Annotated in this window: 54 protein-coding genes and 1 pseudogene (1 of these 55 cut by a window edge); 32 read left to right on the top strand and 23 right to left on the bottom strand. The window is 59.8% G+C overall.

The window, feature by feature from the left end; translation table 11 throughout:
* From MO767_RS24680 to MO767_RS24665, 4 genes are all read left to right on the top strand, one after another.
* Positions 1-353, top strand: partial view of a tetratricopeptide repeat-containing response regulator gene (locus MO767_RS24680; RefSeq protein ID WP_282482670.1) — the final stretch only. It extends 1,252 nt beyond the left edge of the window; only the last 353 of its 1,605 coding nucleotides appear in the window; its start codon lies off the left edge, out of view; it ends in the stop codon at positions 351-353.
* A complete protein-coding gene (locus MO767_RS24675; RefSeq protein WP_282482669.1) occupies positions 350-1,042 on the top strand; it encodes a HAMP domain-containing sensor histidine kinase in 693 nt (230 codons plus the stop codon). The genes MO767_RS24680 and MO767_RS24675 overlap by 4 nt, the downstream gene beginning before the upstream one ends.
* A gap of 202 nt (positions 1,043-1,244) precedes the next feature.
* Positions 1,245-2,486: a glutamine synthetase family protein gene (locus MO767_RS24670; protein ID WP_282482689.1), complete on the top strand. Its 1,242-nt coding sequence runs from the start codon at positions 1,245-1,247 to the stop codon at positions 2,484-2,486.
* A 71-nt stretch (positions 2,487-2,557) separates the two neighbouring features.
* Positions 2,558-3,922, top strand: coding sequence for an MFS transporter (locus MO767_RS24665; RefSeq protein ID WP_282482668.1), 1,365 nt, complete (start codon positions 2,558-2,560; stop codon positions 3,920-3,922).
* Between the two features lie 67 nt (positions 3,923-3,989).
* On the opposite strand, the gene MO767_RS24660 is transcribed toward MO767_RS24665, so the two are convergent.
* The 4 genes from MO767_RS24660 to flgA all read right to left on the bottom strand — a co-directional run bounded on the left by MO767_RS24660 (position 3,990) and on the right by flgA (position 6,583).
* Positions 3,990-4,736 (bottom strand): flagellar brake protein, encoded by a 747-nt coding sequence (locus tag MO767_RS24660; RefSeq protein WP_129437609.1) that lies wholly within the window; start codon positions 4,734-4,736, stop codon positions 3,990-3,992.
* Positions 4,737-4,828: 92 nt separating this feature from the next.
* A complete protein-coding gene (locus MO767_RS24655; protein ID WP_282482667.1) occupies positions 4,829-5,296 on the bottom strand; it encodes a flagellar protein FlgN in 468 nt (155 codons plus the stop codon).
* 48 nt (positions 5,297-5,344) lie between these two features.
* A complete protein-coding gene (flgM, locus tag MO767_RS24650; protein ID WP_282482666.1) occupies positions 5,345-5,671 on the bottom strand; it encodes a flagellar biosynthesis anti-sigma factor FlgM in 327 nt (108 codons plus the stop codon).
* Positions 5,672-5,821: 150 nt separating this feature from the next.
* Positions 5,822-6,583 carry a flagellar basal body P-ring formation chaperone FlgA gene (gene flgA, locus MO767_RS24645; protein WP_282482665.1) on the bottom strand — a complete coding sequence of 254 codons (762 nt, stop codon included), beginning with the start codon at positions 6,581-6,583 and terminating at the stop codon, positions 5,822-5,824.
* 82 nt (positions 6,584-6,665) lie between these two features.
* On the opposite strand from flgA, the gene MO767_RS24640 reads away from it, so the two are divergent.
* The 6 genes from MO767_RS24640 to flgE all read left to right on the top strand — a co-directional run bounded on the left by MO767_RS24640 (position 6,666) and on the right by flgE (position 11,646).
* Positions 6,666-7,598: a chemotaxis protein CheV gene (locus tag MO767_RS24640; protein WP_008147956.1), complete on the top strand. Its 933-nt coding sequence runs from the start codon at positions 6,666-6,668 to the stop codon at positions 7,596-7,598.
* A 46-nt stretch (positions 7,599-7,644) separates the two neighbouring features.
* Positions 7,645-8,472 carry a protein-glutamate O-methyltransferase CheR gene (gene cheR, locus MO767_RS24635; protein WP_008147958.1) on the top strand — a complete coding sequence of 276 codons (828 nt, stop codon included), beginning with the start codon at positions 7,645-7,647 and terminating at the stop codon, positions 8,470-8,472.
* 233 nt (positions 8,473-8,705) lie between these two features.
* The gene (gene flgB, locus MO767_RS24630) at positions 8,706-9,113 is read left to right on the top strand and encodes a flagellar basal body rod protein FlgB (protein WP_282482664.1); all 408 of its coding nucleotides are present in this window, start codon (positions 8,706-8,708) and stop codon (positions 9,111-9,113) included.
* A 3-nt stretch (positions 9,114-9,116) separates the two neighbouring features.
* Positions 9,117-9,560, top strand: a complete 444-nt coding sequence (gene flgC / locus MO767_RS24625; RefSeq protein ID WP_007937507.1) for a flagellar basal body rod protein FlgC — start codon at positions 9,117-9,119, stop codon at positions 9,558-9,560.
* Between the two features lie 15 nt (positions 9,561-9,575).
* Entirely contained in the window at positions 9,576-10,298 is a 723-nt protein-coding gene (gene flgD / locus MO767_RS24620; protein ID WP_282482663.1) for a flagellar hook assembly protein FlgD, read from the top strand.
* 31 nt (positions 10,299-10,329) lie between these two features.
* Entirely contained in the window at positions 10,330-11,646 is a 1,317-nt protein-coding gene (flgE, locus tag MO767_RS24615) for a flagellar hook protein FlgE (RefSeq protein WP_282482662.1), read from the top strand.
* Positions 11,647-11,804: 158 nt separating this feature from the next.
* Here flgE and MO767_RS24610 read toward each other — a convergent pair whose 3' ends face one another.
* A complete protein-coding gene (locus MO767_RS24610) occupies positions 11,805-14,699 on the bottom strand; it encodes a ribonucleoside-diphosphate reductase subunit alpha (RefSeq protein ID WP_282482661.1) in 2,895 nt (964 codons plus the stop codon).
* Between the two features lie 738 nt (positions 14,700-15,437).
* Here MO767_RS24610 and MO767_RS24605 point away from each other — a divergent pair.
* On the top strand, positions 15,438-16,151 hold the full coding sequence (locus tag MO767_RS24605; RefSeq protein ID WP_046046510.1) for a response regulator: 714 nt from the start codon (positions 15,438-15,440) through the stop codon (positions 16,149-16,151).
* Entirely contained in the window at positions 16,148-17,758 is a 1,611-nt protein-coding gene (locus MO767_RS24600) for an ATP-binding protein (RefSeq protein WP_282482660.1), read from the top strand. Before MO767_RS24605 ends, MO767_RS24600 begins: the two co-directional genes overlap by 4 nt.
* A gap of 44 nt (positions 17,759-17,802) precedes the next feature.
* Here MO767_RS24600 and MO767_RS24595 read toward each other — a convergent pair whose 3' ends face one another.
* Positions 17,803-18,528, bottom strand: coding sequence for a 4'-phosphopantetheinyl transferase superfamily protein (locus tag MO767_RS24595; RefSeq protein ID WP_282482659.1), 726 nt, complete (start codon positions 18,526-18,528; stop codon positions 17,803-17,805).
* A gap of 109 nt (positions 18,529-18,637) precedes the next feature.
* Positions 18,638-19,429 (bottom strand): dienelactone hydrolase family protein, encoded by a 792-nt coding sequence (locus tag MO767_RS24590; RefSeq protein ID WP_282482658.1) that lies wholly within the window; start codon positions 19,427-19,429, stop codon positions 18,638-18,640.
* A 147-nt stretch (positions 19,430-19,576) separates the two neighbouring features.
* Here MO767_RS24590 and MO767_RS24585 point away from each other — a divergent pair, with 147 nt between their 5' ends.
* From MO767_RS24585 to MO767_RS24575, 3 genes are all read left to right on the top strand, one after another.
* Complete coding sequence (locus MO767_RS24585) at positions 19,577-20,179, top strand: hypothetical protein (protein WP_282482657.1); 603 nt, start codon at positions 19,577-19,579, stop codon at positions 20,177-20,179.
* Positions 20,180-20,294: 115 nt separating this feature from the next.
* Positions 20,295-20,972, top strand: a complete 678-nt coding sequence (locus tag MO767_RS24580; protein ID WP_282482656.1) for a response regulator — start codon at positions 20,295-20,297, stop codon at positions 20,970-20,972.
* Positions 20,969-22,315, top strand: coding sequence for an ATP-binding protein (locus tag MO767_RS24575; RefSeq protein WP_282482655.1), 1,347 nt, complete (start codon positions 20,969-20,971; stop codon positions 22,313-22,315). The genes MO767_RS24580 and MO767_RS24575 overlap by 4 nt, the downstream gene beginning before the upstream one ends.
* A 24-nt stretch (positions 22,316-22,339) precedes the next feature.
* Here MO767_RS24575 and MO767_RS24570 read toward each other — a convergent pair whose 3' ends face one another.
* Positions 22,340-23,338, bottom strand: a complete 999-nt coding sequence (locus MO767_RS24570; RefSeq protein ID WP_282482654.1) for an AraC family transcriptional regulator — start codon at positions 23,336-23,338, stop codon at positions 22,340-22,342.
* Between the two features lie 339 nt (positions 23,339-23,677).
* Here MO767_RS24570 and MO767_RS24565 point away from each other — a divergent pair, with 339 nt between their 5' ends.
* Both MO767_RS24565 and MO767_RS24560 read left to right on the top strand, forming a co-directional pair.
* A complete protein-coding gene (locus MO767_RS24565; RefSeq protein WP_282482653.1) occupies positions 23,678-25,012 on the top strand; it encodes a dicarboxylate/amino acid:cation symporter in 1,335 nt (444 codons plus the stop codon).
* Between the two features lie 144 nt (positions 25,013-25,156).
* The gene (locus MO767_RS24560; RefSeq protein WP_282482652.1) at positions 25,157-26,338 is read left to right on the top strand and encodes a CaiB/BaiF CoA-transferase family protein; all 1,182 of its coding nucleotides are present in this window, start codon (positions 25,157-25,159) and stop codon (positions 26,336-26,338) included.
* Between the two features lie 48 nt (positions 26,339-26,386).
* On the opposite strand, the gene MO767_RS24555 is transcribed toward MO767_RS24560, so the two are convergent.
* Entirely contained in the window at positions 26,387-26,881 is a 495-nt protein-coding gene (locus MO767_RS24555; protein WP_282482651.1) for a SprT family zinc-dependent metalloprotease, read from the bottom strand.
* Between the two features lie 158 nt (positions 26,882-27,039).
* Positions 27,040-27,642 (bottom strand): Yip1 family protein, encoded by a 603-nt coding sequence (locus MO767_RS24550; protein ID WP_282482650.1) that lies wholly within the window; start codon positions 27,640-27,642, stop codon positions 27,040-27,042.
* 269 nt (positions 27,643-27,911) lie between these two features.
* Here MO767_RS24550 and ttcA point away from each other — a divergent pair, with 269 nt between their 5' ends.
* Entirely contained in the window at positions 27,912-28,736 is an 825-nt protein-coding gene (gene ttcA, locus MO767_RS24545) for a tRNA 2-thiocytidine(32) synthetase TtcA (protein WP_033055258.1), read from the top strand.
* 67 nt (positions 28,737-28,803) lie between these two features.
* Entirely contained in the window at positions 28,804-29,478 is a 675-nt protein-coding gene (locus MO767_RS24540) for a DNA-3-methyladenine glycosylase I (protein WP_282482649.1), read from the top strand.
* Positions 29,479-29,578: 100 nt separating this feature from the next.
* Here the strand turns inward: MO767_RS24540 and MO767_RS24535 are convergent, their stop codons facing one another.
* Genes MO767_RS24535 through arsC form a run of 3 tightly spaced genes read right to left on the bottom strand, consistent with a single transcriptional unit; the run spans position 29,579 to position 30,952 of the window.
* Positions 29,579-30,004 (bottom strand): DUF2069 domain-containing protein, encoded by a 426-nt coding sequence (locus tag MO767_RS24535; RefSeq protein ID WP_282482648.1) that lies wholly within the window; start codon positions 30,002-30,004, stop codon positions 29,579-29,581.
* 1 nt (position 30,005) lies between these two features.
* The gene (wrbA, locus tag MO767_RS24530; protein ID WP_282482647.1) at positions 30,006-30,602 is read right to left on the bottom strand and encodes an NAD(P)H:quinone oxidoreductase; all 597 of its coding nucleotides are present in this window, start codon (positions 30,600-30,602) and stop codon (positions 30,006-30,008) included.
* Positions 30,599-30,952 (bottom strand): arsenate reductase (glutaredoxin), encoded by a 354-nt coding sequence (arsC, locus tag MO767_RS24525; RefSeq protein WP_282482646.1) that lies wholly within the window; start codon positions 30,950-30,952, stop codon positions 30,599-30,601. Before arsC ends, wrbA begins: the two co-directional genes overlap by 4 nt.
* A gap of 114 nt (positions 30,953-31,066) precedes the next feature.
* Here arsC and MO767_RS24520 point away from each other — a divergent pair, with 114 nt between their 5' ends.
* Positions 31,067-31,534 (top strand): TlpA disulfide reductase family protein, encoded by a 468-nt coding sequence (locus MO767_RS24520; protein ID WP_282482645.1) that lies wholly within the window; start codon positions 31,067-31,069, stop codon positions 31,532-31,534.
* Between the two features lie 111 nt (positions 31,535-31,645).
* Here the strand turns inward: MO767_RS24520 and MO767_RS24515 are convergent, their stop codons facing one another.
* The 4 genes from MO767_RS24515 to MO767_RS24500 all read right to left on the bottom strand — a co-directional run bounded on the left by MO767_RS24515 (position 31,646) and on the right by MO767_RS24500 (position 36,329).
* On the bottom strand, positions 31,646-32,050 hold the full coding sequence (locus tag MO767_RS24515) for an META domain-containing protein (RefSeq protein WP_134422728.1): 405 nt from the start codon (positions 32,048-32,050) through the stop codon (positions 31,646-31,648).
* The gene (locus MO767_RS24510; RefSeq protein WP_008147995.1) at positions 32,050-32,484 is read right to left on the bottom strand and encodes a hypothetical protein; all 435 of its coding nucleotides are present in this window, start codon (positions 32,482-32,484) and stop codon (positions 32,050-32,052) included. The genes MO767_RS24515 and MO767_RS24510 overlap by 1 nt, the downstream gene beginning before the upstream one ends.
* Positions 32,485-32,561: 77 nt before the next feature.
* A complete protein-coding gene (locus tag MO767_RS24505; protein WP_282482644.1) occupies positions 32,562-33,554 on the bottom strand; it encodes a 2-hydroxyacid dehydrogenase in 993 nt (330 codons plus the stop codon).
* Positions 33,555-33,575: 21 nt separating this feature from the next.
* A complete protein-coding gene (locus tag MO767_RS24500; protein ID WP_282482643.1) occupies positions 33,576-36,329 on the bottom strand; it encodes a response regulator in 2,754 nt (917 codons plus the stop codon).
* A 214-nt stretch (positions 36,330-36,543) separates the two neighbouring features.
* Here MO767_RS24500 and MO767_RS24495 point away from each other — a divergent pair, with 214 nt between their 5' ends.
* The 7 genes from MO767_RS24495 (at position 36,544) to MO767_RS24465 (ending at position 44,880) form a co-directional block, all read left to right on the top strand.
* The gene (locus MO767_RS24495; RefSeq protein WP_282482642.1) at positions 36,544-37,266 is read left to right on the top strand and encodes a response regulator transcription factor; all 723 of its coding nucleotides are present in this window, start codon (positions 36,544-36,546) and stop codon (positions 37,264-37,266) included.
* Complete coding sequence (locus MO767_RS24490) at positions 37,253-38,698, top strand: sensor histidine kinase (protein ID WP_282482641.1); 1,446 nt, start codon at positions 37,253-37,255, stop codon at positions 38,696-38,698. The genes MO767_RS24495 and MO767_RS24490 overlap by 14 nt, the downstream gene beginning before the upstream one ends.
* A 150-nt stretch (positions 38,699-38,848) precedes the next feature.
* Positions 38,849-39,751, top strand: a complete 903-nt coding sequence (cysM, locus tag MO767_RS24485) for a cysteine synthase CysM (RefSeq protein ID WP_282482640.1) — start codon at positions 38,849-38,851, stop codon at positions 39,749-39,751.
* On the top strand, positions 39,751-41,103 hold the full coding sequence (rlmD, locus tag MO767_RS24480) for a 23S rRNA (uracil(1939)-C(5))-methyltransferase RlmD (protein WP_282482639.1): 1,353 nt from the start codon (positions 39,751-39,753) through the stop codon (positions 41,101-41,103). The genes cysM and rlmD overlap by 1 nt, the downstream gene beginning before the upstream one ends.
* Positions 41,104-41,226: 123 nt before the next feature.
* Positions 41,227-43,470: a GTP diphosphokinase gene (gene relA, locus MO767_RS24475; RefSeq protein WP_282482638.1), complete on the top strand. Its 2,244-nt coding sequence runs from the start codon at positions 41,227-41,229 to the stop codon at positions 43,468-43,470.
* A 5-nt stretch (positions 43,471-43,475) separates the two neighbouring features.
* Complete coding sequence (mazG, locus tag MO767_RS24470) at positions 43,476-44,309, top strand: nucleoside triphosphate pyrophosphohydrolase (protein ID WP_282482637.1); 834 nt, start codon at positions 43,476-43,478, stop codon at positions 44,307-44,309.
* Positions 44,310-44,337: 28 nt separating this feature from the next.
* Positions 44,338-44,880 (top strand): DUF2058 domain-containing protein, encoded by a 543-nt coding sequence (locus MO767_RS24465; protein ID WP_282482636.1) that lies wholly within the window; start codon positions 44,338-44,340, stop codon positions 44,878-44,880.
* A 70-nt stretch (positions 44,881-44,950) separates the two neighbouring features.
* Here the strand turns inward: MO767_RS24465 and MO767_RS24460 are convergent, their stop codons facing one another.
* The 6 genes and pseudogenes from MO767_RS24460 to MO767_RS24435 form a co-directional block, all read right to left on the bottom strand.
* Complete coding sequence (locus MO767_RS24460; RefSeq protein ID WP_282482635.1) at positions 44,951-45,139, bottom strand: hypothetical protein; 189 nt, start codon at positions 45,137-45,139, stop codon at positions 44,951-44,953.
* A 289-nt stretch (positions 45,140-45,428) separates the two neighbouring features.
* Entirely contained in the window at positions 45,429-46,649 is a 1,221-nt protein-coding gene (gene fabB, locus MO767_RS24455) for a beta-ketoacyl-ACP synthase I (protein WP_282482634.1), read from the bottom strand.
* An 11-nt stretch (positions 46,650-46,660) separates the two neighbouring features.
* Entirely contained in the window at positions 46,661-47,176 is a 516-nt protein-coding gene (gene fabA / locus MO767_RS24450) for a 3-hydroxyacyl-[acyl-carrier-protein] dehydratase FabA (RefSeq protein ID WP_046046480.1), read from the bottom strand.
* Between the two features lie 247 nt (positions 47,177-47,423).
* Complete coding sequence (locus MO767_RS24445; protein WP_282482633.1) at positions 47,424-49,325, bottom strand: ATP-binding protein; 1,902 nt, start codon at positions 49,323-49,325, stop codon at positions 47,424-47,426.
* Complete coding sequence (locus MO767_RS24440; RefSeq protein ID WP_282482632.1) at positions 49,322-50,254, bottom strand: ABC transporter substrate-binding protein; 933 nt, start codon at positions 50,252-50,254, stop codon at positions 49,322-49,324. The genes MO767_RS24445 and MO767_RS24440 overlap by 4 nt, the downstream gene beginning before the upstream one ends.
* A 1-nt stretch (position 50,255) precedes the next feature.
* Positions 50,256-52,389: pseudogene (locus tag MO767_RS24435) on the bottom strand (TonB-dependent receptor).
* 196 nt (positions 52,390-52,585) lie between these two features.
* Between MO767_RS24435 and MO767_RS24430 the strand changes: the two are divergent.
* From MO767_RS24430 to MO767_RS24410, 5 genes are all read left to right on the top strand, one after another.
* Entirely contained in the window at positions 52,586-53,611 is a 1,026-nt protein-coding gene (locus tag MO767_RS24430; RefSeq protein ID WP_282482631.1) for an NAD(P)H-dependent glycerol-3-phosphate dehydrogenase, read from the top strand.
* Between the two features lie 19 nt (positions 53,612-53,630).
* Positions 53,631-53,978: a DUF4389 domain-containing protein gene (locus tag MO767_RS24425; protein WP_076028270.1), complete on the top strand. Its 348-nt coding sequence runs from the start codon at positions 53,631-53,633 to the stop codon at positions 53,976-53,978.
* A complete protein-coding gene (gene sixA, locus MO767_RS24420; RefSeq protein ID WP_282482630.1) occupies positions 53,975-54,427 on the top strand; it encodes a phosphohistidine phosphatase SixA in 453 nt (150 codons plus the stop codon). The genes MO767_RS24425 and sixA overlap by 4 nt, the downstream gene beginning before the upstream one ends.
* Before the next feature lie 95 nt (positions 54,428-54,522).
* Complete coding sequence (locus tag MO767_RS24415) at positions 54,523-56,190, top strand: AMP-binding protein (protein WP_282482629.1); 1,668 nt, start codon at positions 54,523-54,525, stop codon at positions 56,188-56,190.
* 32 nt (positions 56,191-56,222) lie between these two features.
* Complete coding sequence (locus MO767_RS24410) at positions 56,223-56,666, top strand: hotdog fold thioesterase (protein ID WP_282482628.1); 444 nt, start codon at positions 56,223-56,225, stop codon at positions 56,664-56,666.
* Positions 56,667-56,737: the final 71 nt, after the last annotated feature.

Raw genomic sequence — 56,737 nt, 5'->3', positions numbered from 1 at the left:
ATGGCGACGACCCGACGGTGATGAAGGGCATCGCCAAGTTGACCGACGATCCGACCATCCTCAACTCCGGCAATGCCGCTGCGGACCTCAACCGTCAAGGCGTGCGGGTGTACAAGACCGGCAACCTGGTAGAGGCGCGGCAGGTGTTCCGCAAAGCCCTGGCGCTGCAACCCAAGAACATCAGTATCGCGCTGAACATGGCGCAGTCGCTGCTGCACGGCACCGACACCGATGTCCCTTCGGCGGAGCTGGAAGAATGTCGGACGTGCCTGAAAATGGTCGGCCTGATGCCCGACACCGATGCGCGTTTTCCCCGTTATCAGAAGTTGCGAAGCAAGGCGTTTGGCGAATGAACAACAGCGAACAGGCACTCGATTTTTCCACGGTGATTGCCTCCACCGTGCACGACATGAAGAACTCCCTGGCCATGCTGATGCAGGCCCACAGCCAATGGTTGGCGCGCTTGCCGGATCCGCAACACTACACCCCGGAGCAGGGCGTGATCGAATTCGAGTTCTCTCACCTTAATGGCATGCTGGTGCAGTTGCTGGGGCTGTACAAACTCGGCGTCAACCAGATGCCGTTGCAACCGGCCTACCATGAACTGGATGACTTCATCGAAGCGCAATTGGCCTGCCACCAGGACGTGTTTGCCAGTCGCGGCATCATGGCGACCTATCAAGTGGACCCGTTGAGCCCTCTGGGTTTCTTCGACCGGGAGCTGATTGCCTCGGTGCTGGGCAACAGCATCAACAACGCCATTCGTTACGCCCGCCACGCGGTGTTGATCAGCGTCAGCGATGACGCCGGGCAATTGGTGCTGACCGTCAACGACGATGGCGAAGGTTATCCACCCGAGATGATCGAGCGTCAGGCCGATTACGTGCAGGGCATCAACCACAGCAGCGGAAGCACTGGCCTGGGCCTGTACTTTGCCGGGCGGATTGCCGCACTCCATCAACGCAACGGCGTGGGCGGACACACCGAAATCAGCAATGGCGGCCCGCTGGGCGGCGGCGTGTTCAGCCTCTATCTGCCCTGACCGGTTCTTTTTGTTGGCCGCTGCTTGATATTCCGAACAGGCGGAGCCTATTTTGTGCGGGTCGCCGTTCGCGGCTCGCACAACAACAAAGGATTGCGTCATGACAACCGATGGCCATCGCTCACTCGCACAGCGACTGACGGGCATTGATGAGATTGAATGTGTCACGCCGGATTTGAATGGCGTACCCCGTGGCAAGGTAATGACCGCCGAAGGCTTTCTCGAGGGGCGGCGTTTGCAAATGGCGCGGGGAGTGCTGCTGCAATGCATCATGGGCGGATACCCGCCAGCGCGCTTTTACGGCAGCGATGATGGCGACCTGGCGCTGGTGCCCGACCCTGCACAGATTCATCGCTTGCCGTGGAGCCAGCCGCCGCGAGCCTTGGCCATTTGCGATGCGGACGAGCTGACCGGTGGCAGCTCAAAGCTGTCGACCCGCGGCCAATTGAAGGCCGTGATCGCGCGTTACGCGGCCCTCGGCCTGGCGCCGGTGGTGGCGACCGAGCTGGAATTTTTTGTCTTCGCAGCCAATACCGACCCGACTCAGCCCTTCCAGCCGCCGTTAGGCCTGGACGGTCGTCGCGAAGACGGCCATTCGGCGTTCAGCGTCAGTTCCAATAATGGCTTGCGGCCGTTCTTCAATGAAGTCTACGCATGCATGGCGGCCCTGGGCTTGCCGCGCGATACCTTCATGCACGAGATGGGCGTCAGCCAGTTCGAGATCAACCTGCTGCACGGCGACCCGCTGCTGTTGGCCGACCAGACACTCCTGTTCAAACATCTGCTTAAAGAAGTCGCGCTCAAGCATGGCCTGACCGTGGTTTGCATGGCCAAGCCGCTGGCGCACACGCCGGGCAGTTCGATGCATATTCACCAGAGCATCATCGAGATCGGCAGCGGGCGTAACGTGTTCAGCGACAAGGCTGGTGAGCCGACGGCGACCTTCCGTCATTTCATCGCGGGTCAGCAGGCCGGCATGGCGGATTTCACTGCGTTGTTCGCACCGAACGTGAACTCGTATCAGCGCTTGTGCCATCCGTATGCGTCGCCGAATAATGCCTGCTGGTCCCACGACAATCGCGCGGCCGGATTGCGTATTCCAGCCAGTTCTCCCGCCGCTCGTCGGGTCGAGAACCGTTTGCCGGGGGCTGATGCAAATCCTTACCTGGCGATCGCTGCCAGCCTTGCCGCAGGGTTGTATGGCATTGAACACAAACTGGAGCCGAGCGAACCGATCCAGGGTGAATTCGAAGTACCGGACAATCTTTCATTGCCGTGTACCTTGCATGCGGCACTTGAGCGTCTGAAACGTAGCCAATTGGCGAAGGAACTGTTCGGCAAGGAGTTCATCGAAGGCTACATCGCCTCGAAGACTATCGAGTTGACCAGCTTCTTTGATGAAATTACTCCCTGGGAGCGGCGTGTTTTAGCGGCCCAGGCCTGACGCCCCGTCGACATCGGGCTATCGTTTGTCGGTAGCCCGAAACTCACTGCAAGGAGCCGCTCGGAACGCCGATGCGCCAAATCTGGAAACCCTTTCGAGCGCTTTATTTTGCCTCGCTGATGATGTTGATCGGCTCTGGCCTGTTGAGTACTTACCTGGCCTTGCGCCTGGCCGCCGATCACGTCGACAGCCTGTGGGTCGGTGCGTTGATGGCGGCCAACTATTGCGGCCTGGTGCTGGGTGGCAAGATCGGCCACCGGCTGATTGCCCGGGTCGGGCATATTCGCGCCTATTCGGCCTGCGCCGGGATTGTCGGCGCGGCGGTGCTGGGTCATGGCCTGGTGGACTGGTTGCCTGCCTGGATCTTCCTGCGGGTCATCGTTGGCCTCGGCATGATGTGCCAATACATGGTCATCGAAAGCTGGCTCAATGAGCAGGCCGAAGCCTCGCAGCGCGGGACGGTATTCAGCGGCTACATGATCGCCTCATACCTGGGGCTGGTGCTGGGTCAGTTGATTCTGGTCATGCACCCGGGCCTGGGCCTGGAACTGCTGATGCTGGTCGCCTTGTGCTTCGCGCTGTGCCTGGTGCCGGTGGCCCTGACTCGCCGGATTCACCCGGCGCCGTTGCACCCGGCACCGATGGAGCCGCGGTTCTTCATCAAGCGCGTGCCGCAGTCGTTGAGCACGGTGCTGGGGGCGGGGCTGATCATTGGTTCGTTCTACGGCCTGGCACCGCTGTATGCCTCGCAGCAGGGGTTGTCCACGGAGCAGGTTGGTCTGTTCATGGGTAGCTGCATTTTTGCGGGGCTGCTGGTGCAATGGCCGTTGGGCTGGCTGTCCGACCGTTATGACCGGGCGCTGTTGATCCGCTGTTTTGCCCTGGTCCTGGCGCTTACCGCGTTGCCGCTGGCAATCATGCAGCAGGTACCGCTGGAGATTTTGTTTATCACCGGGTTCTGCTGTTCGCTGGTGATGTTCTGCCTGTATCCGCTGGCGGTGGCATTCTCAAACGACCACGTCGAGGGTGATCGCCGGGTGTCCCTGACAGCAATGCTGCTGGTGACCTACGGCGTCGGCGCCAGTATCGGGCCGCTGGTGGCGGGGGTGCTGATGAAGCTGTTCGGCAGCCACATGCTCTATGCCTTCTTCAGTTTCTTTGCGTTGGTGCTTGTGTGGCGGATTCGCCCGAAAGCGGTGACCAACCTGCATGTGGTGGACGATGCGCCACTGCATCACGTCGCCATGCCGGACAGCATGTCGAGTTCACCGTTGGTCGCTTGCCTTGACCCCCGTGTCGATGAGCAGGTGGTTCAGGATCAGATGCAAAACCCGATCAACCCTGAGCCGGAACCTGAATCAGAGACCGAAACCGATCCGCCGCCCGAAGACCCTGATGCACCTCGCGAGCAAAGTTTTACCGAGGCCAGGCCATAAAAAGCAACGCATAAAAAAAACGGGCAGTCACCGCAAGGGACTGCCCGTTTTCAATTAAAGGGTCGTATTACATGTCGTCTTTGTCGAAGCGCCGCGCTTCGCGCTGAAGCTGATAGACGAACCGCTCGACCTGCCGCTGCACCAGCCCGCTCATGTTGTGAAAGCGTACGCCGGCGAAGGTGATGGAGATCCTTTCTTCGAAGTGCAGGTAACGCAGCTCGACGGGTGCCGTCATGTTGCCAAAGGGCAGGGCGGCGATGAAGCGGTCATAGACCTGGCCCAGTTGCAGGCTGTCCGTTATGTCGCCTTCGAAGCGCAACTTGCAGCCGGTGGCTGAGATGTCCAATAGCTTGCCGCTGATCGGCGACTTGAGCTTTTCACCGCCCAGATCGACGTTGACCAGTTGTGCCAGCTTCAATGCTGCGCGGAATGCATTGCGACGCTGGTGGTAAACCACCTCGGCGGGCAGGGCGCCACGGTAGCAGCGACCGCCACCAGATTCGTCGATGGTCAACGGGCCGTTGCTTTCCCAGGCAATACGCACGCCGTCGTGAAAGCCTTCTACCTTGAACGGTTCGCCGGCGAGCAGGAAGCGTTCACCATCGCGGGGAATCATTTCGTCCAGGGCAATCATGTTGCTGTCACGGTCAATGTCCACCAGATAACTCTGGAAGCGCTGGCTGCGCTCATGGAACGTGATGATCAGCGGATCATGGCTGTCTTGCAGCTGGCGCAGGTTGCCGGAGATCTCCAACGGCGTGGTGAGCACCTTGGGTGGCTGCGGAGCATCTTCCGCGCTTAAGGCATTGAACACGGTTCATCAATCTCCAGACAAAATATGACTACTACTAGCCGGCATATTGCCAGCATGTTACGCGTCTTGATAGTGCGCGCTTTTCAGCAGGCTCAAGCCTGACTGAGCGGGCGCGGCTTCGCAAGCATGGAGGTTGATCCGCGTGCATCATAAAGCGCTGGCGGCTCGCCGCCGTTGAGGATTTTCAGCTGATTGGCCGTCGCGGCCTGTTGCACCAGGATCGACTGGCCATTCTTGACGTTGGCCGCTTGGCACTGAGCCAGAAGATCGGTCAATACATCGCTCTGCTCCAGCAGCTGATCGCCAATGCTCGAATGGCTGGCAAGTTGCTCCAGGCCGTTGCGATTGGTCGGCAGGCTGAGGCTGGCGAGGATTTCACTGCGCTTGCGGCCATGCTGATCGAGCAAAATGATCAATGCCTGTTTCTGCGCCAGAATCTCTTCGAGCAGTGGCATGTCGCGACCGTGCAAGGCGAGGGACTCGGTTTGCAGTAACTCCAGCAAGTGCTGTGCTGGAGCGAAATCGTCGGTGATCAGTTGCAGTAAATTAGTGTCGTGCATGGCTGGCCTTGGGTTTTAAGCGTCCAAAAGCCTGGCGCAGGCCTTGGCCTAGCGCTGGGCTTCGAAGTTGAGCAGTTTGCTGGCTACACGGTTGCTGTCGACTTTGTAGCTGCCATCGGCAATCGCTGCTTTCAACTCGGCCACACGGGCGTTGTCGACGGCAGGCTGATCGCGCAGCTTGTCAGTGACCTTCTGCAACTGTTGAGCCTCATTGCTGAGGTGTACCGATTCCCCGCTTTTGACGGTACTGGCCTGTTCGGCCGGGGTATTCAGCGGTGCGGGTTTGCCGGCTTCGGCGGCTTCCTTCGCGGTGCTGGTACGTGTACTACCGGTAAGTGACGAGGAACTGTTTAAACGGCTGAAATCGATGACCATGACAAAAAACCTCTGGGTATTTGGACGCTTGCCATGTTTTCGGCCATACCCTGAAAAACTTTAGGCCCAATTATCAATGAGCTTGCGCGCGTCAGCGCTTGCCCTGCATAGGGCACAGTCTAGGGAACAGTCGAGTGGCGCGCCAGTGTTCTACATGGCCACTTCCACCTGACCGGGCGCGGTGACTTGCGCCTTGATGACCCGCTGGGAGTTGAGGTTTTTCACCCTGATCTGTTCACGCAAGCCGCCGTTGGACAGCGCTTCACCCGGCATGCGCACGCTGAGCGTTCCACTGTGGGCGGTAATCACCACCTGGTCGCCCTTGCTGATGACTTCTGCCTGTTCCATGTGCACCAGGGTCATGACCTGGTCGGCGACCATTGGTCGGGTAAGTTTCTGCCCGATCGCCTGGTCGACGGAAGTCAGGTAACCCTGGCTGATCAGACTGATGTCACGCTCGCGCAGGGTCACATCCTGGGGCTCGACGATACCGGCGCGTCGCAGCGGGCGGGTGGTGGTCACAATGTCGCGAAACAGGCGCACTTGAGCAGGTACGAAGACCGTCCAGGGGGACGCGCCTTCGCAAGCAACCTTGACCGTAACGCGCCCCAGCGGCGTGGCCGGGCTCTCCAGGGTCGCTGTCAATTCCTTGTCGCACATGGGCATGCGCAGCCGCGGATCGAGCTTCTTGACCTCGATCTCGTATCGGCCTTCTGTTTGACTAGTGGCCAGATAGTCTTCTACGGTGAATTCAAGAAAGCCCTGAGTGACGCCGATAAGCATGTCAGGCAAGGTAACCGCGTCAGCAAGGGCAGGGCAGCCAGCGTTGAGCAGGCAGACGGCCGACACCGCGCAAAGCAATTTGCGGGCGTTTGATGTCAGGCGTCGGAAAAATGTCGGTTCTGTGTTCATAAGAGTTAAAAAGCAAGCGCCGTGCCGTTTAGTGAAGAATGCACGTCGCAACACACTTAAGCGTTGGTGTAGGAGTCTGTGCATGGCTGGTGTAATGGATGCGGTAAACCAGCGCACGCAACTGGTAGGGCAGAATCGCCTTGAGCTGTTGTTGTTCCGTCTTGACGGCCAGCAGCTGTATGGGATCAACGTGTTCAAGGTTCGGGAGGTGCTGCAATGCCCCAAACTGACGCTGATGCCAAAATCCAGTCCTGTCGTGTGCGGTGTGGCAAATATTCGGGGGGCGACTATTCCGATTCTTGATCTGGCGATGGCGACCGGTTCCGGTGCGCTGAAAGATCAAAGCAATCCCTTTGTGATCATCACGGAGTACAACACCAAGACCCAGGGCTTCCTGGTGCGGTCGGTGGAACGCATCGTCAACATGAATTGGGAGGAGATTCATCCGCCACCCAAAGGCACGGGACGCGATCATTACCTGACGGCTGTGACTCGGGTCGACAATCAGTTAGTCGAAATCATCGATGTCGAGAAAGTGTTGGCAGAAGTGGCGCCGACACCGGAAGCGATTTCCGTCGGCGTGGTGGATGTCGAAACCCAGCACAAAGCGCTCTCTTTGCGAGTTCTGACAGTCGATGACTCGTCGGTGGCGCGCAAGCAGGTGACCCGATGCCTGCAGACGGTCGGTGTCGAAGTGGTGGCGTTGAACGACGGTCGGCAAGCGCTGGATTACCTGCGCAAACTGGTCGACGAGGGCAAGAAGCCGGAAGAAGAGTTCCTGATGATGATTTCCGACATCGAGATGCCGGAGATGGACGGGTACACCCTCACGGCCGAGATCCGCAACGACCCTCGCATGCAAAAGCTTCACATCATCCTGCATACTTCGTTGTCGGGTGTATTCAATCAGGCGATGGTCAAGAAGGTCGGTGCCGATGACTTCCTTGCCAAATTCCGTCCTGATGACCTGGCATCCCGGGTAGTCAACCGGATCAAAGCAGCAGACATCAGCTAGGGGCCTTCTGCCCCTAACGGTTAATACGATTTAAGAGGCGGCATCTTTGTCTACGGGTAATTTGGATTTCGAACAGTTCCGGGTCTTCCTGGAAAAAGCCTGTGGCATTTTGCTCGGTGAAAACAAGCAGTACCTGGTCTCGAGCCGTCTCAACAAACTGATGGAACAGCAAGGCATCAAGTCCCTGGGTGAGCTGGTCCAGCGCATCCAGACCCAGCCGCGCAGCGGTTTGCGCGAGATGGTGGTGGATGCCATGACCACCAACGAAACCCTGTGGTTTCGTGACACCTATCCGTTTGAAGTCTTGAAGAACAAGGTGCTGCCCGCAGCGATCAAGGCCGCCCCTGGCCAGCGTCTGCGGATCTGGTCGGCGGCGTGTTCGTCGGGTCAGGAACCTTATTCTCTGTCGATGTCGATCGATGAGTTCGAGCGCGTGAACATGGGCCAGTTGAAGATGGGCGTGCAGATCGTTGCCACCGACCTGTCCGGTACCATGTTGACCAACTGCAAGACCGGCGAGTACGACAGCCTGGCCATCGGCCGCGGCCTGTCGCCCGAGCGCCTTCAACGTTACTTCGACCCGAAAGGGCCGGGGCGCTGGGCCATCAAGGCACCGATCAAGAGCCGGGTGGAGTTTCGCTCGTTCAACCTGCTGGACAGCTACGCGAGCCTCGGCAAGTTCGACATCGTGTTCTGCCGCAACGTGCTGATCTACTTCTCCGCCGAGGTGAAGAAGGACATCCTGTTGCGCATTCACAGCACGTTGAAGCCAGGCGGTTATCTGTTCCTCGGTGCTTCCGAGGCGCTGAACGGTTTGCCCGATCATTACCAGATGGTCCAGTGCAGCCCGGGGATCATTTACCAGGCGAAGTGATTCGTTGGCGTTATCAAAAAACGGGAGTCCTCAGGGGCTCCCGTTTTTTTTTGCCTGCGATTTTTGGGAGGTCGGCGGCAGAAAAGCGGCAGGCGGCGGAAATCGGTTGCCGCTTTTCTGGCATTGCTGCATTGCCACTGCCCGCAAAGCCCCGGTTTACGGGCTTTTTTCAATTGGCACGACGCTTGCTATGTTCATGTTACGAAAAATCAGGTCACCCGAAGGTTTCCGACATGAGCATCAGCTTCGATAAAGCGCTCGGTATCCACGAACAAGCCCTGGGCTTCCGCGCTCAGCGTGCCGAAGTCCTGGCCAACAATATCGCCAACGCCGACACCCCGAACTACAAGGCTCGGGATTTGGACTTCTCGAAAGTGCTCGCCGCGCAGAACGAGAAGACCAAGAGCGGCACTTTCGCCTTGAACATGACCAACAGCCGTCATATCGAAGCCGAAGGCCTGGGCAATGGCGACGAATCGCTGCTGTATCGCACGCCGATGCAACCGTCGATCGACCAGAACACCGTGGACGCCCAGCTGGAACAGTCGAACTACGCGGAAAACGCGGTCAACTTCCAGGCCAGCTTCACCCTGCTCAACAGCAAATTCAAAGGGCTGGTGTCAGCCCTGCGCGGAGAGTAAGCCATGTCCCTATCCAGTGTTTTCAACATTGCCGGTAGCGGCATGAGTGCCCAGACCACTCGCTTGAACACCGTCGCCAGTAACATCGCCAACGCCGAGACCGTCTCGTCGAGCATCGACCAGACCTACCGTGCACGGCACCCGGTATTCGCCACCATGTTCCAGGGTGGCCAGAGCGGCGGCAGCGATTCGCTGTTCCAGAACCAGGACGCGGCCGGTCAAGGCGTGCAAGTGCTGGGCGTGGTCGAAGACCAAAGCAACCTTGAAGCGCGCTACGAGCCGAACCATCCGGCGGCCGATGCCAAGGGCTACGTCTACTACCCGAACGTCAACGTGGTGGAAGAAATGGCTGACATGATTTCCGCGAGCCGTTCGTTCCAGACCAACGCCGAAATGATGAACACCGCCAAAACCATGATGCAGAAGGTCCTGACCCTCGGTCAGTGATAAGGGGCGACTCAGATGAGTGTTACCGATACCACTAGTGGTTTGAGCCTCAATGACATCCTGGCCAATTCCTCGATCAAGACCAGCGCCAGTGCCGACGGCCTGGCGTCGGCGACGAACAGCGCCACCGGCAAAAAGGCCCTGGGCAAGGACGCGTTCCTGCAGTTGCTGGTGACGCAACTGAAAAACCAGAACCCGCTGGAACCGCAAGACAACGGTGCGTTCGTTGCCCAGTTGGCGCAGTTCAGCAGTCTGGAAGGCATCACCACGCTCAATGACACCGTCAGTGGCCTTGCGAGCAATTACAACTCGTCCCAGGCGTTGCAGGCGTCGTCGCTGGTCGGGCGTTCGGTTATTGCACCGGGCGGCACGGCGGTGGTCGATACCTCCAAGAGCTTCAGCGGCACCATTGCCGTACCGGCGTCGGTGGACCCGGTCAAGGTCAAGATCACCGATGCCGATGGCAAGGTTGTCCGCACCATCGACCTGGGAAGCCAGGTCGCCGGTACTTCCAGTTTCATCTGGGACGGCAAAGACGATGCAGGCGAAGTAGCCAAGGCGGGTACCTATACCTTCGGCGCTACGGCGACCTACGACGGTCAGGCAACCTCACTGGTGACGTACCTGCCGGCAACCGTCAACAGCGTGACCATCAGCCAGACAGGCGGTGAGTTGATGCTCAACCTGGCCGGGCTGGGCAGCATCGCCCTGTCCAAAGTACAAACTATTGGTATGTAGAGCCGACTAACACGGCACAAAGGAGTGGAATATGTCTTTCAATATCGGCCTTAGCGGTCTCTATGCAGCCAACAAACAACTGGACGTGACCGGCAACAACATCGCCAACGTCGCGACCACCGGTTTCAAATCGTCCCGTGCGGAATTCGAAGACGTGTACTCGGCGACCAAGCTGGGTTCCGGCAACAAGACCACCGGTAACGGTGTGCGTCTGGCCAACGTTTCCCAACAGTTCACTCAGGGCGACATCAACAACACCGGTAACGTGCTGGACATGGGCATCAACGGCTCCGGCTTCTTCGTGCTGAGCAACAGCGGCTCGCTGTCCTACACCCGTGCCGGTACGTTCAAGGTCGACAAGGACGGTTACGTCACCAACACCGACGGCACTTCGCGTCTGCAGGGCTACGGTGTGGATGCCAATGGCAAGATTCAGAATGGTGTGTTGACCGACCTGCGCATTGACACCTCCAACCTGGCGCCGAAAACCACCACCACCGTGTCGTCGACCATCAACCTGAACTCTTCGGCTGATGTGATTGACCAGGCGGTTGTGACCAACAAGTTCGATCCGACCAAGTCAGCCACCTTCACCAAGCAGTTCAGCACCCCGATTTTCGACACTCAGGGCAACCAGCACACCATGGATCAATTCATGGTCAAAACTGGGGCTAACACGTGGGATACCTACACCCTGATCGATGGTCGCAACCCGGATGGCAGCGACCCTGCCGTTGCCGCTACCGCTCCGGTTCCTTCGACCATGACGTTCGATACGTCAGGCAAGCTGGTTCAGGTCAGTACTCCGCCCGTTCCGACCATCAGCAGCGATCTGAAGATCATGAACTGGACTCCGGGCACTGTGACCGCCGGCGTCTGGACAGCCAACGGCGCCGCCGCCAGCCCGGCGGGCGTGACCATCTCCATGGCCAATACCACGCAGTTCAACGCCGATACCGCGCGTTCGATTCCTGCGCAGAACGGTTACGCCACTGGCCAGATCACCAACCTGACCATCGACGGTAGCGGTGTGTTGCTGGCTAACTTCAGCAACAACCAGACCAAGCCTATCGGCCAGATCTCCCTCGCCAGCTTCACCAACGAGCAAGGTCTGCAGCCAGTCGGTGGCACTAGCTGGAAAGAAACCTACGCGTCGGGTATCCCGGGCTACGATGCGCCGGAAACCGGCACGCTGGGTTCGATCGCCTCCAACTCCCTGGAAGAGTCCAACGTCAACCTGACCAATGAACTGGTTGACCTGATCAAGGCGCAGAGCAACTACCAGGCGAACGCCAAGACCATCTCGACTCAGAGCACCATCATGCAGACCATCATTCAGATGACCTGATGCGGGTTGGCTGAAAGCGCTGCACAAAGAGCCCCTCAATCGAGGGGCTTTTTTATGGCCGACACAAACCTGTAAGAGCAGGCAAAAGAAAACCCCCGACAAACCAGAGGCCAGTCGGGGGTTTTGAGTAAGCGCTTTGCGGCGCCTACCGGCTTAGCTTATTGGCAAGCTTCGCAATCCGGCTCGTCGATGGCGCAAGCTTTCGGCACTGGAGCAGGGCCGGCAGGTGCTGCCAGGACCGAATCTTCACCGTGGTTGCCGCCGCTGGAAACAGCGTTCAGCTTACCGGTGTTGATGGTCGACTTCTCGGTGCTGGTCGCGGCCAGGGCACGGAGGTAGTAAGTGGTTTTCAGACCACGGTACCAGGCCATGCGGTAGGTCACGTCCAGCTTCTTGCCCGATGCGCCAGCGATGTACAGGTTCAGCGACTGAGCCTGGTCGATCCACTTCTGACGACGGCTTGCCGCGTCAACGATCCACTTGGTGTCCACTTCGAAGGCAGTCGCGTAGAGCTCTTTGAGTTCTTGCGGGATGCGCTCGATCTGTTGCACCGAACCGTCGTAGTACTTCAGGTCGTTGATCATGACCGAGTCCCACAGACCGCGAGCCTTCAGGTCGCGAACCAGGTACGGGTTGATCACGGTGAATTCGCCCGACAGGTTCGATTTCACGTAGAGGTTCTGGTAGGTCGGTTCGATCGACTGCGATACGCCAGTGATGTTGGCGATGGTCGCGGTCGGTGCGATGGCCATGATGTTGGAGTTACGAATGCCTTTCTGAACGCGGGCACGAACCGGTGCCCAGTCCAGGGATTCGTTCAGGTCAACGTCGATGTACTTCTGGCCACGTTGCTCGATCAGGATCTGTTGCGAATCCAGTGGCAGGATGCCTTTGGACCACAGCGAACCCTGGAACGTCTCGTAGGCGCCGCGCTCGTCGGCCAGGTCGCAGGAAGCCTGGATCGCGTAGTAGCTGACAGCTTCCATCGACTTGTCGGCGAACTCGACGGCAGCGTCGGAACCGTAAGGAATGTGCTGCAGGTACAAAGCGTCCTGGAAGCCCATGATGCCCAGACCGACCGGACGATGCTTGAAGTTGGAGTTCTTCGCTTGTGGCACCGAGTAGTAGTTGATGTCGATAACGTTATCGAGCATGCGAACGGCGGTGTTCACGGTGCGTTCCAGCTTGGCGGTGTCGAGCTTGCCGTTGGTGATGTGGTTCGGCAGGTTGATCGAGCCCAGGTTGCAAACGGCGATCTCGTCCTTGTTGGTGTTCAAGGTGATCTCGGTGCACAGGTTCGAGCTGTGAACCACGCCGACGTGCTGCTGCGGGCTGCGCAGGTTGCACGGGTCTTTGAAGGTCAGCCATGGGTGGCCGGTTTCAAACAGCATGGACAGCATTTTGCGCCACAGGTCTTTGGCCTGGATGGTCTTGAACAGCTTGATCTTGCCCGGGTACTCGGACAGGGCTTCGTAGTACTCGTAACGCTCTTCGAAGGCCTTGCCGGTCAGGTCGTGCAGGTCCGGCACTTCGGACGGCGAGAACAGGGTCCACTTGCCGTCATCGAAGACGCGCTTCATGAACAGGTCAGGGATCCAGTTGGCGGTGTTCATGTCGTGGGTACGACGACGATCATCACCGGTGTTCTTGCGCAGTTCGATGAACTCTTCGATGTCCATGTGCCAGGTTTCCAGGTAGGCACAGACAGCGCCTTTGCGCTTGCCACCCTGGTTAACGGCAACGGCGGTGTCGTTCACGACTTTCAGGAACGGAACAACGCCCTGGGATTTGCCGTTGGTGCCCTTGATGTACGAACCGAGTGCACGAACCGGGGTCCAGTCGTTGCCCAGGCCGCCTGCAAATTTCGACAACATGGCGTTGTCGTGGATCGCGTGATAGATGCCCGACAGGTCATCCGGCACGGTGGTCAGGTAGCAGCTGGACAGCTGTGGACGCAGGGTGCCGGCGTTGAACAGGGTCGGGGTCGAGGACATGTAGTCGAAGGACGACAACAGGTTGTAGAACTCGATCGCACGGTCTTCCTTGTTCTTCTCTTCGATCGCCAGGCCCATGGCCACGCGCATGAAGAAGATTTGCGGCAGTTCGAAGCGGATACCGTCCTTGTGGATGAAGTAACGGTCGTACAGGGTTTGCAGGCCCAGGTACGTGAACTGCTGATCGCGTTCGTGGTTGATCGCCTTGCCGAGTTTTTCCAGGTCGAAAGTCGCCAGGACCGGGTTCAGCAATTCGAATTGGATACCCTTGGCGATGTACGAAGGCAGGGCCTTGGCGTACAGGTCGACCATTTCGTGGTGAGTCGCGCTTTCGGCGACTTCCAGGAAGTTCAGGCCTTCGGCACGCAGGGTGTCCATCAACAGGCGAGCGGTCACGAACGAGTAGTTCGGCTCACGCTCAACCAGGGTACGGGCGGTCATCACCAAAGCGGTGTTGACGTCGGTCAGGGCCACGCCGTCGTACAGGTTTTTCAGGGTTTCGCGCTGGATCAGGTCGCCGTCGACTTCTGCAAGGCCTTCGCACGCTTCGGTAACGATGGTGTTCAGGCGGCCCATGTCCAGAGGAGCAAAGGTGCCATCGGCGCGGGTGATGCGGATCGACGGGTGAGCGTTGACTGCTTCTTCGGCCGGTGCGTGGGCGGCGCGTTCTTTCGAACGACCGTCACGGTAGATCACGTAGTCGCGCGCCACTTTCTGCTCGCCGGCACGCATCAGGGCCAGTTCGACCTGGTCCTGGATTTCTTCGATGTGGATGGTGCCGCCCGAGGGCATGCGACGCTTGAAGGTCGCGGTGACTTGTTCGGTCAGACGGGCAACGGTGTCGTGGATTCGCGACGAAGCGGCAGCGGTGCCGCCCTCAACTGCGAGAAACGCTTTGGTGATAGCGACGGTGATCTTGTCATCGGTGTAAGGAACGACAGTGCCGTTACGCTTGATCACGCGCAGTTGGCCAGGCGCGGTGGCGGACAGATCCGAAGTCGAATCAGCGGCCTGCGGCAAGGTGCCCTGCGGGTTCTCGCGAGTTGTGTCGGTTTGCATGGGGGGTTGTCTCCACATTCTCTATGTTTGTTTGGGCACCATCTGGGTGCCCACCGTTCCGTCCTGAAGCACTACAACCGGCGAGGGGCCGGGCATACCAACTTCGGGACAGATCAGGAAGGGGCAATTGGGGCGCCGCTTCCATGCCGAAGTCTTTGGTCCAGGCCTTGAACCTGAAACCGGGATCCTTTTGGGTGACAGTAATTGACTGCAACACCCGTACCGTTAACGCCGTCTTCGGCTCGAAAACAGTAGCCATCCGCACGCGCGGTTTGGTCTTTCGAAAATACGTTTGGTTCAACCGGAAAGAGGCAATAAAAGCGCTTGAAATCGGTATCCGGTTTGTGTTTGGTTTTTGGCGTAAAACCCTACATGTAGGGTTTTTTTGGCGCCGGGGTACAAGATAATGCGTTTTGGAGGGTGTTGCAACGTACTGCCTGTGGATAAACCTGTGCGTAAATTGTGTGTGAAACGTGGAACGAGCGTGTAGGCCGCGACCTAGCTGGAGCGGACCGTTTTTCACTGATTTTCACCGATTGAAAACAGTCGCTCGGGTTTTTAAGGGCGCGAACCCTATCACAAAAAACCGCGTTGTCCGAACGCATTTACCGGCTTGTGTTCTTGGCGAGTGACGTTTATACAATCGGCCAATGCAGATGCATTCTTATCCTCCCCAATCATTACAAAAAGACGGGCGGATCCTTCCTTATTAAGTGTTGTTGGCAAGCAGAGGTCACCGTGGAGCAAGAAGCCTGGCAGGTATTGATTGTCGAGGACGACCAGCGTCTGGCCGAACTGACCCGCGACTACCTGGAAGCCAATGGTCTGCGCGTATCGATCGAGGGCAACGGCGCCTTGGCCGCGGCACGGATCATCAAGGAGAAACCGGACCTGGTTATCCTCGACCTGATGTTGCCGGGTGAAGACGGACTGAGCATCTGCCGCAAGGTCCGCGACAAGTATGACGGCCCGATCCTGATGCTCACCGCCCGCACCGACGATACCGATCAGATTCTTGGCCTGGACCTGGGCGCCGACGACTACGTGTGCAAACCGGTTCGCCCACGTCTGCTGCTGGCGCGCATCCAGGCGCTGTTGCGACGCAGTGAAACCCCTGAAGTGGCGCCGGAAAAACAACGGCGCCTGCAGTTCGGTCCGCTGGTAGTGGACAACGCATTGCGCGAAGCCTGGCTGAACGACAACGGCATCGAGTTGACCAGCGCCGAGTTCGATCTGCTCTGGCTGCTGGTGGCCAACGCCGGGCGCATCCTGTCCCGGGAAGAGATTTTCACTGCATTGCGCGGCATCGGCTATGACGGCCAGGACCGTTCCATCGACGTGCGTATCTCGCGCATTCGCCCGAAAATCGGCGATGACCCGGAGCATCCACGGCTGATCAAAACCATCCGAAGCAAAGGTTATCTGTTCGTTCCTGAAGCCTGCACCCTGTGAACTCGATCTTCCTGCGCATTTATGGCGGCATGTGCGCGGCGCTGATTCTGGTGGCGGTGCTCGGCGTGCTGGCCTTGCACCTGCTCAACCAGGTGCGCGGCGAGCAATACCGCGAACGCCTGGCCCACGGCACGTTCTCGCTGATGGCCGACAATCTGAACCCGATGAACGAAACCGAGCGCCACCGGGCCTTGCTGGTGTGGGAGCGGTTGTTGGGGATTCCTCTGGCACTGAAAACCTTTGCCCAGACCGACCTCGACCTCACCCAACGCACCCGCGTGCTGCGCGGTCAGGCGCTGGTGGAACAGACCGGTCCGCATGCGGCGAAGGTTTACCGGTTGGTCAGCGACAAGGAACAGCTGGTGCTGACCGGCGAAGTCCAGCAGATCAGCGAACAACTGGCCCGGGCGACTATTTACCTGTTGGCCGATGAGCTGGTGCGCTACCCGGTGGCTGAGCAACCCGAGCGCCTGGCGCAGTTGAAGCGCGATAAAGGGTTTGGTTTCGACTTGCGGCTGGTGAAGGTCGAACAGGCGGACATGGACGAGGACCAGAGTCGCCGGGTGTCCGAGGGTGACACGGTAATGGCGCTGGGCAAGGGCGGCGATTCGATCCGGGTGTTTGCCGGCATGGTCGGTACGCCGTGGGTGCTGGAGATCGGCCCGTTGTATCAGATGAATCCTTATCCGCCGGAATGGCTGGTACTGATCGCGGCCCTGGGTTTGAGCCTGATCGGTTTGATCGTCTATTTGTTGGTGCGCCAACTTGAGCGTCGTTTGCGTGGCCTGGAAGCGGCCGCCACGCGCATCGCCAAGGGCAGCCTGGAAACCCGCGTGCCGGCACGCGGCGCGGACTCGGTGGGACGGCTGGCTTCGGCGTTCAACGGCATGGCCGAGCACTTGCAGCAGTTGCTGGCGATCCAGCGTGAGCTGGTGCGCGCGGTGTCTCATGAGCTGCGCACACCCGTGGCGCGGTTGCGTTTTGGTCTGGAAATGATCGGCTCGGCCACCACGCCGCAGGCGTTGGAAAAATACTGTGAAGGCATGGACCACGACATCGAGGATCTCGATCGCCTGGTGGACGAGATGCTCACCTACGCACGACTGGAGCAGGGTTCGCCGGCGCTGAATTTTCAGCGGATCGATCTGGATGCGTTGGTCAATCAGGTGATCGAAGAACTGGCGCCGTTACGCGCCGAGGTCACGGTACAGCGCGGTTTGTGTTTGTCCGCCGCTGACAACGACGACGCTTGGGTCGAGGCCGAGCCGCGTTACCTGCACCGGGCGTTGCAGAACCTGGTGAGCAACGCCATGCGCCATGCCCAATCACGGGTGACCGTCAGCTATCAGGTCGGGCAGCAGCGTTGTCGAGTGGATGTCGAGGATGACGGGCCGGGCGTGCCGGAAACGGCCTGGGAGAAGATTTTCACGCCATTCCTGCGCCTCGATGACAGCCGTACCCGCGCCTCCGGTGGGCATGGGTTGGGATTGTCCATCGTGCGGCGAATCATCCATTGGCATGATGGCCGGGCGTTGATCAGCAAGAGCAAAAGCCTGGGCGGGGCGTGTTTCAGTTTGAGCTGGCCGAGGAATCAGGAGAAACGGTGAGATTTTGGTTGTCTGTGAGGGTCCCTCACAGACGCTACAAATACTCAGGCCTTGATACTGACCAGACTCAACAACTGCCCATCCACCACCCCAAACTGAGCATCCAGCTCAGTACCGTTACGCCACTCACTGGACAGGTCAGTCAGCAACCGTAGCCGTACTTCACCGCTCTCGCTCCATTCCAGCACTTCGGCATGTTCAAAATAAAAGCGCTGCTGAACGATCGGATACAGCGCCTTGAACAGGCTTTCCTTCACCGAAAACGTCAGGGTCACCAGCATCGCCAGCTGATCGCGTCGGCCAGCGGTCATGCGTTGCAACTCTGGCGGGGTGAGGATTTCCCCGGCCAGTCGCTCGGCCCGTTCAGGGTTGAGCAGGTTTTCCAGGTCCATCCCCAGGCCGCGCCAGTGGGTTTTCTTCGCGACAATCGCCGAGGCTCGGCCAGTGCTGTGGGTGATCGAGCCCGTGATGTGCGTCGGCCACACCGGTGCCCGGTCTTCGCCGATGGCCGGGATAAAGCTCAGCCCTTCCAACTGTTGCAACGCAGCCCGAGCGCAAACCCGCCCGGCGAGGAACTCCGCCTGACGCTTGGCGACCGAACGCTGGATGGTGGGCGGCGGCTCGATGGCGCTGCGCTGGAAATCATCGCTGGCCAGTTGCGAGGTATCGAAGTGAGTGCTCAACAGCACCGTATCGGGCAGCGCAAACGGCAGCGGCCAATGGGCATCGAGTGGGGTGCAGCAGACGGGGAGGGCGGGGGCGCGATTCATGTGGGGCATTTTGCCGGGTTGCCACGTTTGAGGGTAGTGTCAGTGGGCTTTTGTGGTGAGGGGATAAATCCCCTCGCCACAAAAGCCCCTTGCCACAGGGGTTACCTGATCAGCCAAAGATTTTTTTGAAAAACGCCTGCATGTCCGCCCAGGACTTTTCATCCGCTGCTTTGTTGTAGCCAATATCCGGCCCGGCATGATCGCCATGGCTCAGACGATCCGCATCAGGATTACTGAACCCATGCTTGGCACCTTTAAGGCTGACAAATTTATAGTCAGCCCCAGCTTTGTCCATTTCAGCCTTGAACGCTGCCACGTTATCCGGCGTGACCATGCTGTCCATCGCCCCATGTTCAACAAGGATTTTCGCTTTCACGCTGCCAGGCGTTGCAGCCGTGTTAGTCGCCAGCGCACCGTGAAAACTCACCACGCCCGCCAGCGGCAATCCCTGACGTGCCGCATTCAGCACCACGCCACCGCCAAAGCAATAACCGATAGCGGCGATTTTGTTCGGGTCGGTTTGCGGCTGTTTCTTCAGCAGATCGAGCCCGGCCTGAAAGCGCGCGCTCGCCACGCCACTGTCTTTCAACGTTGCCTGCATGAAGGCCATGGCGTCCTTGGGATGCTCCGTGTTCTTGCCATCGCCATACATGTCGATGGCCAGCGCGCTGTAGCCCAGACCGGCGAGATCACGGGCGCGACGCTTGGTGTATTCGTTGAGCCCCCACCATTCGTGCACCACCACCACGCCTGGGCGTGCGCCTTTGATGGCGTCGTCATAGGCGAAATAGCCGATCATTTTGCTGCCGTCAGCACTTTGATAGGGGATTTCCTGAGTCTTGATGGCTGCTTGAGTCAGCCCGCTCGAGGCCAGCAAGACGAAAGCGAGAAACATGCGCATGGTCGGATCTCCTGCAAAAAAGTCGTCAAAAACAGCTGGGTCGATCTGGTTCAGCTTAGGTTCAGAGTGCGTTCAGGGGGAGTTCAGGGCCGGGTGAGTAACCTTGCCCCGTACCCAAATAGCACATAGCGCATAAGGAACTCCCCTATGACTGGCTTCAAAAAACTGCTTCTGGCTTTCACTGTCCTGAGCGCGAGTACCGCGGCTTTCGCTTCCGACGACAATTTCGCCAGCCTTACTTTTGGACAGACCAGCGACAAGGTCAAAAAGTCTCACGCCCTGAACGACAATCTCAACCACCCGAACGCAGACGGCGTGATCGGCAAGGACAATACCTGGGGTGTGCGTCTAGGCCAGCAAAACAGCCAGGGCCGCTACTACGCCACCTACGACAACGTGTCGGGCTCACACAATGGCATTAAACTGCGTCAGGAAAACCTCCTGGGCAGCTACGATCTGTTCTACCCGGTGGGCGGCAGCACCAAACTGTTCGGCGGCGCCACGGCCGGTTTGACCAAAATGACTCAGGATTCCCCAGGCTTCAGCCGCGACAGCGACATCGGTTACGCCATCGGCGGCCAGGCGGGTGTCCTGCAACAGGTTTCGCAAAACACCTCGGTGGAACTGGGTTACCGTTACCTGCGCAGCAACGCCAGCACCGAGATGAGCGAGCGCGGTGGCAGCAAACAAGGTTCGCTGGACCTGACCAGCAGCGCCCAGACCTACCTGTCGGCGAACTACGCTTTCTAAGAAACGTTCTGCGAAAGGCTGCGCCGGATCAACCCAAGCGGCTGATCCGGCGTTGCCATGTTAGCCATTGAGGTACGCATGCCTCTGGAGATGTTGATTTGCGTAGGAGAGCGTTATGAAACTGCTGGTCGTCGAAGATGAAGCGCTGTTGCGCCATCACCTGCAAACCCGCCTGACAGACAGCGGCCACGTGGTCGAGTCCGTGGCCAATGCCGAAGAGGCGCTGTACCAGACCGAGCAGTTCAACCATGACCTGGCGGTGATCGATCTCGGCCTGCCGGGCATGGGCGGGCTCGACCTGATTCGCCAGCTGCGCTCGCGCGGCAAGACCTTTCCGATCCTGATCCTCACCGCGCGCGGCAACTGGCAGGACAAGGTCGAAGGCCTCGCCGCCGGCGCCGACGATTACGTGGTCAAGCCGTTCCAGTTCGAAGAACTCGACGCGCGCCTGAATGCCTTGCTGCGCCGCTCCAGCGGTTTCACCCAATCGACCATCGTCGCCGGGCCCTTGCTGCTGGACCTCAATCGAAAACAGGCATCCCTTGATGATCAACCGCTGGCGCTGACCGCTTACGAGTATCGGATCCTCGAGTACCTGATGCGGCATCACCAGCAAGTGGTGGCCAAGGACCGCTTGATGGAGCAGCTCTATCCAGACGACGACGAGCGCGATCCGAACGTGATCGAAGTGCTGGTCGGCCGTCTGCGCCGCAAACTTGAAGGCCCGACCGGCTTCAAGCCGATCGATACCGTGCGTGGCCTCGGCTACCTGTTCAATGAGCGCTGCACTTGATTCGTTCCCTTCGTGTCCGTTTGATGCTCGCCGCCACGCTCCTGGCGGTGTTGTTCATGCTGGCGTTGTTGCCAGCCATGCAGGGTGCGTTCAGTCTGGCGTTGCAGGACTCGATCGAGCAGCGCCTGGCGTCAGACGTCACCACGCTGATCTCCGCCGCGCGGGTGGAAAACAACACCCTGCAAATGCCGGCGCAGTTGCCCGATGAACGCTTCAACCTGACCGACAGCCGTTTGCTCGGCTACATCTATGACCGCGAAGCTCACCTGGTCTGGCGCTCCAAAGCCACCCGCGAAGAGAAGATCAACTACAAACCGCGTTACGACGGACGTGGCAACGAGTTCGCAAGGATTCGCGAGGCCAACGGCCAGGAGTTCTTCGTCTATGACGTCGAAGTCAAACTGCTCGGCGGCAAGAGCGCGGCGTTCAGCATCGTCGCGCTGCAACCGGTGCGTGAGTACGAAGCCACCCTCAAAGGCCTGCGGGAAAACCTCTACCTCGGATTCGGTGCCGCCTTGCTGGTGTTGCTCGCGCTGCTGTGGATCGGCCTGACCTGGGGCTTGCAGGCGTTGCGCCGGCTCAGTCAGGAACTGGACGAAATCGAAAGCGGCACCCGCGAAAGCCTCAGCGAACAACACCCGCGCGAACTGCTGCGCCTGACCGGCTCCCTCAACCGCTTGCTGCACAGCGAGCGTGAACAACGCAGCCGCTATCGCGATTCCCTCGACGACCTGGCCCACAGCCTGAAAACCCCGCTGACCGTGCTGCAAGGCGTCAGCGAAGACATGGCCAAGCGCCCGGCTGATCGCGACCAAGCCTGGGTGCTGCAAACCCAGATCGAACGCATGAGCCAGCAGATCAGCTATCAATTGCAACGCGCCAGCCTGCGCAAAAGCGGTCTGGTGCGCCACCAGGTACGCCTGCGCCCGGTGCTGCAAAGCCTGTGCGACACATTGGACAAGGTCTACCGCGACAAACGCGTGAGCGTCGCCTTCGATCTGCCGGACCCGTGTTACGTGCCGATCGAACAGGGTGCCTTGCTGGAAATGATGGGCAACCTGCTGGAAAACGCCTATCGCCTGTGCCTCGGCGAAGTGCGCATTAGCGTGCGTGAAAGCCTTGGCGGGGTTGAGTTGTGCGTTGAGGATGATGGGCCGGGCGTGCCTCCGGATCAGCGGGCGCGGATTCTGCAAAGGGGCGAGCGGCTGGATCGGCAGCATCCGGGGCAGGGGATTGGGTTGGCGGTGGTCAAGGACATTATTGAAAGCTACAGCGCCAAGTTGACGCTGGGGGATTCGCCCATGGGTGGGGCGGCGTTTCGGATTCATTTTTCGGTGGTTTGAGATCGGTGCGTGACCGAAAAGATCTTAATTCTCTTGCGCGCGGTAGGCCCCAGGCGTCAACCCGGTCCACTTCTTGAACGCCCGATGAAACGCCGATGGCTCTGAAAACCCCAGTTGCTCGGCAATCTGCTGCAACGACAAATCCGCCCGCCCCAGATGATAAATCGCGATGTCCCGGCGCAGCTGATCCTTCAACTCCTGAAAACTCGACCCTTCCTCCCGCAAATGCCGACGCAAGGTTTGCGGGCTGATGTGCAGGTGCGCGGCCACCGCTTCCAGGTCCGGCCAGCGTGAACTGTCGCGGCTGAGCAACCGTCGCAGCTGACTGCTCAAACTGTCACCGTCATCCGGGCGCGAGAGCAGGTCGGCGGGGGAGTGTTCGAGGAAATGTTTGAGCGTCCGTTCGTCCTGCAACAGCGGCATGTTCAGGTAGCGACTGTGAAACAGCAGGCTGCTTTGCGCCGTGGAAAACGCCAGAGGGCAGGGGAACAGCAAATCGTATTCGGCGCCGTGCTCGGGTTTCGGGTAGCTGAACGTCGCCTGTTCCAGCCGAATACGCTGGCCGATCAGCCAGCTGGCGAGTCGATGCCACACCATTAGCTGGCTCTCGGTGAGGAAGTGGTCCGGGTCGCGGAATTGCGAATCGTCGAGGCTCAGGCGAATCATGTCGTCTTCGCGGGTCAGGGTCAGACGCGGACCCTCAGGGAATAAGCTATAAAACAATAAGCCGCGATGCAGTGCTTTCTCCAGATTGCGGCAGTGGATCACCGCATGGCACATCATCGCGAAGCTGCCGGTTTTGCTCGGGACCGGCCCGAAGCCCAGGTATTCGTCGTCCAGTGCCCGCCACAATCCCTGGATCAATCGGGAGAACTGTTCAGGCGCGATTCTCGCTCGTGGCTCTTCAAGCAACTCCGGGCTGATGCCGAGTTGTTGCAGCAGGTTTGAATAGTCATAACCCAGCCGTCGCGCACCACCGAGGGCGGCTCGGGCGAAATGACTGGCGATGGTGCGTTCGCGCATAGAAGGCAAGTCCGTCCATTGAACGGCGGATGGTAGCCGTGGTGCCTGATGATGAACAAGGCGGATATCCGCCAATTTGTAGGACGAGGTTTGGTCGATGGGCGGAAATCCGCCACTTTGCCGTAACCGTTTGGTGACAAAGAAAAACCTGCAACCCTTGATGTCAAAAGGCTTGATGGCAATTTGACGAAGGTGGCACGGGCCTTGCGATACAACCCGCAGATGCCTGCCGTTGCGCAGCTCGACAAAACAAATCCCTCCAGTGCAGGAGGGTTCGCAATTGAAGTGTCTTTGGCAACAGATGGATGTTGTCACCGGGCACTCTTGAGGAACTTTGCAATGACGACTCGTCAGCCACTGTACAAATCCCTGTATTTCCAGGTGATCGTTGCTATTGCCATCGGCATCCTGCTCGGTCACTTCTACCCGCAGACCGGTGTAGCCCTCAAGCCGCTGGGTGACGGGTTCATCAAACTGATCAAAATGATCATCGCCCCGATCATCTTCTGCACCGTCGTCAGCGGTATCGCGGGCATGCAGAGTATGAAGTCGGTCGGCAAGACCGGCGGTTACGCGCTGCTCTACTTCGAAATCGTTTCGACCATCGCATTGCTGGTCGGTCTGGTGGTGGTCAACGTCGTGCAGCCGGGTGCTGGCATGCACATCGACGTCACTACGCTGGATGCCTCCAAAGTCGCTGCTTATGTAGCGGCCGGTGCTGATCAAAGCGTTGTTGGCTTCCTGCTGAACGTGATCCCGTCCACCATCGTCGGCGCGTTCGCCACGGGCGATATCCTGCAAGTGCTGATGTTCTCGGTGATCTTCGGTTTTGCCCTGCATCGCCTGGGTGCCTACGGCAAGCCGATCCTGGACTTCATCGATCGCTTCGCCCACGTGATGTTCAACATCATCAACATGATCATGAAACTCGCGCCACTCGGTGCCCTGGGTGCAATGGCCTTCACCATCGGTGCTTATGGTGTTGGCTCGCTGGTGCAACTGGGCCAGTTGATGTTGTGCTTCTACATCACTTGCCTGTTGTTCGTTCTGGTGGTGCTGGGCGGTATCGCTCGCGCTCACGGCTTCAGCGTGCTGAAAGTGATTCGCTACATCCGTGAAGAACTGTTGATCGTGCTGGGTACTTCTTCTTCGGAATCGGTGCTGCCACGCATGCTGATCAAGATGGAACGTCTGGGCGCACAGAAATCCGTTGTGGGTCTGGTGATCCCGACCGGTTACTCGTTCAACCTCGACGGTACTGCGATCTACCTGACCATGGCGGCGGTGTTCATTGCTCAGGCAACCGACACCCACATGGACATCACTCACCAGATCACCCTGTTGGTGGTGTTGCTGCTGTCCTCCAAAGGCGCTGCGGGCGTGACCGGTAGTGGCTTCATCGTGTTGGCCGCCACCTTGTCGGCCGTTGGCCACTTGCCGGTTGCCGGCCTGGCGCTGATCCTCGGTATCGACCGCTTCATGTCCGAAGCTCGTGCCCTGACCAACCTGGTTGGTAACGCTGTTGCCACCCTGGTTGTGGCCAAGTGGGTCAAGGAACTGGACGTCGACGTGATGCACGCGGAACTGGCTTCTGGCGGTCGCGGTATCTCCGACGAGCGTGTTGAAGACGACCTGGGCGTGGCCGAAGGCCCGACCCCCAACAACGTCAAGTAAGACGGCTGCACTGAAAAAACCCGCTTCGGCGGGTTTTTTCATGCCTGGGATTTGAGCGTAACGGTCAGCGCATCTGACGCGTAAGGTGATTGCTGCAATGCTGTCGGCTGCCTAGTCTGAAGGCATCGTTTACGGAGAACGCTCATGCTCGGTCCACTGGCATCACTCAAGGTTCTGGATTTCTCGACACTGCTGCCGGGGCCGTTCGCCTCGTTGTTGCTGGCTGACATGGGCGCCGAGGTGCTGCGCATCGAATCCCCAACGCGCATGGACCTGCTGCGGGTACTGCCGCCCCATGATCAGGGGATTTCCGCCAGCCACGCCTACCTCAATCGCAACAAGCGCAGCCTGGCGCTGGACCTCAAGCAGCCTGAGGCGCTGGAGGTGATCAAGCAGTTGCTGCAGAACTACGACATCGTGCTGGAGCAGTTCCGCCCCGGCGTGATGGAACGATTGGGCCTGGGTTATGAAGCCTTGAAGGCGATCAACCCAAAACTGATCTACGTGTCGATCACCGGTTACGGCCAGACCGGCCCCTACAAGGACCGCGCCGGCCACGACATCAACTACCTGGCGCTGGCGGGGCTGGCGAGCTACACCGGCCACGCCGACAGCGGGCCACTGCCGTTGGGCATGCAAGTGGCGGATATCGCCGGTGGCTCGTTGCACGGGGTGATCGGGCTGCTGGCGGCGGTCATCGCCCGGCAGCAAAGCAGGTTGGGGCAACACCTGGATGTAAGCATGACCGACTGCGCGTTCAGCCTGAACGCCATGGCCGGCGCCGGTTATCTGGCCTGTGGCGTGGAGCCGGGACGGGAGGAGCAGATGCTCAACGGTGGCAGTTTCTATGACTATTACCGTTCCCGCGACGGGCGCTGGTTCTCGGTGGGCAGTCTGGAGCCCGCGTTCATGAAACAACTGTGTGCGGCGCTGGGGCTGGAGGAGTTGGAAACCTTGGGGTTATCGCCGGAACCGGCCTTGCAAAAGGCGCTGAAGAACGCGCTGAGGATTGAGTTCGAGACGCGCGATTTCGTCGAGTTGTGCGCGTTGTTTGCCACGTTGGATGCGTGTGTCGAGCCGGTGTTGAGTTTGGGCGAGGCGGTGCGGCATCCGCAGTTGAAGGCGCGGGCGCTGGTGACTGAAGTACCGCGTGGTGACGGGACGACTCAGGCGCAGATGGCGTGTCCGTTGAAGTTTTCGCAAGGGTTGCCCGAGCCGCGGCATATCGGCGTGGCCATAGGGCAACATACGGATCAGGTGTTGGGGGAGTTGGGGTTTAGTGCTGAGCGGATCGAAGAGCTGCGGTGTGCCAAGATCGTTGTGTAGTGTTCTTTCGGGCCTCTTCGCGAGCAAGTAGAGGCACTACAAATCTTGCTACTCGACGCGCATTTCCCCACTGAACACCAACGTACTCCGGCACCGCCGACACAAATAACGCCGCCCCTGTCTCACCAAACCATGGCGCTGGGCTGAAAACGGAAAGTCACTTTCCGCACACGGGCATTTATAGATATAGCGGGTCACGCTGCGGCGTTTGATGTCATAGGTGTGGCATCGATTGGGCGGCAGCTCGTACACGCCGCGCATGATCAGTTGCCACTCTTCGCCATGGGGCTGGATGCGGTCGCCGAACAGTTGATGGGCGATCAGGTGCGCAACCTCGTGGGCCACGGTCTGCTTGAGGAAGTCTTCGGTGTTTTCCCGGTACAGCTGCGGATTGAAGCGCAGCAGGTTCTCGTGCAAATGCGCGACACCGGCTTTTTGCCCGCGCAGCTTGAGGCTCACCACGGGGCGTTTGAAAGGTCGTTTGAAAAAGGATTCGGCGAGTTGGTAACAGTCTTCGACGCGGGTATTGATTTGCTCGGGCATGCTTGATGGATCTCCAGAGACGTCGAGTATGCCGCAACCCTCGAGCGTTGCGAATCGCCGAGGCGCCGAATGGTCGTCACCGCTTTCTATCCTTGAGCATTAGAAGGCCGCCTTGCGGCGGCCTGTGTTGGCAGATCTTGTTTTTGGGTGAAGTGTTGCTAGTTCGTATAGACCGGCCCCACGCCGAGTCCCCAGACAATTACCGTGAACGCCATGATGGCCACCAGCACCACCAGGCCGACCGCAAGCACCGAACTTGAAAACAGAAATCCCTCGTCTGATGGAATGTTCATGAAAGTGGGTAGCCCCACATACAGCAGGTACACCGTGTAGCAGATGGCCGCGGTGCCGACGATCATCCCAAGCCACATGTGTGGGTACAGCGCCGCCAGACCGCCGACAAACAGCGGTGTCGCGGTGTAGGTCGCAAATGCAACGCAGCGTGCCAGACTCGGGTTGGCGTCATAGGTGCGAGCCATCCAGTGGATGAACGCGCCCATGACCGCAACTCCGCCGAGCATCGCCAGGTACGACATGACCGTCATCCATATTGCACTTTCCACCGTCAGCATCACCGGCGCGCGACTGCCAATGACCCAGCCGACCTGAGTGGTGCCGATAAACGCGGATACCGCGGGTATCGCCGCCAGTATCAGGGTATGAGTGAGATACATGTGGCTGATGCTTTCCTCCTGGTCGCCACGGATCTCTTTCCATTCTTGGTCAGGGTGGGTGAAGAGCCCCACTACGTGATGGATCATGCCAGTCACTCCTCTTGTTTTTACCGTCGCCCCCCAGTGGAGCGCCTACGGGCCAAAGTGGCCGAGTAAGGAAAGGTCTGGATTATGTGTGCGACCTTATTTCGCAGTATAGAAAGGTCTTAACGACGCAGGTTGCGGGGCTTTAGAGCAAATTGCGCTGTAAACACGCCTGTTAATCGCCGCAGGGTCTGTCGCTCAGAGGCACTTCGCCCTTGAAGCGTTTTTGCGTAAAATGCCGGCCTTTCGTCACACCTCACGGATTTCGCGTCATGGGCACTCTTACGGTCAACCAGAACAAACTGCAAAAGCGCCTTCGCCGCCAGGCCGGTGAGGCTGTTGCCGATTTCAACATGATTGAAGACGGCGACAAGGTCATGGTCTGCCTGTCCGGTGGCAAAGACAGCTACACCATGCTCGATGTGCTGATGCACTTTCAGAAGGTCGCCCCGATCAAGTTCGAGATCGTGGCCGTGAACATGGACCAGAAGCAGCCAGGTTTCCCTGAACACGTGCTGCCGGCCTACCTCAAAGAGTTGGGCATCGAGTATCACATCGTCGAGAAAGACACCTATTCGGTGGTCAAGGAGCTGATCCCGGAGGGCAAAACCACCTGTTCGCTGTGCTCGCGCCTGCGTCGCGGCACGCTCTACACCTTTGCCGACGAAATCGGCGCGACCAAAATGGCCCTCGGTCATCACCGCGACGACATCGTCGAGACCTTTTTCCTGAACATGTTCTTCAACGGTTCGCTCAAAGCCATGCCGCCGAAGCTGCGCGCCGATGATGGCCGCAACGTGGTGATCCGCCCGCTGGCCTACTGCAACGAAAAAGACATCCAGGCCTACTCGGACTTCAAGCAATTCCCGATCATCCCGTGCAACCTCTGCGGTTCCCAGGAAAACCTGCAACGCCAGGTGGTCAAGGACATGCTTCAGGAGTGGGAACGCAAGACGCCAGGCCGCACCGAAAGCATTTTCCGCAGCTTGCAGAACGTGATCCCGTCGCAACTGGCGGACCGCAATCTGTTCGACTTCACCAACCTGCGTATCGATGAAACTGCCGCGTCGCGGTTCGTCAATGTCGTGAACCTTTGAAGGTTTAAACAGCTCTGACACACGGCGCTCGCGGGCGCCGTTTTCATTTCATTGTCCAGGAGAGGGCATGCGCGATTACAAGTGGCTGCACGAATACTGTCTGAACCGCTTCGGTTCAGCGGCTGAACTGGAAGCCCATCTGCCCGTTCCGAAAACCCCGGCGCAATTGCGCAAGATCAGCGACGACCGCTACCTCTCGACCATGGCGCTGCGCGTCTTCCGCGCCGGGCTCAAGCACAGCCTGGTGGACGCCAAATGGCCGGCGTTCGAAGAGGTGTTCTTCAAGTTCGACCCTGAGAAAGTCGTGCTGATGAGTGCCGAACACCTTGAGCGTTTGATGCAGGACGCGCGGATCATTCGTCACTTGGGCAAACTCAAGAGCGTGCCGCGCAACGCGCAGTTCATTCTGGATGTGGCGCATGAGAAGGGCAGCTTCGGCGCGTTGATCGCCGATTGGCCGGTCACGGATATCGTTGGGTTGTGGACCTACCTGAAAAAGCGCGGTCATCAATTGGGCGGGTTGTCCGCACCGCGGTTCTTGCGGATGGTCGGCAAGGACACGTTTGTGCCGAGCTACGACGTGGTCGCGGCGTTGAATGCGCAGAAGATCGTCGACAAGGTGCCGAGCAGTCTGCGGGACCTGGCCACGGTGCAGGGCGTGTTCAATCAGTGGCATGAAGAAAGTGGTGGGCGGCCGATGAGCCAGATATCGATGATGCTGGCGTATACAGTGAACCATTAAGACCGAGTCGCGCCCATCGTCGGAATGCCCTGCAACATAGAATCTCCCACAGGGTTCACGCTGTCCTTGTGGGAGCGAGCCGGCTCGCGAAAGCGGTGTGTCAGGCAGCGGATATTTCTCCCTCGCCAGCAAGCTTGCGGTTCAACTGAAACCGCCACCGCACATACAACAGCGCCGAGCAGAACACCGCCAGGCTCGCGCCCATCTCGAGTAATCCAAACAGTTGCCGGTTCGGGTCATACGCCGCCAATGCGCCTTTGATGAAATACAGGTTCACCACAAAACACATCCATGAATGCCCACGCGCGCTGCCGATAATCATCCCCGGCGCCAGCAACAGCAGCGGCACCAGTTCGATCAGCAGAATCACCCACGGCCGGGCGCCGTGCAGGTCGGCGATCACCAGGTAGTAGGCGCACAGCAAACCCACCAAGCCGAAGTAACACAGCAGGCTGATGATGCGCATCGCCCGAACCCGGGGTTCGAGCCATTCGATGGAGGGCAAAATCTTCGGCTTCTTGGCCACGTCAGTTCCCCAGTTTCTGTGCAGTCTTCGCTAGGCGCAGGCCCAGGGCCCGACACAGTGCGACTTCATGTTCATTCAAACCGAGTTTGCCATCCGCCCCGGCGTGATGGCTGGCGCCGTAAGGCGTGCCACCGCCACGGGTTTCCAGCAGGGCCGATTCACTGTACGGCAGGCCGGTGATCAGCATGCCGTGGTGCAGCAAGGGCAACATCATCGACAGCAGCGTGGTTTCCTGGCCGCCGTGCAGACTTGCGGTGGAGGTGAAGACGCCAGCCGGCTTGCCCACCAGAGCGCCGGTCAGCCACAGGTTGCTGGTGCCGTCGAGGAAGTACTTGAGTGGCGCCGCCATGTTGCCGAACCGGGTAGGGCTGCCCATGGCCAGGCCCGCGCAGTTCTTCAAGTCGTCGAGGCTGGCGTACAACGCGCCTTCGTCCGGAATGTCCGGCGACACAGCTTCGCACTCGGTGGAAATCGGCGGCACCGTGCGCAGGCGCGCTTCCATCCCGGCCTGTTCGACACCCCGGGCGATTTGCCGGGCCATTTCATTGGTCGAGCCGCTGCGGCTGTAATACAGAACCAGAATGTATGGCGCACTCACGGCAGCAGCTCCAGCACATTCTCCGGCGGACGGCCGATGATGGCTTTGTCGCCGACTTCGAGAATCGGTCGCTCCATGAGTTTCGGGTTGGCGGCGATGGCGGCGATCAATTGCGCCTCGCTGAGGCTGTTGTCGGCCAGGTTGAGGGTTTTGTACTCGTCCTCACCGGTGCGTAGTAGTTGCCGGGCGCTGATGCCGAGCTTGGTCAGCAGGCTCTGGATTTGCGCGGCATTGAGCGGGGTGTCCAGGTAGCGGACCACCGTCGGGGTCAGGCCACGGGCATCGAGCAGTTCGAGCGCACCGCGGGATTTCGAGCAGCGCGGGTTGTGATAAAGCGTCAGATCGGTCATGTGCGGTTCGCATCTTGCGTAAGGTGACGGCTATTCTAACTGTGCAGCGCGTAATCCAGAACCTTGAGAGGCGATGGGTCGCAGGCGCATTCAATTTTGAACAAGGAATACGACATGACTAGGCGACTGGCAGCGGCAATGGCGATCATCGGTACGTTATTGCTGGGGGGCTGCGGTAATGACTATGGCATCGACCAGAACGGCCAGAAAGTCGCCGCCGAGCGTCTGGACAAACAATGGCTGGTGCTCAACTACTGGGCGGAATGGTGCGGGCCGTGCCGGACCGAGATCCCGGAATTGAACACCTTGGCCGATCAGCTCAAGGGCAAGAAGATTGGTGTGTTCGGGGTCAACTTCGACAATGTGCAGGGTGAAGAGCTGAAAAGCGCCAGTGAGAAACTGGGCATCAAGTTCACCGTGCTGGCTTCTGATCCGGCCGATCTTTTTGAGTTGCCGCGCAGTGAGGCGTTGCCGGTGACTTACATCATCGATAACAAGGGCAAGGTAAGAGAGCAGCTGGTGGGGGAGCAGACGGCGGCGGGGGTGATGGCGAAGCTTGAGGCGTTGCAGGCCAAGAACTAGAAGCAAAAGATCGCAGCCTCGCCAAGGCTCGACAGCTCCTACAGGGTGTTCGGTAATCCATGTAGGAGCTGTCGAGCCTTGGCGAGGCTGCGATCTTTTCGGGGCCGCCGATCAACCTTCTTCAAGCCACCAACGCAGCGGCTTGCCTTCGGCCGGCCAGAAGCGCATCTGGTCGATCGGCGAGACGTCCCAGCGCTGAACGTTTTCCAGCGCCTGGAGGAAACGCTTTTCCTGCTCCATCAACGCCGGCGCACACAGTTTGCGGGTGCTGCCAACCTTGCCGAAGCTCAGCTTGTCGCCTTCCAGGGTGTATGGCGCGAACCAGTGGTTGCAGCCGCCGTTGCCGTAGGCCCGACCGTCTTCACCGAGGGTGACGGTCAGGTGGCTGTAATCCATCAACGGACGTTCGCCAATCCACTCCAGAATGTAGCTGCGGTTCTGTTGCAATTGCACCGGCTCGGCGGCGCAGCCCAGCAGGCTGGCGCCAACCATCGCGGTCAGAGCGAGGCGTTTCATCACGCGGGCTCCTGGCATTTCGGGCACAGGTGCTTCTCGCCAACCGTGGTCCAGCCCAGTTCGGCAATCCGCGCGGTGGCAGCAGGCTTTTCAGCCTTGTTGCCCAGCTTGGCGTCGACCGCGAACTCGAAGTTCAGCTCTTTGGCGCAGCTGTCGCAGTTGACTTTCCAGGTGTGGATCGCCAGTTCACCGAACACCGGACCACTGGCCACCGCGACCCATTGGCCGGGCGGATTGATCAAGTGGCGAACCGTTTCGACGGTCAGGCGCATGGACAAGTCCTTGGCGCCTTTGAGGGTCACTACCAGCACGTCGTTGTTACGAATCGAGCCGCCGTTGCCGGTGACTTGATAACGCCCCGGCACAAGGGCGCGGCATTCGGTGAGGGTGTGTTGCGGGTTCATCAGGCTATAGCGGAAATCGTGTTCGACCATGGGTCCTCCAAATATGCGCGGCATGCTAGCACGGACATCGGCGCAGCATGGCGCGGGCGTATGACCTTCGATCTGGTTCAGTCACCCTTCACCAAATTTACAGGCGCGCCCGCCGCCCAGGCCGAGATATTCTGCAGGGTGGTCGCGGCAATCGCGCCCAAGGCCTCGCGGGTCAGGAAGGCCTGGTGAGCGGTGATGATCACGTTCGGAAACGTCAGCAGCCGCGCCAGCACATCGTCCTGCAGCGGCAGGTCGGAACGGTCCTCGAAGAACAGCTGCGCCTCCTCTTCATACACATCCAGCCCCAAATAACCCAGCTGACCGTCCTTCAACGCGTCGATCAGCGCTGGTGTGTCCACCAGACCACCGCGTCCGGTGTTGATTAGCATCGCACCGGGTTGCATGTGCGCCAGTGACTCGCGATTGATCAAGTGTTTGCTTTGTTCGTTGAGCGGGCAGTGCAGGCTGATGATCTGCGACTCGGCCAGCAGTTCCGGCAGGCTCAGGTAACGGGCGCCGAGGGCTTCGACTTGCGGGTTGGGGAAGGGGTCGTACGCCAGCAATTGGCAGCCAAAGCCGTTCATGATTTTCGCGAAGGTCGCGCCGATCTGCCCGGTGCCGACCACGCCGACGGTCTTGCCCACGAGGTCGAAGCCGGTCAGCCCGTGCAGGCTGAAATCGCCTTCGCGCGTGCGGTTGTAGGCGCGGTGAAGGCGTCGGTTGAGCGCCAGGATCAGCGCCACCGCATGTTCCGCCACCGCGTGGGGCGAGTAGGCCGGGACGCGCACAATCGCCAGCCCCAGACGCTTTGCCACCGTCAGGTCGACATGGTTGTAACCGGCCGAGCGCAGGGCGATCAGGCGTGTGCCGCCCGCAGCCAGGCGTTCGAGCACCGGCGCGTTGAGGTCATCATTAATGAAGGCACAGACCACCTCGTGATGCTCCGCCAGCGCCACCGTATCAAGGCTCAGTCGCGCCGATTGAAAGTGCAGTTCAATGCCGGCGGGTAGCACGGCACTGAGAAAGCTGTCGCGGTCGTAGGTCTGGCTGCTGAAAAGAATCGTGCGCATGCGGTCCTCCTGGAATGTACATCAGGCATTTATACGGGCATGGGCGGCCAGGCGATTGATGGCCCGGTCGAGGTCTTCCAGTGCGCTGGGGGCTTTGGGGTCCTGTTGCTTGAGCAGGGTTTCGCTGCGCTGGCAGGCGGCGCGTAGTTGCGGGACGCCGCAATAACGGGTCGCACCGTGCAGGCGATGGACGCGTTCGATCAGGGCGGTATGGTCGTTGGTTTCCCGGGCGAAGCGAATCGCCTCGCGGTCGGCTTCCAGCGACGCCAGCAACATCGCCAGCATGTCCGCGGCCAGATCAGCCTTGCCGGCAGCAAGGCGCAAACCTTCTTCGTGATCGAGCACCTGCAATTCATGACCGCCACCGTGGCTGTCGCTGGAGCGCTCCGGCCCATGATTGCGCAGCGCGAGGCCGGTCCACTTCAGCACCACTTGGGCCAGCTGCCGTTCGCTGATCGGTTTGGTCAGGTAGTCGTCCATGCCGCTTTGCAGAAGCGCACGCTTTTCGTTGGCCATGGCGTGAGCGGTGAGGGCAACGATCGGCAGCGGTGTGCAATGCCGTTCACTTTCCCACTGGCGAATCGCTTCGGTGCTTTGCCGCCCGTCCATGCCGGGCATCTGAACGTCCATCAGTACCAGGTCGAAGGTTTCGGTCTGCACGGCCTTGACCGCCGCGTAACCGCTTTCCACCGCGAGGACTTTGGCGCCCATGTCTTCGAGCAGGGTTTGCACCAGCAGCAGGTTGGCCGGGTTGTCGTCGACACAAAGCACTTTTGGCGCACGGCTGGACACCGGTTCGCCGGGTTCGCTGCGGTGCTGACGCGGGTTGACCAGGTCGGACAAGGCCCGCCGCAGCTTGCGAGTGCAGGCCGGTTTGGCCTGGAGCTGGCTGTGCGGGTTGGGCACCGAGAGGTGGAACAGCGTCTGTTCGGTGGTCGGGCACAACACCAGCACCTTGCAGCCCAGATGTTCAAGGTCCCAGATGTGCTGGTTGAGGCGCTCTGGCGGCATGTCGTTGCTGGTGATGCCGAGCACCGCCAGGTCGATCGCCTGATCGGTCTGATGCGCGCCGGTCACGCCATTGGTCAGGCTCTCCAGGGTGTTGAATGGAGTAACTTCGAGGCCGCAGTCTTCCAGTTGATGCTGCAACGCCTGACGGGCCAGTTCGTGGTTTTCCAGCACTGCCACCCGACGCCCGAGCAACGGCGGACCGGGCAGGTCTTCGGCGTCGTCGCGGGTTTTGGGCAGGCTCAGGCTGATCCAGAATTCCGAGCCTTCGCCGGGCGTACTGTCGACACCGATTTCGCCGCCCATCTGTTCGATCAGACGTTTGGAAATCACCAGCCCCAGACCGGTGCCGCCAGGTTGCCGGGACAGCGAATTGTCGGCCTGGCTGAAGGCCTGGAACAAGGCACGCACGTCCTGGTTCGACAGCCCGATGCCGGTGTCCTGAATGCTGATGCGCAGTTGCACGCTGTCTTCGTGCTCTTCTTCGAGCATGGCCCGGGCGACAATGGTGCCTTCGCGGGTGAACTTGATCGCATTGCTGACCAGGTTGGTGAGAATCTGCTTGAGCCGCAGCGGGTCACCCACCAGCGACAGCGGTGTATCGCGATAAACCAGGCTCACCAGTTCCAGTTGCTTGGCGTGGGCGGCCGGGGCGAGGATGGTCAGCGTGTCCTGGAGCAGGTCGCGCAAGTTGAACGGAATATGGTCGAGTACCAGTTTGCCGGCCTCGATTTTCGAGAAGTCGAGAATCTCGTTGATGATCCCCAGCAGGCTGTCGGCGGATTTTTCGATGGTGCCCAGATAGTCGAGCTGGCGTGGGGTCAGTTCGCTTTTTTGCAGCAGATGCGTGAAGCCGAGAATGCCGTTGAGTGGCGTGCGGATTTCATGGCTCATGTTGGCCAGGAACTCGGATTTGATCCGGCTCGCTTCAAGGGCTTCCTTGCGCGCCAGGTCCAGTTCGATGTTCTGGATCTCGATGGTTTCCAGGTTCTGGCGCACGTCTTCGGTGGCCTGGTCGATGCTGTGTTGCAATTCCTCCTGTGCGTTCTGCAGGGTGCCGGCCATACGGTTGATGCCGGACGCCAGTGTGTCCAGCTCCTGGCTGCCGAGGGGTGGCAGGCGGGTTTCCAGATGACCGTCCTTGAGTTGCGCCACCGCTTGCTTGATCTGGCTCAGCGGCCGATTGATGGCCCGGCCCATGCGTAACGCCAGCAGGGCTGCGCCGGCAAGGCCTGCGCCGATCAGCAGCAGGCTGGCGAACAGGCTGCGGTAACCGCGCAGCAGCATGCCGTTGTGGGACAGTTCGAGTTCGACCCAGCCCAGCAGGCGGTCGGCTTCCTCGGGAATCAATTCACCGGCCAGATTGCGGTGCTTGCCGAACACCGGCAGCAAGTAACGCGTCGCGTCATTGCCGCTGCGGCGCAGCATCTGCGGACCGTTGCCGATTGGCGCCTGATTGAGCATGGTCGGGCCGGCATGAGCCAACAGGGAGCGGTCGGGCGCGAGGAACGAAACGGCGCGAACATCCGGTTGTTCCAGGGATTGGGTGGCAATGCGTTCCAGCAGGTCGGTGTTTTTGTGGCCCATGGCCGGGGCCACCAGGGGCGCCAGTTGTTCGGCGATCATCTCGCCACGCTGCATGAGCTGGGTTTGCAAGTCGGATTGCTGCATCCAGGTGAAATAGCCGCCCAGAACCAAGGCCATCAGGCTGGTCGGCAACAGGGTCAGCAATAGCACGCGGCCTTTAATTCCCAGTTTCTTGAGCACGCATCTCTCCTGCATCCAGCGATTTAATGACCTGCACGTACGTCCAGCACGCGCCACCTGCGCAGTGTAGCGATTTGCAGGCGGGCAATCTTCGTAAAATTGATGTCGGCATTCGTCGGCCGGTTCGCCACTTTTACGTCACGGGCAAACCTTGTGTTGCCCACAGCGAGGCAATCTTGAATAATCGGCGACTGAGAATTATTTGCAGATACTCATGACTCCCATCACTGCTGGCCATCCTCGTATCCTGTCTATAGAAGACGACCTCGTACTCGGTGCTTATGTTCATGAGCACCTGGGACGTTGCGGTTTTCAGGTGACGTGGTGCCAGAACGGCCTGGAAGGCTTGACCATCGCCCGCCAGCAAGCCTTCGATGTGGTGCTGATGGATATTCTGCTGCCGGGCCTTGACGGGCTGAATGTACTGACGCAGTTGCGCCAGAGCCATTCCACCCCGGTGGTGCTGATGTCGGCACTGGGCGCCGAAGCCGATCGCATCAGTGGTTTTCGGCTGGGCGCCGACGATTACCTGCCCAAACCCTTCAGCATGGTCGAGTTGCGGGTGCGCATCGAAGCGATCCTGCGACGCGTCGCGCTCGACCGCCGGCCAGCGCCGGCACCGATTGCCCCTTCAGCGGACAACCTGCGTTTCGACGATGAATGCTGTGATGTTTTTTATGGCGAACACGCTGCGGGCCTTACGCGCAGCGAATACCGGTTGCTGGAAACGCTGAACCGCAATGGCGATGAAGTCCTGAGCAAAGCCTTCCTTTATCAACATGTACTGCAGCGCGGTTACGCGCCCCATGACCGCAGCCTCGACATGCATATCAGTCAGATCCGCCGCAAGCTCAAGGCCGTCGGTTACCTCGAGCGCGAAGTGCGCACGGTGTGGGGCAAGGGTTACGTATTGAGTGCTGTCGATGAAGTGGACTGACCTGCCGGGCAGGCATTCGCTGTTCTGGAAACTGGCGTGCTTGTTGGTGGCGTTCTGTCTGCTGATGATCTGGCTCAGTTGGTCCTGGGGGCGCTACATGGAACAGAAAAACCTGTTCCTGTCCGACGAGGCACGGGGCACGCTGATGCGCTACGCCGCTGAGGCCGAGCAGGCGTGGAATCAGCGTCAGAGTGAAGGTGTCGATGATTGGTTGCAGAGTGTCGGCCAACGGGAGTCGCCATGGGTCGGTGTGATTGGCGGCGATTTGCAATCGTTGAGCAGTTACCCTCTGACGGAAAAAGAAATTCAGCGCCTGACCTTTTTGCGCGGTCTGGACTGGCCGACGAGTCGCCATACCAAAGGCCGGCCGTGGTTGAGAGTGCCTTTTCCCAACGATCCGTCCGCTGGCAGTCTGGTGATCGAACTGCCCCAGCGTTTCGTGCCCGGCCGTTACCGGGTGTTCTGGCGGGTGATCACCAACGGAGTGATTCCCGGGCTGTTCACCTTGCTGTTGTGCGTCGGTCTGTATCGGTTACTGGTCGTGCCTTTGAACAGTCTGCGCGAACAAGCCAATGCCTGGCGTGCCGACCAGTTGAACGTGCGATTGTCGAGCCGCATCACCAATCGCCCGGATGAGCTGGGTGAACTGGGCCGGGCCTTCGATCACATGTCCGAGCGCCTGCAAAGCACGGTGGCCCTGCAACAACAACTGCTGCGCGACCTGTCCCACGAATTGCGCACGCCACTGAGTCGCCTGCGGGTGGCCAGCGAAAGCGAGCAGGGGTTGACGCAATTGCGCGAGCGCATTGGCCGAGAGGTCGATGGTATGCAGCGTCTGGTCGAAGACACCCTGCAACTGGCCTGGCTCAACACCGAGCGCACTCGGTTGCCCGACGAATCGATCCAGATTCAGGCGTTGTGGGAAATGCTCACGGAAAATGCCTGCTATGAAAGTGGCTGGCCGGCGAGCCAGTTGCAGTGTGCGGTGGATTCGTCCTGCTGGGTGCGCGGCCATCTCAATACGTTGGCTCAAGCGCTGGAAAACATCCTGCGCAATGCCATTCGTCATTCACCGCAGGGCGGCGTTGTGCGTCTGGGTGGGCAGCGCGATGACGACTTCTGGCATGTGTGGCTGGAGGATGAGGGCGGCGGGGTGGCTGAGGCGGATCTTGAGCGGATCTTCTGTCCGTTCATTCGACTCGACGGGTCGCGGCCGGGGGATGGTGGGTTTGGCTTGGGGTTGAGCATTGCGAGGAATGCGGTGCAGCGGCAGGGCGGGGCTCTTTGGGCTGAGAACACTGAGGTGGGGTTGCGGCTAAATATTCGATTAGTGGCTGATAACGGTGGTGTCAGTGACGACGCTATCGTCGGATCGCCGCCCGGAGACAAGCTCGCCCCCACAGTGGAGTTGTGTCGGCCACAAATGGTGTGATCAACCCTGATCCCTGTGGGAGCGATCTCCCATCCGCCACAAAATTCTGCCTTATTCCCATAAACCATAAGCACCGTACTTTGCGTGATATGGCCTGGGTCGGTTTGCCGGTATGATAGGCGCCCCCGCAGTCTGGATTGCGAATACGCCATGACCTTGCAGTACCCAACCATCGCCGATTGCGTCGGCAACACTCCGCTGGTCCGTTTGCAGCGCCTGCCTGGCGCCACCAGCAATACCCTTTTGCTCAAGCTCGAAGGGAATAACCCGGCGGGTTCGGTCAAGGACCGTCCGGCGCTGTCGATGATCACCCGCGCTGAATTGCGTGGGCAGATCCACGTCGGCGATACGCTGATCGAAGCGACCTCGGGTAACACCGGGATCGCCCTGGCGATGGCCGCCGCGATCAAGGGTTACAAGATGATCCTGATCATGCCGGATAACTCCAGCGCCGAACGTAAAGCCGCCATGACGGCGTATGGCGCCGAGCTGATTCTGGTCACTCAGGAAGAGGGCATGGAAGGCGCCCGCGACCTCGCCCAGCGAATGGAAGCCGAAGGCCGCGGCAAGGTGCTGGATCAGTTCGCCAACGGCGACAACCCCGAAGCGCACTACACCACCACCGGCCCGGAAATCTGGCGTCAGACCGAAGGCACCATCACCCATTTCGTCAGCTCCATGGGCACCACCGGTACCATCATGGGCGTCTCGCGCTACTTGAAAGAGCAGAACGAGCGCGTGCAGATCATCGGTCTGCAACCGATGGAAGGCTCGGCGATTCCGGGCATCCGTCGCTGGCCGCAGGAATACCTGCCGAAGATCTACCAGGCCGAGCGCGTGGACCGGATCGTCGACATGGCGCAAAGCGAAGCCGAAGACGTGACCCGTCGTCTGGCTCGCGAAGAAGGCATCTTCTGCGGCGTGTCCTCGGGCGGTGCCGTGGCAGCGATGCTGCGTCTGTCCAAAGAAGTTGAAAACGCGGTGATCGTCGCGATCATCTGCGACCGTGGCGACCGTTACTTGTCGACCGGCATTTTCGACGCGCCCAACTGATGGCCAAGCAAGAGAGAGGCCTGCGCTTCCAGCCCACCGGGGGCAGCAAGGCCCCGCAAATTCCGACTGGCAAAAAGCAGCGCTTGAGTATCGAGCGCCTGGCCAATGACGGTCGCGGTATCGCGTTTTTTGAAGGTCGTACCTGGTTCGTCATTGGCGCATTGGCCGGTGAAGAAGTCGAAGCACGCGTGTTGGGCGCCCACGGCAAAGTCGTCGAGGCGCGCACCGAACGGGTGTTCCAGGCCAGCGAGCTGCGCCGCCCGGCACCGTGTCCGCATGCCGGTCGGTGTGGCGGTTGCAGCGTGCAACATCTGCCGCACAATGAACAACTCGCCCTGAAACAGCGCATGCTCGCCGAACAATTGTCGAAGGTCGCCGGTGTCGAACCCGAAGAGTGGGCCGCGCCTTTGAGCGGTCCGGAATTCGGTTACCGGCGTCGCGCCCGAGTGGCAGTGCGCTGGGACATGAAGGCGAAAAAGCTCGAAGTCGGTTTCCGCGCCGCTGGCAGTCAGGACATCGTTGCGATCAATGAATGCACGGTGCTGGTACAACCCTTGCAGCCGATCATGACCCGCTTGCCGGAAATGCTTCGGCGCTTGAGCAAACCTCAGGCGCTGGGGCATGTGGAATTATTTGCCGGATCGTCGTTGGCCGTTTTGCTGCGGCACATGGCGCCGCTGTCCGACGCCGACATGACGATCCTCAAGGATTTCTGCGCGTTCCATGAAGCCCAGTTGTGGTTGCACGGCGACGGGGAACCACAACCGGTCGAGGCTGACCAGTCGTTGGGTTATCGTCTTGAACAGTGGGACTTGAACCTGGCGTACCGACCGGGAGATTTCATCCAGGTCAACGCCGGGGTCAACGAAGCGATGATCGCCCAAGCGTTGGAGTGGCTGAAGCCGACGGCGCAGGAACGACTTCTCGATCTATTCTGTGGTTTGGGTAACTTTGCGTTGCCGCTGGCCAAGGTCGTTCGCGAAGTGGTGGCGGTGGAAGGCGTGCAGGCGATGGTCGAGCGAGCAGCCGCGAACGCTGCTAGCAACAATCTTCATAATGCGAAGTTTTTTCAGGCCGATTTATCCCAGCCTTTGACCGATGCCGAATGGGCGCGCGAAGGCTTTTGTGCGGTACTCTTGGACCCACCGCGTGACGGTGCTTTCGAGGCAGTGCGCAAGCTTGCGTCCCTGGGCGCCAAACGGTTGGTGTATGTGTCGTGCAATCCGGCAACGCTGGCGCGCGATACGGTTGAATTGATCAAGCAGGGCTACCGGTTAAAACGTGCCGGGATTCTCGATATGTTTCCTCAGACGGCACATGTCGAGGCCATGGCGTTATTTGAAGCGAGCTAGGACGGCTCGTCTGGTCCGACTGGCCCGCCCGTGCAGCCGCGTACCGGCCCTGATGTGGGCGCACGGGCAACGAAGGTCAGCGATTTGACGCATTGAATCTGCGTCGTAGGGAAGGTAAGCAAGATGGTACAGGTGAGAGCACACCAGCCGATCAACACCGACGGCAGTATCAATCTCGAGGCTTGGCTCGATCACGCGGTCAGTGTCGATCCGGCACTGGGTCGCGAAGCCTTGAAGGAAGCGTGCGAGTTTGCTCGTGCGTCTGAACAACAAGCCAATGCGGCGAAAAACCTGTGGTCCGAAGGGACCTCGAGTTTCCGCACGGGCCTTGAGATCGCCGAGATTCTCGCCGACCTCAAACTCGATCAGGATTCGTTGGTTGCCGCGATCCTGTATCGCGGCGTGCGCGAAGGCCAGATTGAATTGCCGGCGATCAGCCAGCGCTTCGGTCAGGTGGTCGCCAAGCTCATCGACGGCGTGTTGCGCATGGCGGCGATCAGCGCCAGCCTCAGCCCCCGTCAATCCCTGGTGCTGGGCACGCAGGGCCAGGTCGAAAACCTGCGCAAGATGCTGGTCGCCATGGTCGACGACGTTCGCGTCGCGCTGATCAAACTGGCCGAACGCACCTGTGCGATCCGTGCGGTGAAAACCGCCGATGACGAAAAACGCAACCGCGTTGCCCGTGAAGTCTTCGACATCTATGCGCCTTTGGCCCACCGTCTCGGTATCGGTCACATCAAGTGGGAACTGGAGGACTTGTCCTTCCGTTACCTTGAGCCCGACCAGTACAAGCAGATTGCCAAGTTGCTGCATGAGCGGCGACTGGACCGCGAGCGTTTCATCGCCGACGTGATGAGCCAGTTGAAGAATGAACTGACCGCCACTGGCGTCGATGCCGATATCAGCGGCAGGGCCAAACACATCTATTCGATCTGGCGCAAAATGCAGCGCAAGGGTCTGGAATTCAGCCAGATCTACGACGTGCGCGCCGTTCGTGTGCTGGTGCCGGAAATGCGCGACTGCTACACCGCGCTCGGTATCGTCCACACCCTGTGGCGGCACATTCCGAAAGAATTCGACGACTACATCGCCAACCCGAAAGAGAACGGCTACCGCTCGCTGCACACCGCGGTGATCGGCCCCGAGGGCAAGGTGCTGGAAGTACAAATCCGCACCCACGCCATGCACGAAGAAGCCGAGCTGGGCGTTTGCGCGCACTGGAAGTACAAGGGCACCGACGTCAAATCCGGCTCCAATCACTACGAAGAGAAAATCTCCTGGCTGCGTCAGGTCCTCGAGTGGCATGAAGAGCTGGGTGACATTGGTGGTCTGGCCGAACAACTGCGGGTCGATATCGAACCGGACCGGGTCTACATCTTCACCCCGGACGGTCACGCCATCGACTTGCCGAAGGGCTCGACGCCGCTGGACTTCGCCTACCGCGTGCACACCGAAATCGGTCACAACTGCCGTGGCGCGAAGATCAACGGGCGCATCGTGCCGCTCAACTACAGCCTGCAAACCGGTGAACAGGTCGAGATCATCACCAGCAAGCACGGCACCCCGAGCCGCGACTGGCTGAACTCGAACCTGGGTTACGTCACTACCTCGCGAGCGCGGGCGAAGATCGTTCACTGGTTCAAATTGCAGGCTCGCGATCAGAACGTCGCCGCCGGTAAAACCTTGCTGGAGCGCGAACTCACGCGCCTCGGACTGCCAGCGGTGGATTTCGACAAACTGGCCGAAAAAGCCAACATGAAAACCGCCGAGGACATGTTCGCCGCGTTGGGCGCAGGCGATTTGCGTCTGGCGCAACTGGTGAACCTGGCGCAGCAACTGGTCGAGCCGGAGCGTGGCAACGAACAGCTGGAACTGATTCCGCGCAAGGCCACCGGTTACAAACCGGGCAAGCGCGGCGACATCCAGATCCAGGGCGTCGGCAACCTGATGACCCAGATGGCCGGCTGCTGCCAGCCGCTGCCGGGGGATGCGATCGTCGGCTACATCACTGTGGGCCGAGGCGTGAGCATTCACCGTCAGGACTGCGCCTCGGTGCTGCAACTGGGCGGGCGCGAGCCCGAGCGGATCATCCAGGTCAGCTGGGGGCCGGTGCCGGTGCTCACCTATCCGGTGGACATCATCATCCGCGCCTACGACCGGTCCGGTCTGCTGCGTGACGTTTCGCAAGTGCTGCTCAACGAGCGGATCAATGTGCTGGCGGTCAACACCCGCTCGAACAAAGAGGACAACACTGCCTTGATGTCCCTGACCATCGAGATTCCGGGGCTGGATGCACTGGGGCGGTTGCTGGGGCGGATTTCCCAGTTGCCGAACATCATCGAAACCCGCCGTAACCGGACGCCGTGAAACCGATGTACAGCCTTGAAGACTTGCTGCACCTGATGAGCCGTCTGCGCGACCCGCAGTTCGGCTGCCCGTGGGACATCAAGCAAACCTACGAAACCATCGTCCCTCACACGCTGGAAGAAGCCTATGAAGTCGCCGACGCCATCGAGCGCGGTGACTTCGATCACTTGCAGGGTGAGTTGGGGGATTTGCTGTTCCAGGTGGTTTATTACAGCCAGTTGGCCCGGGAAGAAGGGCGCTTCGAATTCGAGGGTGTGGTCGACAGCATTACCCGCAAGTTGATTCGCCGTCATCCGCACGTGTTTCCTACCGGTGATCTGTACGCGCCGCTGGATGTTCCGCGTCTGAATGAAGATCAGGTCAAGAAGCGTTGGGAAGAGATCAAGGCTGAAGAACGGGCGGAGAAATCTTCGGCGCCCGAACAACTGTCCTTGCTCGACGACGTACCCGCAGCACTGCCGGCATTGTCCCGTTCGGCGAAGTTGCAGAAGCGTGCAGGGCAGGTCGGGTTCGACTGGCCTGACGCCTTGCCGGTGCTCGACAAAGTGCGCGAAGAGCTCGATGAAGTGCTCGAAGCCATGGCCGACAATGACTCGGCAGCGATTGCCGATGAAGTCGGTGATTTGTTGTTTTCCGTGGTCAATCTGGCGCGTCATCTCAAGGTCGATCCGGAAACTGCACTGCGTGGCGCCAACAGCAAGTTCGAAAGACGCTTCCGTTTTATCGAACAGGCATTGCGCGACACCCACCGTCCCATAGAAGATTGCACCCTCGAAGAGTTGGACGCCTTGTGGGGCGAAGCCAAACGTCAGGAAAAGAATTTGCCCAGCTGCGGTTGAGCAGTTGCCTAAGTGAGTAATAAGCACCATGAGCATTTCCCTTCGCGACCAGTTGCTCAAAGCAGGGCTGGTCAACCAGAAGCAGGCCAAACAGGTCGGCAAAGAGAAGCAGAAGCAGCAGCGTCTGGCCCACAAAGGTCAGATCGAACTCGATGACTCGCAGCAGCGAGCGGCTCAGGAAGCCATGGCCGAGAAGGTCAAGCGCGATCAGGAGCTGAACCGTCAGCAACAGGAGAAGGCCGAGGCCAAGGCTCGCGCTGCTCAGGTCAAACAATTGATCGAAGTCTCGCGTCTGCCGAAGCTGACGACCGAGGACTACTACAACTTCGTCGACGACAAGAAGGTCAAGCGCATCTCCGTCAACACCCTGATGCGCAACAAGCTCAGCAGCGGTTCGCTGGCCATCGTGCACCACGCCGGCGGTTATGAAGTGATCCCGCGTGAGGCGGCCCTGAAGATCCAGGAGCGCGATCCACAGCGTATCGTGCAGCTGAATGTGAAGACCGAAGAAGTCATTGCCGAAGACGATCCGTACGCGGCCTATCAGATTCCTGATGATCTGATGTGGTAAGCCGTTAAAGGCTGCAATAACGACAAACCCCGCTCATCGCGGGGTTTGTCGTTTTCAATGCTGTCATTGCTTATGCGGATTGGAGCTCTCGTTGCTGCTCCAGTTTTTCCAGTTCGGCCTTGTAGCTGTGGGCGTCATTCTCGGAATGAAACATCCCCACCAGCATGTCTTGTTGATGTACGTCCCAGATGCGGATACCGGCGGCGATGCCTTCGTGGGATTTATGTGAATCGTCGCGTTCAGTTACTTTTACAGTCATCTGCTAGCTCCAATCTCTGTTATCTGCAGCAAGGCGTGTGCAGGACTCCGTTATATGTTTGGTTAGCCTGCTAAGTAAACGACTGACTTTGGTAACGGACTTTTGCGAGTTTGGTAAAAGTCCTACAGCCCGCTAAATGCGCGACATTCGGTCGCAGGGCGTTGAGTTTCATGACAAAAGCTTCATGTTCGCCAGGAGGGAAATCGCGGATTGATCCACGTTTTTTAAGGCGAAAAAAAACGCCCCGAACCAGTCGGGGCGTTTTTGTGTGCAGCGTAGAGGGCGGGTATTACTTACCGGCCCAGCGCTTCAGTACCAGCGTGGCATTGGTGCCACCGAAGCCGAAGCTGTTGCTCATTACGGTGTTGATGGTGGCGTCTTCACGAGTCTTGGTCAGGATTGGCATGTCAGCCACTTCCGGGTCCAGTTCGTCGATGTTGGCGGAACCCGCCATGAAGTTGCCTTCCATCATCAGCATGCAGTAGATCGCTTCGTGAACGCCGGCGGCGCCCAGGGAGTGACCCGACAGGCTCTTGGTGGAGCTGATGGCCGGAGCCTTGTCGCCGAACACTTCACGCACACCTTTCATTTCCATGACGTCGCCGACCGGAGTCGAGGTGCCGTGGGTGTTCAGGTAGTCGATCGGACCGTCAACGGTGGACATGGCCATCTGCATGCAGCGGATGGCGCCTTCGCCGCTTGGGGCGACCATGTCGTAGCCGTCGGAGGTCGCGCCGTAGCCAACGATTTCCGCGTAGATCTTCGCGCCGCGGGCCAGAGCGTGTTCCAGCTCTTCGACCACGACCATGCCGCCACCGCCGGCGATGACGAAACCGTCACGCTTGGCGTCGTAGGCACGGGAAGCTTTTTCCGGGGTTTCGTTGTACTGGCTGGACAGTGCGCCCATGGCGTCGAACAGGAACGATTGGCTCCAATGCTCTTCTTCACCGCCGCCGGCGAACACGACGTCCTGTTTGCCCATCTGGATCTGTTCCATGGCATTACCGATGCAGTGAGCACTGGTCGCGCAGGCAGAAGCGATGGAGTAGTTCAGGCCCTTGATCTTGAACGGCGTGGCCAGGCAAGCGGAAACGGTGCTGCTCATGGTCCGCGTTACACGGTATGGGCCGACGCGCTTGACGCCTTTCTCGCGCAGGATGTCCAGCGCTTCCATCTGGTTCAGCGTGGAGGCGCCACCGGAGCCGGCGATCAGACCGGTACGCGGGTTGGAGACTTGCTCATCGGTCAGACCGGAGTCGGCGATGGCGTCTTTCATGGCCAGGTAGGCGTAAGCCGCGGCGTGGCCGACGAAGCGATAGATCTTGCGATCGATCAGCTCTTCGAGGGGAAGGTCAATGGAGCCGGAAACCTGGCTACGCAGACCCATTTCGGCATATTCCGGGTTGAACCGGATGCCAGGGCGGCTTGCACGCAGGTTAGCGGAGACGGTCTCTTTGTCATTGCCCAGGCACGAAACGATGCCCAGACCAGTGATAACGACGCGGCGCATGCGGATAACCCTTAGAAGTTGTCAGTGGAGGTGAAAACGCCGACCCGAAGGCCTTCGGCGGTGTAGATCTCGCGGCCGTCGACGCTGACCGAACCATCGGCGATGGCCAGGTTCAGCTTGCCCTTCAGTACGCGCTTGATCTGAATGTTATAGGTTACTTTCTTGGCGGTTGGCAGAACCTGACCAAAGAATTTCACTTCGCCCGAACCCAGGGCGCGACCGCGCCCCGGCAGACCTTGCCAGCCGAGGAAGAAGCCGACCAGTTGCCACATGGCGTCGAGGCCCAGGCAGCCTGGCATCACCGGATCACCTTCGAAGTGACAGGCGAAGAACCACAGGTCCGGAGTGATATCCAGCTCGGCGACCAATTCACCTTTGCCGTACTTGCCACCCTCTTCGCTGATATGGGTGATGCGATCCACCATCAGCATGTTGGGGGCGGGCAGTTGCGCGTTACCTTGGCCGAACAGCTCACCGCGACTGCAGCGCAGCAGGTCTTCCCGAGTAAAGGCGTTTTGTTTGGTCATGCGAGCTCCTCAATAATCCCATGCGGCAGGTGGGGCAAATCTTCCCGGCCGATCGAAGCGTTCATGCCTCGAGTCAGCAGCCTACTCATAGACTATTGCGTTGTGGTGAAAGTCACAGCACCAAGGACATGAATGTACACTTGTGCACTGAAATTATTATTCAAGCCCCTTTTCGGGCCTGTTCGGGTGCCTAAGACTGCCGCACTTTCGCCTTTCACGCCAGTCGCAGATAGCCGAAAGGCCTGCACTACTGCACCCAGCGCTGCAGAATTTGCTGCAAATCTGTGCGTTTGAAGGGCTTGGCCAGGTAATCGTTCATTCCCGCCGATAAGCAGGCTTCGCGGTCACCCTGCAAGGCGTTGGCGGTCAGCGCGATGATCGGCAAGTCTGTGCAGCCAGGTAATTGGCGAATCTGTCGGGTAGCCTCGTAGCCGTCGATGATCGGTAGCCGACAGTCCATCAGAATAGCCTCGAAAATCAGACTCTCCGCACTGCGCACTGCCTGGGCCCCATCGGTGGCGACGCTGACAGTAAAGCCCAGACTGCGCAACATTGCTTCGATGACCGTCTGATTGACCGGATTGTCTTCCACCAGCAACACGTTACGCCCCTCGCCATCACCGCTGCCGGTCGGTGCGCGCGGCGCCCGCACGGGCAGCGTCTGTTTATAGAGCGCCAGCGGGATTTCCAGGGTGAACACCGAGCCGCGACCTTCCTCGCTCTGGGCGCGCAACGTGCCGCCCATGCGTTCAGCCAGCGTGCGAGCAATCGGCAGGCCCAGTCCGGTGCCACCGTATCGCCTTGAAATAGAGCTGTCGGCCTGCTGGAAGGCGTTGAACATCAATTCCAGGCTTTCAGCCGAAATACCAATCCCGCTGTCGCGCACGGTGCAGGTGAACCACAGCAGTTCGTGATCCAGCGATTGCCATTGCGGCTCGATGCTGACGCGGCCCTGTTCGGTGAATTTCAGCGCATTGCCGATCAGGTTGACCAGGATCTGCCGGATCCGCGTCGGGTCGCCCTGCACCTGCAACGCGCGCATGTTGTCCGGAATCGACAGCGCCAGGTCGAGCCCGCGTTGCACGGCGCTGTGCGAGAACGACTGGGCGCAACTGCCGATAAGGTCCGCAAGGTTGAATGGAATGTGCTCCAGCTCCAGTTCCGAACGCTCGATGCGCGAGAAATCGAGAATGTCGTTGATGACTTTGAGCAGGTGTTCGGTGGACTCCGAGGCAAGCGCCGCGTACTCGACCTGCTCCTCGGTCATCTCGGTGGTTTCCAGCAGTTGCAGCATGCCCAGCACGCCATTCATCGGAGTGCGCAATTCGTGGCTCATCATCGCAAGGAAATCGGATTTGGCGTTGTTGGCCTTTTCCGCTTCCTCGCGAGTCTGAATCAACTGCGCCATCGCTTGATGCTGTTCGCGACTGGCTTGTTCGAGCCCGTTGGCGAGGTTGTTGATGTGTTGCGACAGCGCGCCCAGTTCGGTGTCGTCGACGATCGGCAGCGGCGTTTTGTAGTCGCCGTCCTGAATCGCCTTGACCGCGTTGCCGATGTCGCGGATCGGTTGCGACAGGCTGCCGGCCAGGCGCCGGGCGAGCAGAAAAGTGAACAACAGGGCGAACAGCGCCAGGATCCCGGCCTTGAGCAGGATTTCCTGCTGACGCTGGCTGAAGGCGTCATTGGACAGGCCGACGATCACCCGACCCAGATAATCCTCGGTGGGCGCCGTGTTGGCGACGCGGCTGCCCTGCAGGAAATCATTGTGCAGCGGGATTCGTTGCAGCCGCACCGGGGCCTGGAACACTTCGACCTGGTGCGAGCGGTTGTGGGTTTCCGACGGTTGCTCGACGTACACCAGAATCCGGTTGGCGCTGTCCTGGACTTCCAGAAAGCGCACATTGGGCGTGGCGAGGGTGGCCTTGAGCAAACTGTCGAGCACCTCGTTGTTGCCCGAGATTACCCCGTATTCGGTGGCCGGCGCCAGTTGGTTGGCGATCAGTTGCCCGGTGTGATTGAGCTCCTGACGCAGGTCCTGGATCCGCACGAAGGTGAAGAAGCTGATCAACAGCAACGTCAGCAACAGGGCAGGGCCGAGGCTGATAATTTGTGTGCGGGTGTTGATGTCCCAACGGCGACGGAAGGTCATGGGCGGTTTTCTCCTTCGGCCAACTGTGTTGCGACAGACGCTTCATTCATCTGTTCAATCCCTAATGAACGAGCCACTTGCGGGTTGCTTAAGACTTTGAAGCGTTGCGGGTAATGCGTGCGTGGCCACGTGGCCGGTGGCCGGTCGAGCAGTTCGTCGAGTATCGCCAGCCAATCGCTCTGATCGCTGTAGGTGCTGGCCAGGCTCCCGGCCCTGACGAACCCGGCGTTAGGTCCGATCAGCGCCAATTGCCGTGCATAGCTGCTGAGCAACAGGTTCTTCGCGGTTTTCGGGTTGTATAGATCGGGATCATCAAGGCCCAGCAACACGTCGCTGTTCTTCAGCAAGGTCTGCAGCGGTCGGCTGTCGTTGGTGTTATCCCAGCGCTCAGTGACCACCTCAAGGCCCAGGGAATGAGCGGCCTGATGCAATTCTTTCAAGAGGAATTCGCTGTGGCTGTCGAAGAGCACGCCGACCCGTTTGGCCTGAGGCAGCAGCAGTCGGGTCAGGCGCAATTGTCGGTCCAGGGGCGGGTCGCTCCAGAGCAGGCTGAGGCGCGGGGGCAGGGTGGCCCCCAGATGCTGACGGGCTTGCAGCCGGCTGATGCGCAGCACCAGCGTCGCCGGGCCCTGGGCGTCTTGCAGACGCCAGTCGAGGCTCGGCAGGTCGAGCAGAATCAAACGGGTAGCGGCGGGCAGTTTGCCTGGCGCCGGCAGACTGGCCAGTGGCTGGAAGTGCACGTTATCGGCAGGCCGCAAGGCGCTCAGGGCCTGGGTGAAGGATTGCATGCCCGAGCTGTCCTCGGCGCCAGTCAGCAAAATGTCCGCGGCGCTGGCCTCCAGGCCGCTCAGCAGCCCGGCAAACACCAGGCACACCCCGGCCAGCAGGCGGCCAAGGATTGGCGTCTTGCGTGACGGGCTATAAAGCATCTTAGAACGCCAGCTCTGCGCTGAAGTAAAGCACCCGGCGCTCGTCGTAGTTGTTGTCGACGAAGGTAGTGGGCTGGCTGTCGAGGCGTTGCTGGAGCACACCGGCCAGTTCCAGGCTGGCCTTGCCCAGGCCGATGCGTTTGGCGATGCGCGTGTCGACCCGTTCGAAGCGGTAGCCGTTCAGGGCATAGTCACCATAGTAGAAGAGCGCGCTGTTCCAGCCGTGGCCCCAGTTGTGCAGCCAACCGGCGGAACCGCTGTTTCGAGCGGTCTGTTGTGCATCCTGCGGGTTGCTTGCCTCGGCATCGACGTAGGCATACGTCACACGCAGGCGATCGGCGCTGCTGATTCTCCAGTCGAGCTGGGTTTCTGCCCCTTCGAGGCGCGCGCTGTTTGAGTTGCTGGCGATGTACTGATTGTTGCGCAGCGGTTCGCTGATCATCCCGGTGATTTCGTCGTAGAACAGCTTCACATCGACCGCCAGCCCCACTTCGGCAAAGTAGCCGTTATAGCCCAGCTCCCGGGAGCGCGTGTGTTCCTGTTCGAGGTCGCCGGGGCCACTGGTCTTGACGAAATAACGGGCACTGGACTGACCATAGGCGCTGGGCCGCAGGTTCTTTACCTGATAGCTCCAGTTGACGTTGTTCTCGAACATGTCCGGCGAGCGGATGGCTTCCGAGTACACCGCCCGCAGGCCATGGCGCGGGTTGATCAGGTAGTTGATCGCCACCCGGGGGGTGAGCGAACTGCCGATCAATTGCGTGTCTTCGAACATCGCACCGCCCTGCAGCAACCAATGCTCGGTGGCGCGCCACTCGAGCTGGCCGAACGCCCGCCAGGTGGTGTCGTCGAGGGTGCCATTGAAGTAGGTCTCGGAGTCTGCCCGGTCGTAACGATAGTTCATGCCGCTGACCAGCCGCTGACCAGCTGCAGACTGTCGGACAGGCTGAGGGTGTCCTGTAATTCAAGGTCGTAGCGCGATTCCCGGGTGCTCTGGTCAATATCGCCACAGAGGGTTTGCCGGGCGCCGTTTCGCCATTGGTCCAGCACTTGATTGGCCAGTGCCCGCTGGGCCGGGTCACCTGCGGGCGCGCCGGGGCCGGTGTAGCGCTCCATGTTGCGCGCCAGGCGTTCGGTGTAATTCGGGTTGAGCTGCCAGAGTTCGGTCAACTGCGGGCTGAACGGAACCTCGGCATCGCAGGCACGCCAGGTCTGCTGACGATCCCAATGTTGTGCCGAGCCCTGGATGTAAAGGCTGTGATCGGGATTGATGTCGAGGTTCCAGCGCAGCGAGCCGGCGTAGTCCTTGGCGGTGACGTCGGCATTGTTCCCCGCAGCGGTAATCCCCGAGAAGACCGGGCGGTAGGTATACGGCCGCTGGTTGCTCCCGTCCTTGGCATTCAATTGCCAGTCGATACTCTGGTTGTCAGTGAGCGTCTGGCTGACGGCGAGGTTGAAGCGGTTCAAGCGGCGGCTGTCACGGTAATCGGCGCCGTTACGGTCCGAGTCGAAGCCGTCGTCTTGCTGGCCGGACAGTGACAGGCGCAGGTCTCCACCGTCCCAGCCCACGCCCTGGCTGGCGTAAAAGTCGTCGATGCCGCGCTGCCCACGGGTGACTTTAAGCCGCGTGCCGTGGCTGTCGGCCGGGTTGCGCGTGATGATGTTGACCACTGCCATCAGCGCATTGGCGCCATAGCTGACGGTGTTCGGGCCGCGGAAAACTTCGATGCGTTCGATGTCTTCCAGGGCCACCGGAATGTCACTCCAGTCCACCGTGGCCAGGCCTGCGCGGTACACCGAACGGCCGTCGATCAACACTTGCATGCGTCGCGCTTCGGTTGCGTTGGTGCCGTGATAGTTCACCGCGGCCTGGTTGCCGTTGATGTTGCCGACCATCATTCCCGGCACCAGTCGCAGCAACTCACTGATGTCCCGGGCGCCACTGGCGTTGATCAGTTCGCTGTCGATCACCGTCATGCTCCCGGTACCGCGGCCGGCGACTGCTTGAGTCGCGTCGCGGTCAATACTTGCGGCAGCGGCTCGCTGTCGAGGAACAAGTCGTCGGCAAGCAATGGCGAGCTGAAGATCAGCGCCAGTACCAGCGGCGAGCGAGGTGATGGAGAGTCAAGCGACACGACACATCCTTGATGGCGAACAATTGGCGCGCATGTTAACCGAGCGCAATGACTTTTCCAGTCACGTTGTGGGCATTTTCCTCGGTTTTCTTGGTCTTCTTCCTACAAGTGTCGGTAATTGATGCAGGGGCTGGCCGCCACTGGGCCGCTCCGTATAATGCCGACATCGCCACTGGTATGGATTAACGGATTGCATATGACTGAACAGCGCCCAATTGCGGTCCTGGGAGGCGGAAGTTTTGGTACCGCCGTGGCTAACCTGCTGGCCGAGAACGGGCATCAGGTCCGGCTGTGGATGCGTGACCCCGAGCAGGCTGAGGCCATTCGGGTCAATCGCGAGAACCCGCGTTACCTCAAAGGCATCAAGATTCTGCCGGCCGTGGAAGCGGTCACCGACCTGCTGGCCACTTTGCAAGCCTGCGACTTGTGCTTCGTCGCACTGCCGTCCAGCGCGCTGCGCTCGGTATTGATGCCGCACGCCGAACGTTTGAGCGGCAAATTGCTGGTGAGCCTGACCAAAGGCATCGAAGCCCACACCTTCAAGTTAATGAGCGAAATCCTCGAAGAAATCGCCCCGCAAGCGCGCATCGGCGTGCTGTCCGGGCCGAACCTGGCCCGTGAAATCGCCGAACACGCGCTGACTGCCACGGTGGTCGCCAGCGAAGACGAAGAACTCTGCCAGCGGGTCCAGGAGGCGTTGCATGGCCGGACCTTTCGTGTGTACGCCAGCGCCGACCGCTTCGGTGTGGAGTTGGGCGGGGCGCTGAAAAACGTCTACGCAATCATCGCCGGCATGGCGGTGGCGCTGGGCATGGGCGAAAACACCAAGAGCATGCTGATCACCCGGGCGCTGGCGGAAATGACCCGCTTTGCGGTGAATCAGGGCGCCAACCCGATGACCTTTCTCGGTTTGGCGGGCGTCGGCGATTTGATCGTCACCTGCTCGTCGCCGAAAAGCCGTAACTACCAGGTCGGATTCGCCCTCGGCCAGGGCTTGAGTCTGGAAGATGCGGTCACCCGCCTGGGCGAAGTCGCCGAAGGCGTGAACACCCTCAAGGTGCTCAAGGCCAAGGCTCAGGAGGTGGGCGTGTACATGCCGCTGGTCGCCGGGCTGCACGCGATCCTGTTCGAAGGGCGCACGCTTGATCAGGTGATTGAACTGTTGATGCGTGCCGAACCGAAAACCGACGTCGATTTTATTTCCACCAGTGGTTTCAACTAGGCATCAGGGAGAGCGAGACATGAACGATCCGAAAACAGAGGACAAGTACGAATCCATCCTGCTGCGCGTCTTGTGGATGATCGTCTACGTGCTGGTCTGGCAAGTGGCGCAATTCATCCTCGGCGCAGTGGTGCTGGTGCAGTTGATCTATCGTTTGATCTATGGCGCCCCAAGCGCCAGCCTGATGAACTTCGGCGACAGCCTGAGCCAGTTCCTGGCGCAGATCGGTCGTTTCGGCAGTTTCCATAGCGACCAGAAACCCTGGCCGTTCGCCGACTGGCCGACGCCGCGTACACCGGAAGGTGAAGCGCCGCACGCTGTGGCGCCGGCCCCGCATCCGGTACGAGATGAGGAACCGAAACTATGAAACTCTGGGTATTGCGTCATGGTGAAGCCGAGCCACACGGCAAGCGTCCTGATTCGGAGCGGGCACTGACTGCCCATGGTCGTGAAGAAGTGCTGCGCACTGCAGCCGAATTGGCCGGCAAGCCGCTGACCGCGATCTATGCCAGTCCTTACCAGCGAGCGCAGGAGACCGCAGAAATTGTGCGTACAGCGCTGAATTTCGCGCCGGAGATTCGTACCGTCGACTGGCTGACCCCCGACAACCGCCCGCAAGCGGTGGCGGAGCAGTTAGTGTCTGTGGATCACGCGCTGCTGGTCAGTCATAACCCGCTGGTGGGTAACTTGCTGGGTTACCTTCAGCATGGACATGTGCAGGACCCGGAAGCGGTGAAAACCGCCGGCCTTGCCGAGCTTGAAGGCGACTTGCCGTTGGCCGGAGCAATGAAGCTCGTTGGCATCAAGCACCCTTAAAAGCAAAAGATCTTGTTTTTGCCGACAAATAATTAACCGAGCAACTGCTTGGTTGGCTACGCTTGCTCCAGACCAAATACAAAGGAGCAAGTCGCATGCCTGCTGCTTTTCGTTTGCCGCTGGACGTCTTCTACGAGCGCGAGGCCCGTCATCCGCGCCAGCGCTTTTTGGTCCAACCCACGGGCGAAGGAGAGGTCGAGACCCTGACTTGGGCCGACGTCGGCCATCAGGCCCGCTGCGCTGCGCATTGGCTGCGCGCACGCGAACTGCCCCAAGGCAGCCACATCGCCCTGATCTCGAAAAACTGCGCGCACTGGATCATCGCCGACCTGGCAATCTGGATGGCTGGCCATGTGTCGGTGCCGCTCTACCCGAACCTCACCGCCGAGACCGTGGCCCAGGTCCTTGAACACGCCGAAGCGGTGCTGGTGTTCATCGGCAAACTCGATGACTGGCCTGGAATGTCTCGCGGGGTCAGCGCCGATCTGCCGACAATCAGCCTGCCGTTGCATCCATCCGGCACGTTCGATTTCAGCTGGGCCGACCTGCAAAAGAGCTCACCGATCCAGGACGATCCCAAGCCGTCCGCCGATCAGTTGGCGACCATCATTTACACCTCCGGCACCACCGGCATGCCCAAAGGCGTGATGCACAGTTTCGCCACTCTGGGGTTTGCCACCACTCGCGGCACGCAGTTGTTTGGCTTGAATGAGTCGGATCGGCTGCTGTCCTACCTGCCGCTGTGCCATGTCGCCGAGCGGATGTTCGTTGAGTTGGCGTCGATCTACACCGGGCAAACGGTATTTTTTGCCGAGAGCCTCGACACCTTCCTGACCGACTTGCGCCGTGCACGACCGACCGCGCTGTTCGGTGTGCCAAGGATCTGGACCAAATTCCAGATGGGCGTGTACAGCAAGATCCCGGCAAAGCGCCTCGACTTCCTGCTCGGTCTGCCGGTCATCGGCAAGCGGGTCGGCCACAAAGTCCTGGCCGGGCTTGGGCTGGATGCCTTGCGCATCGCCTTGTCCGGCGCCGCGCCAGTGCCGCAGACCTTGCTGCTTTGGTACCGCAAACTGGGGCTGGATGTGCTGGAGGTCTACGGCATGACCGAAAGTTGCGGCTATTCGCACGTTGGCCTGCCGGGCCAGAACAAACCCGGCTGGATCGGCAAGCCCTGCCCGGAGGTCGAGGTGCGGATCGCCGAGTCGGGCGAGGTCATGGTGCGCAGCGGCGCGACCATGCTCGGGTATTTTAAGGAGTCTGTGAAAACCGCCGAAACTATCACCGAGGACGGCTTCCTGCGCACCGGCGACAAGGGCGAGGAGGACGCCGAAGGCAACCTGCGTCTGACCGGGCGCCTGAAAGAAATATTCAAGACCAGCAAAGGCAAATACGTCGCCCCGGCACCGATCGAAAATCGTCTGGCGGAGCATTCGCGCATCGAGCAGGTGTGCGTGGTGGGCGATGGCCTGAGTGCGCCGCTGGGTTTGTGCGTGCTCTCGGCGGTCGGTCAGCAGGACGCCAGGGGAACGGCGCGGGCGGGCCTGCATTCAAGCCTTGAAAAGCTGTTGGAGGAGGTCAACGGCGTCCTCGACAAACACGAACGCTTGCATCGATTGGTGGTGGTCAAGGACAGCTGGGCGGTGGAAAACGGCTTTCTGACGCCGACCCTGAAGATCAAACGCAACGTGATCGAAGCCGCCTACGGTGCCCGTTTCGAAGAATGGAGCGAGCGCAGTGAAGCGGTGCTGTGGCAGGATTGAGTCACGAACAAAACCAATCAAGGAAAGCAACGATGAGTCTGTGGCGTACCACTCCCAACGTCGAGCAGTTGAACGCAATCCAGAAAAACACCATCGGCGAAGTGCTGGATATTCGCTTCGAAGCCTTCGACGAAGAGTCTCTGACCGCGAGCATGGTCATCGACCATCGCACTCACCAGCCTTATGGCTTGCTGCACGGCGGCGCCTCGGTGGTGCTGGCCGAAACGGTCGGCTCTATGGCCAGTTACCTGTGCATCGACACCAGCAAGTTTTACTGCGTGGGGCTGGAAATCAACGCAAACCATTTGCGTGGCTTGCGCAGCGGACGGGTCACGGCGGTGGCCAAGCCGATCCACATTGGCCGCACGACGCATGTCTGGGATATCCGTTTGACCAGCGATGAGGGCAAGGCCAGTTGTGTGTCGCGGTTGACCATGGCGGTGGTGCCATTGGGTGAGAATCCACCTGCCCGCTGAAACACGATCCCCTGTAGCGGGGGGGGGGGGGGGGGGGGGGGGGGGGGGGGGGGGGGGGGGGGGGGGGGGGG

The organism is Pseudomonas sp. UYIF39, assembly GCF_029963765.1.
In the GTDB taxonomy this organism is placed as follows: domain Bacteria; phylum Pseudomonadota; class Gammaproteobacteria; order Pseudomonadales; family Pseudomonadaceae; genus Aquipseudomonas.
The sequence above is the reverse complement of the archived record's forward strand: the minus strand, read 5'-3'. Positions and strand labels throughout refer to the sequence as shown.

Excerpts from the sequence above, each read along its gene's own strand:
- cysM (WP_282482640.1), top strand. The coding sequence starts at position 38,849 with ATGACCTTGCAGTACCCAACCATCGCCGATTGCGTCGGCAACACTCCG.
- MO767_RS24495 (WP_282482642.1), top strand. The coding sequence starts at position 36,544 with ATGACTCCCATCACTGCTGGCCATCCTCGTATCCTGTCTATAGAAGAC.
- MO767_RS24430 (WP_282482631.1), top strand. The coding sequence starts at position 52,586 with ATGACTGAACAGCGCCCAATTGCGGTCCTGGGAGGCGGAAGTTTTGGT.
- flgD (WP_282482663.1), top strand. The coding sequence starts at position 9,576 with ATGAGTGTTACCGATACCACTAGTGGTTTGAGCCTCAATGACATCCTG.
- rlmD (WP_282482639.1), top strand. The coding sequence starts at position 39,751 with ATGGCCAAGCAAGAGAGAGGCCTGCGCTTCCAGCCCACCGGGGGCAGC.
- MO767_RS24465 (WP_282482636.1), top strand. The coding sequence starts at position 44,338 with ATGAGCATTTCCCTTCGCGACCAGTTGCTCAAAGCAGGGCTGGTCAAC.
- MO767_RS24665 (WP_282482668.1), top strand. The coding sequence starts at position 2,558 with ATGCGCCAAATCTGGAAACCCTTTCGAGCGCTTTATTTTGCCTCGCTG.
- MO767_RS24595 (WP_282482659.1), bottom strand. The coding sequence starts at position 18,528 with ATGAATCGCGCCCCCGCCCTCCCCGTCTGCTGCACCCCACTCGATGCC.
- MO767_RS24675 (WP_282482669.1), top strand. The coding sequence starts at position 350 with ATGAACAACAGCGAACAGGCACTCGATTTTTCCACGGTGATTGCCTCC.
- flgM (WP_282482666.1), bottom strand. The coding sequence starts at position 5,671 with ATGGTCATCGATTTCAGCCGTTTAAACAGTTCCTCGTCACTTACCGGT.
- relA (WP_282482638.1), top strand. The coding sequence starts at position 41,227 with ATGGTACAGGTGAGAGCACACCAGCCGATCAACACCGACGGCAGTATC.
- MO767_RS24590 (WP_282482658.1), bottom strand. The coding sequence starts at position 19,429 with ATGCGCATGTTTCTCGCTTTCGTCTTGCTGGCCTCGAGCGGGCTGACT.
- MO767_RS24415 (WP_282482629.1), top strand. The coding sequence starts at position 54,523 with ATGCCTGCTGCTTTTCGTTTGCCGCTGGACGTCTTCTACGAGCGCGAG.
- fabA (WP_046046480.1), bottom strand. The coding sequence starts at position 47,176 with ATGACCAAACAAAACGCCTTTACTCGGGAAGACCTGCTGCGCTGCAGT.
- mazG (WP_282482637.1), top strand. The coding sequence starts at position 43,476 with ATGTACAGCCTTGAAGACTTGCTGCACCTGATGAGCCGTCTGCGCGAC.
- MO767_RS24670 (WP_282482689.1), top strand. The coding sequence starts at position 1,245 with ATGACCGCCGAAGGCTTTCTCGAGGGGCGGCGTTTGCAAATGGCGCGG.
- MO767_RS24560 (WP_282482652.1), top strand. The coding sequence starts at position 25,157 with ATGCTCGGTCCACTGGCATCACTCAAGGTTCTGGATTTCTCGACACTG.
- MO767_RS24425 (WP_076028270.1), top strand. The coding sequence starts at position 53,631 with ATGAACGATCCGAAAACAGAGGACAAGTACGAATCCATCCTGCTGCGC.
- arsC (WP_282482646.1), bottom strand. The coding sequence starts at position 30,952 with ATGACCGATCTGACGCTTTATCACAACCCGCGCTGCTCGAAATCCCGC.
- MO767_RS24640 (WP_008147956.1), top strand. The coding sequence starts at position 6,666 with ATGGCTGGTGTAATGGATGCGGTAAACCAGCGCACGCAACTGGTAGGG.
- MO767_RS24520 (WP_282482645.1), top strand. The coding sequence starts at position 31,067 with ATGACTAGGCGACTGGCAGCGGCAATGGCGATCATCGGTACGTTATTG.
- MO767_RS24655 (WP_282482667.1), bottom strand. The coding sequence starts at position 5,296 with ATGCACGACACTAATTTACTGCAACTGATCACCGACGATTTCGCTCCA.
- MO767_RS24515 (WP_134422728.1), bottom strand. The coding sequence starts at position 32,050 with ATGAAACGCCTCGCTCTGACCGCGATGGTTGGCGCCAGCCTGCTGGGC.
- MO767_RS24580 (WP_282482656.1), top strand. The coding sequence starts at position 20,295 with ATGAAACTGCTGGTCGTCGAAGATGAAGCGCTGTTGCGCCATCACCTG.
- MO767_RS24445 (WP_282482633.1), bottom strand. The coding sequence starts at position 49,325 with ATGACCTTCCGTCGCCGTTGGGACATCAACACCCGCACACAAATTATC.
- ttcA (WP_033055258.1), top strand. The coding sequence starts at position 27,912 with ATGGGCACTCTTACGGTCAACCAGAACAAACTGCAAAAGCGCCTTCGC.
- MO767_RS24460 (WP_282482635.1), bottom strand. The coding sequence starts at position 45,139 with ATGACTGTAAAAGTAACTGAACGCGACGATTCACATAAATCCCACGAA.
- fabB (WP_282482634.1), bottom strand. The coding sequence starts at position 46,649 with ATGCGCCGCGTCGTTATCACTGGTCTGGGCATCGTTTCGTGCCTGGGC.
- MO767_RS24555 (WP_282482651.1), bottom strand. The coding sequence starts at position 26,881 with ATGCCCGAGCAAATCAATACCCGCGTCGAAGACTGTTACCAACTCGCC.
- MO767_RS24440 (WP_282482632.1), bottom strand. The coding sequence starts at position 50,254 with ATGCTTTATAGCCCGTCACGCAAGACGCCAATCCTTGGCCGCCTGCTG.
- MO767_RS24565 (WP_282482653.1), top strand. The coding sequence starts at position 23,678 with ATGACGACTCGTCAGCCACTGTACAAATCCCTGTATTTCCAGGTGATC.
- MO767_RS24550 (WP_282482650.1), bottom strand. The coding sequence starts at position 27,642 with ATGATCCATCACGTAGTGGGGCTCTTCACCCACCCTGACCAAGAATGG.
- MO767_RS24610 (WP_282482661.1), bottom strand. The coding sequence starts at position 14,699 with ATGCAAACCGACACAACTCGCGAGAACCCGCAGGGCACCTTGCCGCAG.
- MO767_RS24505 (WP_282482644.1), bottom strand. The coding sequence starts at position 33,554 with ATGCGCACGATTCTTTTCAGCAGCCAGACCTACGACCGCGACAGCTTT.
- MO767_RS24490 (WP_282482641.1), top strand. The coding sequence starts at position 37,253 with ATGAAGTGGACTGACCTGCCGGGCAGGCATTCGCTGTTCTGGAAACTG.
- MO767_RS24540 (WP_282482649.1), top strand. The coding sequence starts at position 28,804 with ATGCGCGATTACAAGTGGCTGCACGAATACTGTCTGAACCGCTTCGGT.
- flgA (WP_282482665.1), bottom strand. The coding sequence starts at position 6,583 with ATGAACACAGAACCGACATTTTTCCGACGCCTGACATCAAACGCCCGC.
- MO767_RS24570 (WP_282482654.1), bottom strand. The coding sequence starts at position 23,338 with ATGCGCGAACGCACCATCGCCAGTCATTTCGCCCGAGCCGCCCTCGGT.
- flgB (WP_282482664.1), top strand. The coding sequence starts at position 8,706 with ATGAGCATCAGCTTCGATAAAGCGCTCGGTATCCACGAACAAGCCCTG.
- MO767_RS24410 (WP_282482628.1), top strand. The coding sequence starts at position 56,223 with ATGAGTCTGTGGCGTACCACTCCCAACGTCGAGCAGTTGAACGCAATC.
- MO767_RS24585 (WP_282482657.1), top strand. The coding sequence starts at position 19,577 with ATGACTGGCTTCAAAAAACTGCTTCTGGCTTTCACTGTCCTGAGCGCG.
- flgC (WP_007937507.1), top strand. The coding sequence starts at position 9,117 with ATGTCCCTATCCAGTGTTTTCAACATTGCCGGTAGCGGCATGAGTGCC.
- sixA (WP_282482630.1), top strand. The coding sequence starts at position 53,975 with ATGAAACTCTGGGTATTGCGTCATGGTGAAGCCGAGCCACACGGCAAG.
- MO767_RS24510 (WP_008147995.1), bottom strand. The coding sequence starts at position 32,484 with ATGGTCGAACACGATTTCCGCTATAGCCTGATGAACCCGCAACACACC.
- flgE (WP_282482662.1), top strand. The coding sequence starts at position 10,330 with ATGTCTTTCAATATCGGCCTTAGCGGTCTCTATGCAGCCAACAAACAA.